Annotated in this window: 58 protein-coding genes and 4 pseudogenes (2 of these 62 running past the window's edge); 31 read left to right on the top strand and 31 right to left on the bottom strand. The window is 57.9% G+C overall.

Going from position 1 to position 54,961, the window contains the following annotated elements:
• The 3 genes from yddG to ACSBQV_RS01810 form a co-directional block, all read right to left on the bottom strand.
• A protein-coding gene (gene yddG / locus ACSBQV_RS01820; RefSeq protein WP_099782301.1) for an aromatic amino acid DMT transporter YddG crosses the window boundary here: on the bottom strand, positions 1-601 show its 5' portion. Its footprint begins 293 nt before the window's first position; the window shows 601 of its 894 coding nt (coding positions 1-601); it begins with the start codon at positions 599-601; its stop codon lies off the left edge, out of view.
• A 91-nt stretch (positions 602-692) separates the two neighbouring features.
• The gene (locus ACSBQV_RS01815; RefSeq protein WP_099782302.1) at positions 693-2,063 is read right to left on the bottom strand and encodes an APC family permease; all 1,371 of its coding nucleotides are present in this window, start codon (positions 2,061-2,063) and stop codon (positions 693-695) included.
• 308 nt (positions 2,064-2,371) lie between these two features.
• Positions 2,372-3,790 carry a glutamine synthetase family protein gene (locus ACSBQV_RS01810; protein WP_015377637.1) on the bottom strand — a complete coding sequence of 473 codons (1,419 nt, stop codon included), beginning with the start codon at positions 3,788-3,790 and terminating at the stop codon, positions 2,372-2,374.
• Between the two features lie 219 nt (positions 3,791-4,009).
• On the opposite strand from ACSBQV_RS01810, the gene puuD reads away from it, so the two are divergent.
• From puuD to ACSBQV_RS01790, 4 genes are read left to right on the top strand one after another with little or no spacing between them, the layout of a single operon-like run.
• Positions 4,010-4,771 carry a gamma-glutamyl-gamma-aminobutyrate hydrolase gene (gene puuD, locus ACSBQV_RS01805; RefSeq protein WP_025302552.1) on the top strand — a complete coding sequence of 254 codons (762 nt, stop codon included), beginning with the start codon at positions 4,010-4,012 and terminating at the stop codon, positions 4,769-4,771.
• Positions 4,768-5,325 carry an HTH-type transcriptional regulator PuuR gene (gene puuR, locus ACSBQV_RS01800; RefSeq protein ID WP_033642801.1) on the top strand — a complete coding sequence of 186 codons (558 nt, stop codon included), beginning with the start codon at positions 4,768-4,770 and terminating at the stop codon, positions 5,323-5,325. Before puuD ends, puuR begins: the two co-directional genes overlap by 4 nt.
• 15 nt (positions 5,326-5,340) lie before the next feature.
• A complete protein-coding gene (gene puuC, locus ACSBQV_RS01795; protein WP_099782303.1) occupies positions 5,341-6,837 on the top strand; it encodes an aldehyde dehydrogenase PuuC in 1,497 nt (498 codons plus the stop codon).
• An 11-nt stretch (positions 6,838-6,848) separates the two neighbouring features.
• Positions 6,849-8,129 carry an NAD(P)/FAD-dependent oxidoreductase gene (locus ACSBQV_RS01790; RefSeq protein ID WP_099782304.1) on the top strand — a complete coding sequence of 427 codons (1,281 nt, stop codon included), beginning with the start codon at positions 6,849-6,851 and terminating at the stop codon, positions 8,127-8,129.
• 43 nt (positions 8,130-8,172) lie between these two features.
• Here the strand turns inward: ACSBQV_RS01790 and ACSBQV_RS01785 are convergent, their stop codons facing one another.
• Entirely contained in the window at positions 8,173-8,928 is a 756-nt protein-coding gene (locus tag ACSBQV_RS01785) for an SDR family NAD(P)-dependent oxidoreductase (RefSeq protein WP_016928044.1), read from the bottom strand.
• A gap of 314 nt (positions 8,929-9,242) precedes the next feature.
• Entirely contained in the window at positions 9,243-9,671 is a 429-nt protein-coding gene (locus tag ACSBQV_RS01780) for a universal stress protein (RefSeq protein ID WP_033642798.1), read from the bottom strand.
• A 253-nt stretch (positions 9,672-9,924) separates the two neighbouring features.
• Between ACSBQV_RS01780 and ACSBQV_RS01775 the strand changes: the two genes are divergently transcribed.
• Positions 9,925-10,602 (top strand): isochorismatase family protein, encoded by a 678-nt coding sequence (locus ACSBQV_RS01775; RefSeq protein ID WP_016928046.1) that lies wholly within the window; start codon positions 9,925-9,927, stop codon positions 10,600-10,602.
• A gap of 213 nt (positions 10,603-10,815) precedes the next feature.
• Here the strand turns inward: ACSBQV_RS01775 and ACSBQV_RS01770 are convergent.
• Positions 10,816-10,894 (bottom strand): annotated as a pseudogene (locus ACSBQV_RS01770).
• Between the two features lie 114 nt (positions 10,895-11,008).
• Complete coding sequence (gene cspE, locus ACSBQV_RS01765) at positions 11,009-11,221, bottom strand: transcription antiterminator/RNA stability regulator CspE (protein ID WP_004941268.1); 213 nt, start codon at positions 11,219-11,221, stop codon at positions 11,009-11,011.
• Between the two features lie 579 nt (positions 11,222-11,800).
• Between cspE and ACSBQV_RS01760 the strand changes: the two genes are divergently transcribed.
• A complete protein-coding gene (locus ACSBQV_RS01760; RefSeq protein ID WP_226886061.1) occupies positions 11,801-12,181 on the top strand; it encodes a hypothetical protein in 381 nt (126 codons plus the stop codon).
• Positions 12,182-12,190: 9 nt separating this feature from the next.
• On the opposite strand, the gene ACSBQV_RS01755 is transcribed toward ACSBQV_RS01760, so the two are convergent.
• Positions 12,191-12,835, bottom strand: a complete 645-nt coding sequence (locus ACSBQV_RS01755; protein ID WP_033642796.1) for a Qnr family pentapeptide repeat protein — start codon at positions 12,833-12,835, stop codon at positions 12,191-12,193.
• Positions 12,836-13,039: 204 nt separating this feature from the next.
• Entirely contained in the window at positions 13,040-13,249 is a 210-nt protein-coding gene (locus ACSBQV_RS01750; RefSeq protein WP_004941260.1) for a hypothetical protein, read from the bottom strand.
• A 141-nt stretch (positions 13,250-13,390) separates the two neighbouring features.
• Between ACSBQV_RS01750 and ACSBQV_RS01745 the strand changes: the two genes are divergently transcribed.
• The gene (locus ACSBQV_RS01745) at positions 13,391-13,741 is read left to right on the top strand and encodes a GFA family protein (protein ID WP_099782306.1); all 351 of its coding nucleotides are present in this window, start codon (positions 13,391-13,393) and stop codon (positions 13,739-13,741) included.
• A gap of 13 nt (positions 13,742-13,754) precedes the next feature.
• On the opposite strand, the gene ACSBQV_RS01740 is transcribed toward ACSBQV_RS01745, so the two are convergent.
• From ACSBQV_RS01740 to ACSBQV_RS01720, 5 genes are all read right to left on the bottom strand, one after another.
• Entirely contained in the window at positions 13,755-14,927 is a 1,173-nt protein-coding gene (locus ACSBQV_RS01740) for a Gfo/Idh/MocA family protein (protein ID WP_033652084.1), read from the bottom strand.
• Positions 14,928-14,941: 14 nt separating this feature from the next.
• Positions 14,942-15,865 carry a TIM barrel protein gene (locus ACSBQV_RS01735; protein WP_069100050.1) on the bottom strand — a complete coding sequence of 308 codons (924 nt, stop codon included), beginning with the start codon at positions 15,863-15,865 and terminating at the stop codon, positions 14,942-14,944.
• Between the two features lie 186 nt (positions 15,866-16,051).
• Complete coding sequence (locus tag ACSBQV_RS01730; RefSeq protein ID WP_046898570.1) at positions 16,052-17,083, bottom strand: LacI family DNA-binding transcriptional regulator; 1,032 nt, start codon at positions 17,081-17,083, stop codon at positions 16,052-16,054.
• Positions 17,084-17,155: 72 nt separating this feature from the next.
• A complete protein-coding gene (locus tag ACSBQV_RS01725; RefSeq protein ID WP_033642793.1) occupies positions 17,156-17,572 on the bottom strand; it encodes a DUF2000 domain-containing protein in 417 nt (138 codons plus the stop codon).
• A 98-nt stretch (positions 17,573-17,670) separates the two neighbouring features.
• Positions 17,671-18,129 (bottom strand): hypothetical protein, encoded by a 459-nt coding sequence (locus ACSBQV_RS01720; protein ID WP_033652080.1) that lies wholly within the window; start codon positions 18,127-18,129, stop codon positions 17,671-17,673.
• Between the two features lie 232 nt (positions 18,130-18,361).
• Between ACSBQV_RS01720 and ACSBQV_RS01715 the strand changes: the two genes are divergently transcribed.
• Positions 18,362-19,573, top strand: coding sequence for an MFS transporter (locus tag ACSBQV_RS01715; RefSeq protein WP_099817991.1), 1,212 nt, complete (start codon positions 18,362-18,364; stop codon positions 19,571-19,573).
• A gap of 72 nt (positions 19,574-19,645) precedes the next feature.
• Here ACSBQV_RS01715 and ACSBQV_RS01710 read toward each other — a convergent pair whose 3' ends face one another.
• Complete coding sequence (locus ACSBQV_RS01710; protein ID WP_016928056.1) at positions 19,646-19,783, bottom strand: hypothetical protein; 138 nt, start codon at positions 19,781-19,783, stop codon at positions 19,646-19,648.
• A gap of 295 nt (positions 19,784-20,078) precedes the next feature.
• Between ACSBQV_RS01710 and ACSBQV_RS01705 the strand changes: the two genes are divergently transcribed.
• Positions 20,079-21,194 carry an AI-2E family transporter gene (locus ACSBQV_RS01705; protein ID WP_099782309.1) on the top strand — a complete coding sequence of 372 codons (1,116 nt, stop codon included), beginning with the start codon at positions 20,079-20,081 and terminating at the stop codon, positions 21,192-21,194.
• Between the two features lie 92 nt (positions 21,195-21,286).
• Positions 21,287-21,499 (top strand): hypothetical protein, encoded by a 213-nt coding sequence (locus ACSBQV_RS01700; RefSeq protein ID WP_099782310.1) that lies wholly within the window; start codon positions 21,287-21,289, stop codon positions 21,497-21,499.
• Here ACSBQV_RS01700 and ACSBQV_RS01695 read toward each other — a convergent pair.
• The gene (locus ACSBQV_RS01695) at positions 21,496-21,915 is read right to left on the bottom strand and encodes a GNAT family N-acetyltransferase (RefSeq protein ID WP_099782311.1); all 420 of its coding nucleotides are present in this window, start codon (positions 21,913-21,915) and stop codon (positions 21,496-21,498) included. The genes ACSBQV_RS01700 and ACSBQV_RS01695 overlap by 4 nt on opposite strands.
• A gap of 145 nt (positions 21,916-22,060) precedes the next feature.
• Here ACSBQV_RS01695 and ACSBQV_RS01690 point away from each other — a divergent pair, with 145 nt between their 5' ends.
• Both ACSBQV_RS01690 and ACSBQV_RS01685 read left to right on the top strand, forming a co-directional pair.
• Complete coding sequence (locus ACSBQV_RS01690) at positions 22,061-22,351, top strand: hypothetical protein (RefSeq protein ID WP_033642787.1); 291 nt, start codon at positions 22,061-22,063, stop codon at positions 22,349-22,351.
• A 167-nt stretch (positions 22,352-22,518) separates the two neighbouring features.
• Positions 22,519-23,055 (top strand): GNAT family N-acetyltransferase, encoded by a 537-nt coding sequence (locus ACSBQV_RS01685; RefSeq protein WP_099782312.1) that lies wholly within the window; start codon positions 22,519-22,521, stop codon positions 23,053-23,055.
• A gap of 104 nt (positions 23,056-23,159) precedes the next feature.
• Here ACSBQV_RS01685 and tolA read toward each other — a convergent pair whose 3' ends face one another.
• Positions 23,160-23,606 carry a cell envelope integrity protein TolA gene (gene tolA / locus ACSBQV_RS01680; RefSeq protein ID WP_099782313.1) on the bottom strand — a complete coding sequence of 149 codons (447 nt, stop codon included), beginning with the start codon at positions 23,604-23,606 and terminating at the stop codon, positions 23,160-23,162.
• A gap of 362 nt (positions 23,607-23,968) precedes the next feature.
• On the opposite strand from tolA, the gene ACSBQV_RS01675 reads away from it, so the two are divergent.
• The 3 genes from ACSBQV_RS01675 (at position 23,969) to uspF (ending at position 25,109) form a co-directional block, all read left to right on the top strand.
• On the top strand, positions 23,969-24,202 hold the full coding sequence (locus ACSBQV_RS01675) for a YgdI/YgdR family lipoprotein (RefSeq protein ID WP_033642785.1): 234 nt from the start codon (positions 23,969-23,971) through the stop codon (positions 24,200-24,202).
• 12 nt (positions 24,203-24,214) lie between these two features.
• Entirely contained in the window at positions 24,215-24,442 is a 228-nt protein-coding gene (locus ACSBQV_RS01670; protein WP_019454813.1) for a YgdI/YgdR family lipoprotein, read from the top strand.
• 217 nt (positions 24,443-24,659) lie between these two features.
• Positions 24,660-25,109, top strand: coding sequence for a universal stress protein UspF (uspF, locus tag ACSBQV_RS01665; RefSeq protein WP_042784284.1), 450 nt, complete (start codon positions 24,660-24,662; stop codon positions 25,107-25,109).
• A 74-nt stretch (positions 25,110-25,183) separates the two neighbouring features.
• On the opposite strand, the pseudogene ACSBQV_RS01660 reads toward uspF, so the two are convergent.
• Positions 25,184-25,351 (bottom strand): annotated as a pseudogene (locus ACSBQV_RS01660) (isocitrate/isopropylmalate family dehydrogenase); the annotation flags it as partial.
• Between the two features lie 615 nt (positions 25,352-25,966).
• Between ACSBQV_RS01660 and ACSBQV_RS01655 the strand changes: the two are divergent.
• Positions 25,967-27,316, top strand: coding sequence for a hypothetical protein (locus ACSBQV_RS01655; protein ID WP_099784925.1), 1,350 nt, complete (start codon positions 25,967-25,969; stop codon positions 27,314-27,316).
• A gap of 229 nt (positions 27,317-27,545) precedes the next feature.
• Here ACSBQV_RS01655 and umuC read toward each other — a convergent pair.
• The 5 genes and pseudogenes from umuC to icd all read right to left on the bottom strand — a co-directional run bounded on the left by umuC (position 27,546) and on the right by icd (position 32,285).
• Positions 27,546-28,828, bottom strand: a pseudogene (gene umuC / locus ACSBQV_RS01650) (translesion error-prone DNA polymerase V subunit UmuC).
• Positions 28,828-29,001, bottom strand: a pseudogene (locus ACSBQV_RS01645) (S24 family peptidase); the annotation flags it as partial. The pseudogenes ACSBQV_RS01645 and umuC, both read right to left, overlap by 1 nt.
• A gap of 138 nt (positions 29,002-29,139) precedes the next feature.
• A complete protein-coding gene (locus ACSBQV_RS01640; RefSeq protein WP_143557032.1) occupies positions 29,140-29,793 on the bottom strand; it encodes a hypothetical protein in 654 nt (217 codons plus the stop codon).
• 1 nt (position 29,794) lies between these two features.
• A complete protein-coding gene (locus tag ACSBQV_RS01635) occupies positions 29,795-30,886 on the bottom strand; it encodes a hypothetical protein (protein ID WP_143557031.1) in 1,092 nt (363 codons plus the stop codon).
• 145 nt (positions 30,887-31,031) lie between these two features.
• Positions 31,032-32,285 (bottom strand): NADP-dependent isocitrate dehydrogenase, encoded by a 1,254-nt coding sequence (gene icd / locus ACSBQV_RS01630; protein ID WP_015377612.1) that lies wholly within the window; start codon positions 32,283-32,285, stop codon positions 31,032-31,034.
• A 131-nt stretch (positions 32,286-32,416) separates the two neighbouring features.
• Between icd and rluE the strand changes: the two genes are divergently transcribed.
• The 4 genes from rluE to mnmA all read left to right on the top strand — a co-directional run bounded on the left by rluE (position 32,417) and on the right by mnmA (position 35,067).
• Positions 32,417-33,043, top strand: coding sequence for a 23S rRNA pseudouridine(2457) synthase RluE (gene rluE / locus ACSBQV_RS01625; protein ID WP_099782316.1), 627 nt, complete (start codon positions 32,417-32,419; stop codon positions 33,041-33,043).
• A 22-nt stretch (positions 33,044-33,065) separates the two neighbouring features.
• Positions 33,066-33,404, top strand: coding sequence for a lysozyme inhibitor LprI family protein (locus tag ACSBQV_RS01620; protein WP_033652068.1), 339 nt, complete (start codon positions 33,066-33,068; stop codon positions 33,402-33,404).
• A 9-nt stretch (positions 33,405-33,413) separates the two neighbouring features.
• The gene (locus ACSBQV_RS01615; protein ID WP_025302526.1) at positions 33,414-33,860 is read left to right on the top strand and encodes an NUDIX hydrolase; all 447 of its coding nucleotides are present in this window, start codon (positions 33,414-33,416) and stop codon (positions 33,858-33,860) included.
• A 106-nt stretch (positions 33,861-33,966) separates the two neighbouring features.
• A complete protein-coding gene (gene mnmA / locus ACSBQV_RS01610) occupies positions 33,967-35,067 on the top strand; it encodes a tRNA 2-thiouridine(34) synthase MnmA (protein WP_016928066.1) in 1,101 nt (366 codons plus the stop codon).
• A 50-nt stretch (positions 35,068-35,117) separates the two neighbouring features.
• Here mnmA and kup read toward each other — a convergent pair whose 3' ends face one another.
• Complete coding sequence (gene kup, locus ACSBQV_RS01605) at positions 35,118-36,986, bottom strand: low affinity potassium transporter Kup (protein WP_033642781.1); 1,869 nt, start codon at positions 36,984-36,986, stop codon at positions 35,118-35,120.
• 331 nt (positions 36,987-37,317) lie between these two features.
• On the opposite strand from kup, the gene hflD reads away from it, so the two are divergent.
• Entirely contained in the window at positions 37,318-37,944 is a 627-nt protein-coding gene (hflD, locus tag ACSBQV_RS01600; RefSeq protein WP_033642780.1) for a high frequency lysogenization protein HflD, read from the top strand.
• A gap of 22 nt (positions 37,945-37,966) precedes the next feature.
• A complete protein-coding gene (gene purB, locus ACSBQV_RS01595; RefSeq protein WP_033652066.1) occupies positions 37,967-39,337 on the top strand; it encodes an adenylosuccinate lyase in 1,371 nt (456 codons plus the stop codon).
• A gap of 51 nt (positions 39,338-39,388) precedes the next feature.
• Here the strand turns inward: purB and ACSBQV_RS01590 are convergent, their stop codons facing one another.
• The 3 genes from ACSBQV_RS01590 to ACSBQV_RS01580 form a co-directional block, all read right to left on the bottom strand.
• A complete protein-coding gene (locus tag ACSBQV_RS01590) occupies positions 39,389-40,093 on the bottom strand; it encodes a GNAT family N-acetyltransferase (protein ID WP_046899339.1) in 705 nt (234 codons plus the stop codon).
• Positions 40,094-40,108: 15 nt separating this feature from the next.
• Positions 40,109-40,561, bottom strand: coding sequence for a GNAT family N-acetyltransferase (locus ACSBQV_RS01585; RefSeq protein ID WP_099782318.1), 453 nt, complete (start codon positions 40,559-40,561; stop codon positions 40,109-40,111).
• Positions 40,562-40,677: 116 nt separating this feature from the next.
• The gene (locus tag ACSBQV_RS01580; protein WP_033652063.1) at positions 40,678-42,192 is read right to left on the bottom strand and encodes a PLP-dependent aminotransferase family protein; all 1,515 of its coding nucleotides are present in this window, start codon (positions 42,190-42,192) and stop codon (positions 40,678-40,680) included.
• A 139-nt stretch (positions 42,193-42,331) separates the two neighbouring features.
• Between ACSBQV_RS01580 and ACSBQV_RS01575 the strand changes: the two genes are divergently transcribed.
• Positions 42,332-43,096 carry a GntR family transcriptional regulator gene (locus tag ACSBQV_RS01575; protein ID WP_096242161.1) on the top strand — a complete coding sequence of 255 codons (765 nt, stop codon included), beginning with the start codon at positions 42,332-42,334 and terminating at the stop codon, positions 43,094-43,096.
• Between the two features lie 4 nt (positions 43,097-43,100).
• Here the strand turns inward: ACSBQV_RS01575 and ACSBQV_RS01570 are convergent, their stop codons facing one another.
• Complete coding sequence (locus ACSBQV_RS01570) at positions 43,101-44,120, bottom strand: ADP-ribosylglycohydrolase family protein (protein ID WP_099782320.1); 1,020 nt, start codon at positions 44,118-44,120, stop codon at positions 43,101-43,103.
• Between the two features lie 378 nt (positions 44,121-44,498).
• On the opposite strand from ACSBQV_RS01570, the gene phoP reads away from it, so the two are divergent.
• The 3 genes from phoP (at position 44,499) to ACSBQV_RS01555 (ending at position 47,839) form a co-directional block, all read left to right on the top strand.
• Positions 44,499-45,170 carry a two-component system response regulator PhoP gene (gene phoP / locus ACSBQV_RS01565; RefSeq protein ID WP_004941169.1) on the top strand — a complete coding sequence of 224 codons (672 nt, stop codon included), beginning with the start codon at positions 44,499-44,501 and terminating at the stop codon, positions 45,168-45,170.
• Positions 45,171-45,175: 5 nt separating this feature from the next.
• Positions 45,176-46,633 carry a two-component system sensor histidine kinase PhoQ gene (gene phoQ, locus ACSBQV_RS01560; RefSeq protein ID WP_033652118.1) on the top strand — a complete coding sequence of 486 codons (1,458 nt, stop codon included), beginning with the start codon at positions 45,176-45,178 and terminating at the stop codon, positions 46,631-46,633.
• A gap of 84 nt (positions 46,634-46,717) precedes the next feature.
• The gene (locus tag ACSBQV_RS01555) at positions 46,718-47,839 is read left to right on the top strand and encodes a cupin domain-containing protein (RefSeq protein ID WP_099789617.1); all 1,122 of its coding nucleotides are present in this window, start codon (positions 46,718-46,720) and stop codon (positions 47,837-47,839) included.
• Between the two features lie 41 nt (positions 47,840-47,880).
• Here ACSBQV_RS01555 and ACSBQV_RS01550 read toward each other — a convergent pair whose 3' ends face one another.
• Together ACSBQV_RS01550 and pepT are read right to left on the bottom strand one after the other, a co-directional pair.
• The gene (locus ACSBQV_RS01550; protein WP_047026341.1) at positions 47,881-48,969 is read right to left on the bottom strand and encodes a malate/lactate/ureidoglycolate dehydrogenase; all 1,089 of its coding nucleotides are present in this window, start codon (positions 48,967-48,969) and stop codon (positions 47,881-47,883) included.
• A gap of 91 nt (positions 48,970-49,060) precedes the next feature.
• Entirely contained in the window at positions 49,061-50,290 is a 1,230-nt protein-coding gene (gene pepT, locus ACSBQV_RS01545) for a peptidase T (protein WP_099782324.1), read from the bottom strand.
• A 57-nt stretch (positions 50,291-50,347) separates the two neighbouring features.
• Between pepT and ACSBQV_RS01540 the strand changes: the two genes are divergently transcribed.
• The 5 genes from ACSBQV_RS01540 (at position 50,348) to potD (ending at position 54,655) form a co-directional block, all read left to right on the top strand.
• Complete coding sequence (locus ACSBQV_RS01540) at positions 50,348-50,638, top strand: hypothetical protein (RefSeq protein WP_127897190.1); 291 nt, start codon at positions 50,348-50,350, stop codon at positions 50,636-50,638.
• A gap of 8 nt (positions 50,639-50,646) precedes the next feature.
• Positions 50,647-51,762: a spermidine/putrescine ABC transporter ATP-binding protein PotA gene (potA, locus tag ACSBQV_RS01535; protein WP_047575738.1), complete on the top strand. Its 1,116-nt coding sequence runs from the start codon at positions 50,647-50,649 to the stop codon at positions 51,760-51,762.
• Positions 51,746-52,606: a spermidine/putrescine ABC transporter permease PotB gene (potB, locus tag ACSBQV_RS01530; protein WP_099782326.1), complete on the top strand. Its 861-nt coding sequence runs from the start codon at positions 51,746-51,748 to the stop codon at positions 52,604-52,606. The genes potA and potB overlap by 17 nt, the downstream gene beginning before the upstream one ends.
• Complete coding sequence (potC, locus tag ACSBQV_RS01525; RefSeq protein ID WP_099782328.1) at positions 52,603-53,385, top strand: spermidine/putrescine ABC transporter permease PotC; 783 nt, start codon at positions 52,603-52,605, stop codon at positions 53,383-53,385. The genes potB and potC overlap by 4 nt, the downstream gene beginning before the upstream one ends.
• A gap of 226 nt (positions 53,386-53,611) precedes the next feature.
• Complete coding sequence (gene potD / locus ACSBQV_RS01520) at positions 53,612-54,655, top strand: spermidine/putrescine ABC transporter substrate-binding protein PotD (protein WP_033642768.1); 1,044 nt, start codon at positions 53,612-53,614, stop codon at positions 54,653-54,655.
• Between the two features lie 44 nt (positions 54,656-54,699).
• Here the strand turns inward: potD and cobB are convergent, their stop codons facing one another.
• Positions 54,700-54,961, bottom strand: partial view of a Sir2 family NAD+-dependent deacetylase gene (cobB, locus tag ACSBQV_RS01515; protein WP_046899329.1) — the 3' end only. 575 nt of this gene lie beyond the right edge of the window; 262 of the gene's 837 nt are visible here — the last part of the coding sequence; the start codon falls outside the window, past its right edge; the stop codon is at positions 54,700-54,702.

The following is a 54,961-nucleotide window of genomic DNA, read 5'->3' as shown; positions in this document are numbered from 1 at the left end:
GCGCCAGCGCGGTCAGCACGATAAACAGCACCACGCCGTTGCTGCCCTGGGCGATCTTCTTGGTCAGGTTGCAATACAGCGCCCAGATCACCGCGCCGCTGAACGCCAGCGTATAACTGAGCGGATTGCTGCGCACGTTGGCCAGCATCTGCGCCGGTGACCAGCCGCCCTCGCCGCTCATGATCCAGCCGATGCCGAACAGCGACAGCAGCAGCCCCGGCAGCAGCCACCATTTCGCCTTTTGGCCGTTGAGCGCCAGCGCCATCAGCACGGTGAAACAGGGCCACAGGTAGTTGATCATGCCCACTTCTATCGCCTGCAGGCGGGTATTGGCGTAGCCGAGCGACAGCGACAGGCAGATCTCGTAGCTGACGAACAGCAGGCTGCCGACGATCAGGTAAGGCCGCGGAAAGCTGCGCCATTTCGGCACGCCGAGCGCCACCAGCAAGAACGCCGCGCTGACGCTGTAGATCATCGCCGCGCCGCCGACAGGCCCCAGCCCTTCGCTGACGCTTCTGATCAGGCCGACGACGCTGCTCCACAGCACGATGGCCAACAAACCGAACAGCGTGGCGCGGGTACGCGAGGGCAAAGCGGGCATAAGGCAGGTCCAATAGGTTATTTTTTATCAGGTTTTTCACTCTACTGCCGCACGCGCCAAAAAGAAAGGCGGGAAACTCCCGCCTGTGAATTTATTGCTGCGGTTGCCGCTCCAGCTGCGGCGGCGGCTGGCGAAAACGCCGGGTCAGCCAGGCCAAGTAGCCGAAGCCCAGCGTCGCCCAGATCAATCCCATGGTCAGCGAGCTCTTCTCCAGATTCAGCCACAGCACGCCCACCGTCAGCGCCCCCACCAACGGCAGGAACAGGAAGTTGAAACGATCCTTCCAGCTTTTGTTGCGCCTTTCGCGAATAAAGAAGTGGCTGATCACCGACAGGTTAACGAAGGTAAAGGCCACCAGCGCGCCAAAGTTGATCAGCGCCGTGGCGGTCACCAGATCGAACGACAGCGCCGACAACGCCACCAGCCCGACCATCAGCACGTTCAGCGCCGGCGTGCGCCATTTGGGATGGATATAGCCGAAGAATTTCTCCGGGAACACGTTGTCGCGCCCCATCACGTACAGCAAGCGCGACACGCTGGCGTGCGACGCCAGGCCGGAGGCCAGCGTATTGATAAAGGTCACGCACAGGAAGATCGACTGGAACAGTTTGCCGCCGACGTACAACGCAATCTCCGGCAGCGCGGCGTCGGGCTGGTGAAAGCGTTGAATGGACGGGAAAAACAGCTGAATGAAGAACGACACGCTGATAAAGATCACCCCGCCGTACAGCGCGGTCAGGAAGATGGCGCGCGGGATCACCTTGGCGGCGTCGGGCGTCTCTTCACACAGCGTGGTGACTGCGTCAAAGCCGAGGAACGAGAAGCACAGGATAGTCGCGCCGGTAATGATCGGCAGCAGATGCGCATTCTCGCTGAGGAACGGCCGCAGGCTCCACACCGTGCCCATCCCCTCGCCGTTGTGCAGGCCGCGTACCACCAGATAGATGAACACCAAAATGATCGCCACCTGCGCCAGTACGAACAGGGTATTGAAGTTGGCCACCAGATTGACGCTTTTCAGGTTGATGGCGGTGATCAGAATCACGAAGCCCACCACCCACACCCAGGGCGGCACCTCCGGGAACAGCGCGGTCAGGTAGATCTTGGCCAGCAGCGTGTTGATCATCGGCAAGAACAGATAGTCCAGCAGCGACGACCACCCCACCAGGAAACCGACGTGCGGGTTGATCGCCTTCTGCGCATAGGTATAGGCAGAGCCGGCGGTGGGAAACTGGCGCACCAGTTTGCCGTAGCTGATAGCGGTGAACAGCACGCCGGCCAGCGCCAGCAGGTAGGAGGTCGGCACATGGCCGTCGGTGAGGCCGGAGACGATGCCGAAGGTGTCAAACACCGTCATCGGCGTCAGATAGGCCAGGCCCATCATCACCACCTGCCACAGCTTGAGGGATTTGCGCAGCTGCGGTTTGCCCGCCTGGCCGCCGTCGATGGCTTTAGTCGTCATGGCATTTCCCCTTTTGGTCCTCTGCTGTCAACCGTGCAACGTCATTCAGAGAGGCCGCGGGGAAACTGCTGCTCAGGCGGCGGTAAAAACGGGTTGGGATCGCTGTCGGGCGGCCGGCGACCGGCCCGTCGGCACTGCGGCACAGGCAAACGTCTGCGCAGGGGGATGACTGAGTCATGGTTATTTCCTCGTCGGCGTCCTGTACGCCGTGATAGAAGAAATTCTGTACCGCAGCGCGCAGCCTCGCCGGCCACAGGAGAGCCGATGAAATGCGCCGGACGCGCGCGGTAATCGCAGGGTGAGCGGGATCAGGCGTTTTTCAGCATCCACTCGATCTCGGTTTCGGTGATCAGGCGCTCGAACTGCACCAGCTCATCGGTTTTGCAGGCCAGATAGACGTGGCTAAAGCGTTCGCCCAACAATGCATTGAGCACCGGCTGATGTTCGAACTCGTACAGCGCATCGCTCTGGCGGATCGGGAACGGCAGCCCGTCCTGCTCCAGCCCGTTGCCGGTCACCGGCTCAGGCAGCGGCAATGCGGTTTCCAGGCCGTAGACGATGCCGGCCAGAATGGTCGCCATCACCAGATACGGGTTGGCGTCGGCGCCCGCCACGCGATACTCCACCCGGTGGTTATCGCGATCGCCGCAGGGAATGCGCAGCGCCACGGTGCGGTTGTTATGCCCCCAAGAGGCCTGGGTCGGCACATACATGCCGGGCTGGAAGCGGCGGTAGGCGTTGACGTTCGGCGCCAGCAGCGCCATCGAAGACGGCATCAGGGCGATCATGCCCGCCAGCGCCTGTTTCAGCAGCGCCGAATCTTCGCCGTCGTCATCGGCGAACACGTTGTCGCCTTGCGCATTCAGCATGCTGATGTGCACGTGCATGCCGCTGCCGGCGTGCTCTTCATACGGCTTGGCCATAAAGGTCGCCTGCATATTGTGGTTCTCGGCCACCATGCGCACCAAGCGCTTCAGCGCCAGCGCATGGTCGCAGGCCTGCAGCACATCATCGGTATGGTGCAGGTTGACCTCGAACTGCCCCGGCGACGCCTCCGCCACCGCGCCGTCCGCCGGAATGCCCTGCAAACGCGCCAGTTCGTCGATCTCGCTCAGCACATCGGCGAAATGGTTCAGGTTATCGACGGAGTACACCTGGCTTTGGGTGTTGCGTTCTTGCGTGCCCGGCGCGCACGGCGGCTGCAGATAGCCTTCCGCGTCACGTTGACGATCGATGAGATAGAACTCCAACTCTACCGCTACCACGGGGGAGAGCCCGCGCTGACGCAAACGCTGCCACACTCGGTTCAGCACATTGCGCGGTTCAACGTCAAAGGGAGTGCCATCTTCATCCAACATGGTGAGCAGCACCTGCGCGATATATTGCGGGTCCGCCGCCGACGGCGTCAGCGTGCCCGGTACCGGCACGCACACGTGATCCGGCTCGCCCAACTCCTGCCCCAGCCCGGCCTCTTCCACCACGTTGCCGAGAATATCCATCGCAAATACCGACGCCGGGAAGTAACAGCCCTTCTCCAGTTTGTTCAGGCCGCCGACCGGGATGCGTTTGCCGCGGAAGCTGCCGTTCAGATCGGTCAACAGGACGTCGACATGTTGGGTTAACGGATAACGTTCCAGGTACTTCTTCACTTCGCGCTGGAACGCGCTACTTCGTCTCTCTTCACTGTGCTGAACAAAGTTTTCCACTTCTACGATGTTGGTCTGCATGGTTCACCCGCCGTTTGTGTTTTGCTGTCGTCGATGTTTATTGACCGTCTTGTTCAATATAATGCCCACAATTGAAACGTAGATGAAACAAATTTGTTTTGCAAGTGTTACTTTTGGTTTGAATATTGGCCAATCGACTGCTAGATTTATAGAATATTGAACGAAATCGGCGGTAGAGAAGCTTATCGTTCATAATTTCGAACGTACCAAGGGGATAGCATGGACAATATATTTAACAGACCAGTCATCGGCGTCGTCATGTGCAGGTATAGGTTAAACGGGCACCTCACGCAGACCTTGCAAGAAAAGTACCTGAATGCCGTTATCACCGCCGGCGGTTTACCGATCGCCCTGCCGCACGCGCTGGCGGAGCCTGAGATGCTGGCGGAACTGTTGCCGCGCCTCGACGGCATTCTGTTGCCCGGCAGCCCCAGTAATGTGCAGCCGCACCTTTATGGTGAAAACGGCGATGAGCCTGACGCCGATCCTGGCCGAGACGCGTTGAGCCTGGCGCTGATCCGCCAGGCATTCGACAGGCGCATTCCCCTTTTCGCCATTTGCCGCGGCATGCAGGAAATGGTGGTCGCCACTCAAGGCACCCTGCATCGCCGCCTGTATGAACTGCCCGAGCTGCTGGAGCATCGTGAAGATCACGACCTGCCGCTGGAACAGCAATACGCCCCCGCCCACGAGGTCATCGTTCAGGAAGGGGGGCTGCTTTCGCAACTGATACCGGATTGCAACAGATTCTGGGTGAACTCGCTGCACGGCCAGGGCGCCAAAACCCTGGGCGCGAGCGTTCGCATCGAGGCGCACGCCGCCGACGGGCTGGTGGAGGCGATCAGCGTACGCGATCAGCCTTTCGCGCTCGGCGTGCAGTGGCACCCGGAGTGGAACAGCGACGAGTACGCCCTGTCGCGCCTGTTGTTTGATGGTTTCATTACCGCCTGTCGGAACTATCAAAAGGAAAAACGCCCATGAGCGACGTCAGCTTGGCACCGGGAAAACGTCTGTCGCAGATCCGTCAACAATTGGGGTTGTCGCAGCGCCGGGTCGCCGAACTGTCTGGGTTAACCCACAGCGCCATCAGTACTATCGAGCAAGACAAGGTCAGCCCGGCCATCAGCACGCTGCAAAAGCTGCTGACGGTATACGGTCTGTCGCTGTCGGCGTTTTTCGCCGAACCGGAAAAACCGGCTGAGCCGCAGATCGTGATAGACAGCGACGACCTGATCGAGATCGGCAGCCAGGGCGTATCGATGAAGCTGATCCATAACGGCGATCCGAATCGCACGCTGGCAATGATGATCGAGACCTACGAACCGGGCACCACCACCGGCGAGCGCATCAAACACCAAGGGGAAGAGATCGGCACGCTGCTGGAAGGCGAAGTGGTGCTGCAGGTCAACGGCCAGAGCTATCACCTGCAGGCCGGGCAGAGCTACGCCATCAATACCGGCATTCCCCACAGTTTCAGCAACACGTCGGCGCGCATTTGCCGGATTATCAGCGCCCATACGCCGACGACATTCTGATCAACGGAGCCAGGCATGAACTTTCACCATTTGCAGTATTGGCAACAACGGGCGCAGGCCCTGAAGATTGAGCACCAGCTGTTTATCGACGGCCGTTACCAGCCGGCCGCCGCGGGGAAACGTTTCGCCGTCGAAGATCCCGCCGGTCGCCGTGAGCTGGCGCAGGTCGCGCGCGGCGAAGCCGCCGACATCGATCGGGCGGTCAGCGCGGCGCGCGCCGCCTTTGAACGCGGCGACTGGGCCCAGGCCGCGCCGGCGCAGCGCAAAGCCACGCTGCTGCGCTTCGCCGAGCTGATGGAACAGCATCACGAAGAGCTGGCGCTGCTGGAAACGCTGGACACCGGCAAACCGATTCGTCACAGCCTGCGCGACGACGTGCCGGGCGCTATCCGCTGCATCCGCTGGTACGCCGAAGCGATCGATAAGGTGTACGGCGAAATCGCCCCCACCGGTCGCGAGGCGCTGGCGCTGATCGAACGCGAGCCGATCGGCGTGGTCGGCGCCATCGTGCCCTGGAACTTCCCGTTGCTGCTGGCCTGCTGGAAGCTCGGCCCGGCGCTGGCCGCCGGCAACAGCGTGGTGCTCAAACCCTCCGAAAAGTCGCCGCTGAGCGCCATCCTGCTCGGCAAACTGGCGCAACAGGCCGGGCTGCCGGACGGCGTGCTGAACGTGGTGCCCGGCTACGGCCACGACGCCGGCAAGGCGCTGGCGCTGCACCGCGACGTCGACGCCCTCACCTTTACCGGCTCTACGCTGGTGGCGAAACAGCTGATGATTTACGCCGGCGAATCGAACATGAAGCGTGTCTGGCTGGAGGCCGGCGGCAAAAGCGCCAACATCGTCTTCGCCGACTGCCCGGATCTGGATCAGGCCGCCCGCAGCGCCGCCGCCGGCATCTTCTACAATCAGGGGCAGGTGTGCATCGCCGGCACTCGCCTGCTGGTCGAAGCGAGCATTGAGCAAGCGTTCCTGCAGGCGCTGCGCAAATACGCGGCAGCTTTCGTGCCCGGCGATCCGCTCGATCCCGACACGGTGATGGGCACGCTGATCGACAGCGGCCACTGCGAGAAAGTGGCCGGCTATATCGATCGGGGGCTGAGCCAGGGCGCCGCGCTGTTCCTCGACGGGCGCGACCATCCGCAGGGCGACCACGCCGGCTATCTGGGGCCGACCATCCTCACCCGGGTGGACAATGCCATGAGCGTGGCGCGCGATGAAATCTTCGGCCCGGTGCTGGCGGTGACGGCGTTCGACGACGAGCAACAGGCGCTGCAGCTGGCCAACGACAGCGACTACGGCCTCGGTGCCGCGGTCTGGACCCGCGATCTGGCGCGCGCGCACCGCATGGCGCGCCAACTGAAGGCCGGTACGGTGTTCGTCAACAACTACAACGACGGCGACATGACCGTGCCGTTCGGCGGTTACAAGCAAAGCGGCAACGGCCGCGACAAATCGCTGCATGCGCTGGACAAATTCACCGAATTGAAAACCACCTGGATCTCGCTGGAATAAGGGCTTACATCATGACTGAACACGTAAAAAGCTATTATGCGGCCACGGCCAACACACATCAGCCCTATCCGCAACTGAATGAATCGATCGAATGCGACGTCTGCGTGATCGGCGGCGGCTATACCGGCCTCTCCTCCGCGCTGTTCCTGGTGGAAGCCGGTTACAACGTGGTGGTGTTGGAAGCGGCGCGCATCGGTTTCGGCGCCAGCGGCCGCAACGGCGGCCAGTTGGTCAACTCTTACAGCCGCGACATCGATGTGATTGAAGAGCGTTACGGCGCGGAAAGCGCCCGCCTGCTCGGCAGCATGATGTTCGAAGGCGCGGAGATCATTCGCAGCCGCATCAGCCGCTACGCCATCGACTGCGACTACCGCCCCGGCGGCATCTTCGCCGCCCTGAACAACAAGCAGTTCCATGCGCTGATCGAGCAAAAACGCAACTGGGAGCGCTACGGCAATACCCAGCTTGAGCTGCTCGACGCGGATCGGGTGCGCCAGGAGATCGCCAGCGATCGTTACGTCGGCGCGCTGCTCGATCACAGCGGCGGCCACATCCATCCGCTCAATCTGGCGCTGGGCGAGGCCGAGGCGATTCGCCTGCAGGGCGGGCGCATCTTCGAGCAATCGGCGGTGACGAACATTCGCCACGGCGAACCGGCGCTCATCAGCACCGCCAATGGCCAGGTGAAGGCGCGCTTCGTCATCGTCGCCGGCAACGCCTATCTGGGCGATAAGCTGGAGCCGCGGCTGGCCAAGCGCAGCATGCCGTGCGGTACCCAGGTGGTGACCACCGAACCGCTGGCGCCGGAGATAGCGCAGGCGCTGATCCCGCAGAATTACTGCGTGGAGGACTGCAACTACCTGCTGGATTACTACCGCATCACCGCCGATCATCGTCTGCTGTACGGCGGCGGCGTGGTATACGGCGCGCGCGATCCGGACGACATCGATAACCTGATCCGGCCGAAGCTGCTGAAGACCTTCCCGCAGTTGAAAAGCGTGCGTATCGACTATCGCTGGACCGGCAACTTCCTGCTGACGCTGTCGCGCATGCCGCAGTTCGGCCGGCTGGAAAATAACGTGTACTACATGCAGGGATACAGCGGCCACGGCGTGACCTGTACCCATCTGGCGGGCAAGCTGATCGCCGAGCTGATGCGCGGCGACGCCGAACGCTTCGACGCCTTCGCCAAGCTGCCGCACCTGCCGTTCTTCGGCGGACGCAATCTGCAGATCCCGTTCACCGCCATCGGCGCGGCCTACTACACGCTGCGCGATCGCATCGGCGTCTAAAACAACAGGCCCGGTCATGATGGCCGGGTCTGCGCATTAACGCTTAGACGATCTTCGGTTGGCCGTCCGAGGCGGTCGCCCCGCCATCGACCGGAATGTTGGCGCCATTGATAAAGCTGGCGTCGTCGCTGGCCAGAAACGCCATCACCGCCGCCACTTCTTCCGGCTCCGCCGCACGCCCCAGCGCGATGCGCTCATTGAACTTGTCGCGGATCTCCTGCGGCCAGCCGTTGGTCATGTTGGTTTTGACCAGGCTCGGGCAGACCGAGTTGATGCGCACGCCGTCACCGCCGTGATCCAGCGCCATGGCGCGCGTCAGGTTAACCACCGCGCCTTTCGCCGCGCAGTAATAGGCCGCGCCCCAGTCACCGCCCAGGCCGGACACCGATGCGGTATTGACGATGCAGCCTTTGGTTTTCAGCAAGTGCGGCAAGGCGAATTTGGAACAGAACACCACGCCGTCGATATCGACCCCGGCGATGCGACGCCAGTCGTCGATGCTGGTTTCCAGCACGCTGCCCGCCACGTGTACGCCGGCGTTGTTCAGCAGGACGTCGATGCGGCCCAGTTTTTCCGCCACCTCGTTCATCATTTTTTCAACCGCCACGTGATCGGAAACGTCGATATGCACCGCCATCGCGCGGCCCTTCGGCAGCGAAGCGGCGACCTTGTCTACCGCTTCCTTGGCCCAGTCGGCCAGCACCACAATGGCGCCCTCGGCGGAGAAACGCCGCGCCGCCGCTTCCCCCATGCCATTGCCCGCACCGGTGATAACCACGACTTTATTGTCAAAACGCATGAGACCTCCTCCATGTAAACGCATTTATATAAGTCATACAAATCTCATTGCCCCGAGGATAAGACGCAGGCTCCCTGAGAGCCAGTCAAAACGTGCGGTTTATTAACCAAAAGGAGGTATGCGAGTCATTTCAATGCGCTGGGTTAATCTTTATCGGATTTTGGCCAACATATTGATGGAGATAATAAAATTGCGGCCAGTCACTATTTTCCTGGCGGATTGTCAGCAAGCGGGATTATTGCGGATAGACGGTTATGGCCGCTCAGAGATAAGCGATGCGAATGAAAAAAGCAGCCGCCCGCCGGCGGCCGCGACTATTTTTTCTCGATGGGGATCACCAGCAGATCGACGTTCAACTCATTGATCGCCTGACGCGCCGAAGAAACCAGCCGGCTCCAGACATCGTGGTGATGGCCGAAGATCACCAGATCGAACCCTTTTTCCTTCGCCACCCGATTCAGCTCTTCCGTCAACGCGCCACGACTGACGATCACCTCTTCCACCGGATAGGAAGACTGCCCTTTGATCGCATTGAGCATATTCTTCACCCGCTCCGAAAACGTGCGATCGGTGTAGTTGTAATCTCCCACGCCCAGATCGACATAATAACCGGCGCGGTGAATATCGATATAAATCAGTGAAAGTTTGGCCTGGAGCGCGGCGGCCAACCTGGCGCCCTTGCCCAACAGGAACTCGGCGTCTTCGCTGAGATCCGTGGCGACAACGATATGCTGATAAGCCATGACGGCGGCCCTCCGCTTCAAACCCATGAACAGGATGGCGTTCCTTGCCGCATGTTTCTCATGCACCTTAAGTTTAGCCCAGCGCCGGCCCCCTCGCCTGCTGCAGTGTCGTTCTATTAATGGAACGATGCATCCCGGCTTTAGGCTCTACCGGATTTCTCTCCTCTCTCTACACTGTAGGCAAGTGCTGAGTTTCAGCCTTATCAATCAAAGAAGATACCCACTGACCTCACGACGAGAAAAGGAAAACACCATGAGCACTCCAGCCAACTTCAACGGCCAGCGTCCTGTTATTGATGCTAATGACGCGGTCATGCTCCTGATTGACCACCAAAGCGGTCTGTTTCAGACCGTCGCCGATATGCCGATGACCGAACTGCGCGCTCGCGCCGCCGCTCTCGCCAGCATCGCCACCCTCAGCAAACTGCCGGTGATCACCACCGCCTCGGTGCCGCAGGGCCCCAACGGCCCGCTGATCCCGGAAATTCACCAGAATGCGCCGCACGCGCAATACGTCGCCCGTAAAGGGGAAATCAACGCCTGGGACAACCCGGACTTCGTGGCGGCGGTCAAAGCCACCGGCCGCAAAACCCTGATCATCGCCGGCACCATCACCAGCGTCTGCATGGCCTTTCCGTCCATCAGCGCGGTGGCCGAAGGCTATAAGGTCTTCGCGGTGATCGACGCCTCCGGCACCTACTCGAAAATGGCGCAGGAAATTACCCTGGCGCGCGTGGTACAGGCGGGCGTGGTGCCGATCGACACCGCCGGCGTCGCCTCCGAGCTGCAGGGCAGCTGGAACCGCGCCGACGCTCAGCAGTGGGCCGAGGTCTACACCAAAATCTTCCCGGCCTATCAGCTGCTGATCGAGAGCTACCTCAAGGCGCAGGACGTGGTGAAAAATAACGAACTGCTAGACTCGCAGCGTTAAGATCGCGGGTATAAAAAACCCCGGCCAAGGCCGGGGCTATTAATCGTGTGCCGGTGACTTTCCCGGCTGTCATGTTATGGCGTAAGCGTCCATCCCACACTCCAACATTACGCAGCCTAAGCGCGACTTTTTCACAACAGAAAAATAGACTGAAACGCGGCGTTATTAATTCTGCGGCAATCTGTTTTTCTGTTGCCAATAATCATTAATTATTGGAACGTCATCGAGGAATCGAACCCCAGTCCGCCAACGAATAATTTCGCTGCCGCTCTTCCTGCTGAGCTAATGACGTATCGAGAAAGACTCCGGGCGAACCCGGAGTTTATTCAGGCTGAGGATTTCATTGCTTAACTGCTCCGGCTTAAACCATCATCGCTGTCGTAAGAAATTGCACCTCGGCCGAAAATTATAACGCGACCACGTTGCCGGCAGAAGGCCCCTTCATGCCATTTTCTATAGTGAACTCAACCTGTTGGCCTTCGTCCAGCGTTTTGAAATCGTTGCTCTGGATAGCGGAGAAGTGTACGAACACATCTTTGCCGCCGTCTGCCGGGGTGATAAAGCCAAAGCCTTTACCTGCATCAAACCATTTTACCAAACCAGTCATTTTATTGGACATAGAGATATTTCCTTTATATTTTTGCGACGCCATAGGGCGATAGAGGTCTGTTTTTATTGGAAACTTATGGGGCACTAGAGAAGAGAATTCGCGGAAGAAGAGGTATCTGAGGGATATCGCTAATACTGAGAACTGCTTTACTAAAACTGCTTTCATAAGGTCTGTACTACAAACCGATGACGCTATTTACACACAGCTAAATTATTTAAGCAAGATATATTTTAAATTATATTCATCTGCCTCATAAATTTATTACCGCAAAGCACCGCCTACATCTGCCGCCAGCTCAGGGTTTTCGGCGCGGCGTTCGGGGTGAAAAATAACGAACGATTGGACTCGCCACGCCGGGGCCGATCATGAACGCGCAAACAGCCGCCGATTCCGCGTTCTGCTCTTCCCTTCACGCGAAACTACTCCCTGCTATAACACTGAAGAAAACCGCTTTATCGTCATGAAAGAGAAATAAAAGCTTAATAAATCAATCTGTTCTCGACACTGGCGCATTATCGTTGTTAGGATAATTATTTTACTTTACAGGAAATGACCTCAAGGATGGCTATGATGGGCAAAAGAACACTGATGCTGACGGCGCTGACGCTCAGTTTGGCGGGCTGCCAGCCGGCACCGCCAAGCTATGTGGAAAACGCGAACGCCTTGATAGCCAAACAAATCAGCGCGATTGGCCCGCAAGCGGCGCAGTGCAAATTTGCCCAAGACGGCGATTATTGGATTTCGGCTTGCTCATTGGGCAACGCGCGCGACGCGCCGGTATTCGCCTTGTTCGAGCAGGAAGGCGTCATGCAGGCTAACGACAATCTGGCGATCGCCGTCGTGCCGCTCAACGAGCAAGCTCGGCACTTTGTGCGCGATCCGCGTTTCACTATCCCGGTAATGCAACGCCGCATTCCCGTGGACGCGGATCAAGCGTTCAATCGCTTATTTGCCCAACCATCGCGCTAACCCTCCCCTTCAGCCGATGATTGCGATCCCCAGCCGCTCCAGCAGTTGAGCGGCCTGGTGACTGTCCATTTTAACGCCCTGCAGATCGGTGGTGCGCAAATCCAACTCGCCCAGTTCCGCGTTGCTCAGATCGCACTGGGTGACATCGGCGGCGCGCCAGTCAAAACCGGAGAATTCGCCGCCGGACAGATCGGAGCCGCTGAAACTGGCGCCGAGCACCTGCGCGCCGTGCCAACGGTTTTCCCACAGCTCGCATTTCTCCAACACCACTTTGGCAAAATTGGCGTAGCTCAGGTTGCTCTTGGTGATATAGGCGCTGCAAAACCAGGTGCGGCTGGTGATCATATTCATAAAGCTGGCGCCGCGAAAATCTGCTCCCTGCGCGCGACATTCGCGGATCTCCAACCCCAATGCGTCAACGTGGCGGAAATCGGCCATCGATAAATCGCAGCTTCTAAAACTCGCGTCTTTCAGGATCGCGCGGCTGAAGTTACCGCCCTGTCGGCTCTCGCGATCGTAAAATTGACAGCCGATAAATTCGGTGCCGGTCAGATCGGCGCCCGAAAAATCACACAGCATAAAGCTGCCGTTTTCAATTTTTTCGCCGGTAAAGCGGTTACGCGCGATCTTCTCACCCTTCAGCGCCAGGCTCATTGTAACACCCCTGTTTATTTATACAGTCAGTGCGGCATTTAATCCTATTCCGGCGCGGTTGGCAACCGCCGTCGAGCAAAGGCGCGAGAGCGGAATATGAACGAGCACCTGATGATGGCTTGAGCCGCTGGCGTCGTAAAAGACCGCAGTAATCGGCGCAAAAAAAAACCGCCCGATACGGGCGGTTGACGTGACGGCGAACCGTTACTTCAGGGCTTCCTGAATAGCGTCGGCCATCGGGCCGATGTGCTTCTCCGCCGCCTTCAGCTGGAAATCCACGCCGTTGCCATCGTTGGTGTCTGACAGCGTAGCCTTGATAAGCTCCAGTGCCGCCTGCACCGCCACCAGCCGCTTGTGCTGTTCGTCCGTGACCGGTTCGGCGCCCATGTTTGCCGGATAGTAATGCTCTAACATCGCGATCTCCTTTTGATGACGTTAAACCTTAACCTACCAGAAAACCGCGCATTTATTAAGGAAACCGCGCCCGGCGCGGCCGAGTGACGATAAATTGCACTATACTGGGCAAACACTCTCCCCTGTTACAGGATCATCGCCATGTCATTCCAGGGAAGCTGCCACTGCGGCGCCGTCACCTTTACCGTGGACGCCGAACTGCCGACCGAAGCCCTCAGCTGCAACTGTTCGATTTGCCGCCGCAAAGGGCTGCTGCTGTCGTTCTTCCCCATCAGCGCTTTCACGCTCAACAGCGGTCAGGACCAGCTCAGCACCTACACTTTCAATCACCACAGGATCCGCCATCAGTTCTGCCGAGTCTGCGGAGCCCAGCCCTTCGCCTACGGCACCGCGCCGGACGGCGCCGCGATGTGCGCCGTTAACCTGCGTTGCGTGCCGGACGTCGCGCTGGATGCGTTACAGATCCACCGCTACGACGGGGCCAGCGTCTGAGCGAATCGCTCGCTCAGTCGAAGGCGACCCAGCCGGCGTCGGTTTCGGCGGATTGCACGCAGCGCGCCACCCACTTCACACCCAGCGCGCCGGCCTGCACGTCCGGGTACCAGAAGTCGGCCAGGAAGGCTGCGTCGCGCCGATCGGTGGCGTCCATCGCCAGCGCGAAGCGGCGGTAGAGATTCGACCAGGCTTCAAACAGCCCCTCCGCATGGCCGCCGCCGATGCGATCGTCCGCCAGCGCCGACGCGGCGAGATACGGCATGCCGCGCTCCAGGATCCGCACCGGCTCGCCCTGCACTTCGAAGCGCAGCTGATTGGGTTGTTCATCCCACCACTCCAGGCTGGCCTTTTCACCGACAATGCGCACCTTTTGGCCGTGCATCGAACCGCAGTTGACCGCCGAAGCCCACACGGAGCCGATGGCGCCGTTGTGATACTCCATCAGCACATAGGCGTTGTCCTCCAACGGCGCGCGCGACGGCACAAAGCTTTGTCGACTGCAGAGCAGCCGCCGGATCTTCAGCTGCGGCGCCATGGTTTCCGCCAGGAACAGCGTGTGGGTCGCCAGATCGCCCAGCACATAGCTGGGGCCGACAAAGCGCGGATCGACCCGCCAGCGAGTGCTGGGATTATCCTGCTCCACCGGCGCGGCGTGAAAGCCGTGGGCGAACTGCATATTCACCAGCCGAATTTCCCCCAGCCGGCCATCGGCAATCATCTGCCGCGCCTGCAAAATCATCTGGTGCCCGGCATAGCCGTAGGTCACGCCGATGACTTTGCGCTGCCGCTCGCACAGCGCCGCCAGCGCCTGCGCCTCTTCGACGCTGAAACACAGCGGCTTCTCGCATACCACGTGCAATCCCGCCTCCAGCGCCGCCCGGCAAATGGCGTAATGGGTGTTGTTCGGCGTGGCGATCGAGACCGCTTCGATGCCGTCCGCCCGCGCGGCTTCGGCACGAAACATCTCGGCATAATCCGCATAACAGCGCTCCGCCGCCACGCCCAGACTCCGGCCAAAATCACGCCCGCGTTCGGCGTCAATGTCGAACGCGCCGGCCAACAGAGTAAACGCACCGTCGCGCAAGGCCGCCGAACGATGGATGTAACCGATCTGGCTGGTGCCGCCGCCGCCGACCATGCCCCAGCGCAACGATCTCGCCAAAGGTTTGCTGCCGTTGATCATCGTGTTTCTCCTGATTAAAAGCCGAGGCCGCGCAAGTAGCGCAAGCTGGCGGTGACGTCCTGCAGGCTGCCCTGCACATTGCGCGGATCGCGTTCCTGCTCGATAGTGATCCAGCCCCGGTATCCGCGCTCGGCCAACAGCGCGCGCAGCTGCGGATAATCGATCGCCCCGCTGCCCAACGGGCACATGACACCCTCGGCGCAGGCGGTGAAAAAATCGACGCCGCGCGCCAGCACCTCGCGGAACACCTGCGGATCGACGTCTTTGAAGTGCAGATAATCGAGACGATCAAAGTGCTTGCTCAGCCAGGCAGCCGGGTCCAGCCCGGCGTAATACAGATGGCCGGTATCCAGGCACAATCCGGCGGTGTGATGCGGAATGTCCGCCGCCAACCGGTCGATTTCGTCGGCGAACTCGATGCAGCCGCCGGCGTGCGGATGCACCACCGGCCGCACACCGTATTCCCGCCAGGCCAGTTCGCTGATGCGCGTAATGTGCCCAATCATCCTCTGCCACTCCCCCTGCGACAAACGCGGCGCTAAATCTGAACGCCCGGCGAACCTGGCGCGTTGCGGATTGCCGAAATCGATAATCACCAAGAACGGCGGCGCGGCGCGATCGCCCTCGGTCGGCTCCGCCCTGGGCGCCCGCGAGAGGTTGCGGCATATCCGATGAGTCAGGGCCAGCAGGCGCTCAATGTTCGCCTCGCTGACCAGATCGTCAAAAATCGTGCCGGCCACTAGCGACAGGCGATGCTGCTCCAGCGCGGCGCACAGCGCCTCGCTCTGCGTCGGCAGATAGCCCCATGGCCCCAGCTCGATGCTGCGGTAGCCGGCCGCCGACGCTTCTTGCAGAACCGTGGCATAGGGCGGCAAATGGGGGTTGTTCGGATCATCCACGCCCCAACTGCAGGGCGCATTGGCGATAGGCAAAGTCATGGCGACGGCTCCTTTTTTGCGGGGAATGCCGGCAGTATCAAACAAAAATTCCAAAACTATCAATAATGAAAATTTTATTTTTTGATAGAGATCGCGCTATTTTTGATAAATTACTTGATAGTTTTTAATCAAATCCAGGCAGCGCCTGGCTGCGCCCTGACCTCGGCAAACACCACTCAGCGGCCGTCAGAGGTTTTCTTTGGTGATCACATCGAAGCGATTAATGATGTGGCGTAATCCCGGTTGTTCATCGGCGGCGAGTAACGTCTCGACGATCGTGGCGGCCAATTCGGGAATGCGGTGGCACAGCAGCAGATCCACCGTGCCGTCGAGCAGCGCCATTTCACCGCCCTGCACCGGGCCGTGGCACACCAGCGTGATGTCGCGCTGCCGGCCGCTCTCTCGCAACGCCTGAATAATGCCCTCCACACCGCCGCTCGGCGCGTAAAGCGCCGCCAGTTCCGGGTGGTTCGCCAGCAGTTCACGCGTGACCCGGCGCGCCGTTTCCGCGTCCTCGAGGCTGCGCACCGGTTCCAGCACTCGCTGGCCGCTCATCTGCTCACGCAGGTAGGAGCGAAAGCCGATCTCGCAGGCTTCCTGGCAAGTAAAACGGTTGTCGCCGATGATCACGCCGACGTCGCCCTGACGCCGGCACAGACGATCCACCGCCCAGCCGGCGGTGCGGCCCGCTTTTTGATTATCCAGACCGATGTAGCCGGCGCGGCTGGGTACCGATAAATCCGACAGCAGCGCGAAAACGTTGATGCCCGCCTGGGCGGCTTCTTCTACGGCATAGTGGATCAGGGGGTGATCCAGCGCCAGCACGCCTATCGCTTCCACCTGGCGGCTCAATTGGCTAATGGCGGCGGCGGTATCGCCGATGGCATTGAGAGAGTGGAAGATGAACTGTGGCGGCTGACCCGGCTCATGATACGGCGCCGCTTGCGCCATCAGTTCATCAGCCAGTTGCGCATAGAAAGAGTGTTCGCGCCGCAGCAGGATGAACCCCATTCTCAGGCGGCGCTCCGGCCTGCCCAGCACCGCCGACAGGCAGTGGGACTTTTCCAACGCGAACCCCAACTTTTTCGCCGCCTCAATCACCCGGCGCTGGGTGGCGGGCCGCACCGACGCGCGTTGGTTGATCACCCGATCGACGGTGGCGATGCCGACCCGCGCCTCTCTGGCGATGGCCGCCATGGTGGTTTTCTTACCGCTCATGTTCATCTCCATCAACGATTTGATGGAAAAATATCATAGCCGTTGCCGCCCCTGATGTGATGCCGTTCGCGATTAACGGTAGACGGAGAACTTCTTGGTGAGCGGCTTAAGCTGTTCAGTGTCGCCGTAGAGCGCTACCGCCACGAAGTCCAACTGCTCGTAGGGGGTATTGGCGGTGTCGGCGATCTGCTGCTCGGCGGAATGCGACAGCATGGTCGTGGTGAAGAAGTTGGCCAGCACGCCCTCCTCCTTGCATTTGAGGATCAGGTTGCTGAGCTGGCTGCTGTTCTTGGCCTGCAGGATGACGATCGGGTAATGGCTCATATTGGCGCTGACGCCGTCGAGGCTGCTCGGGTAGTGGTGAAACTCGCGCTGCTCGATAAGATCGGTGATGCCCGCCGTCAGATGGCAGGAGGCGTTAAACAGCGTGGCCGGTTCGTGGTTGCGGTTGAGGATGATGTAGAATTTTTTCTCGTTGTCGCTGTACATACTCTTCTCCTTGAATAGACAACCCTTTTTACCCAAGCCAAGGGCGGTTTTCAAGGCGAGATAAGGGCCGCGTCCGGCCCCGTGATAACGTTTCAGCCTCAGATCCCGCCTTCGCCCGGGCCCTGCGGCTGCGCCACCTGATGCAGCACGGTGATGTTCTGTAGGACAGTGCCGCCGTCGATCGGTTTCATCTGGCCGTCGCGATCTTTATAGTGCGTCGGTTTGGCCCCGTGGAAGAACAGGCCGGCGTTGACCTGCACGCCCAGATAACCGGCGCTTGGCGGCAGGCGCTGCACGTCGGTCCAGGGGTTGGAGACCGGCACGAACTGGAATCCCTCGCCCGTCTTCGCATACAGCGGACGCAGCAGCGTGACAAAGGCCATCAGCGGCGACAGCGCCTCTTTGAAGATCTGAACCGGCCGATCGACCGTCATCAGGAAGCCATGCGGCTGTTCCTCTACCGTGTCGAAGGTCAGGCTGCTGCTGATATCGTCACCCCGGCCGCCGTAGCTCCACTCCATCACCGGCGCTCCGTTTTCATTCATCATCTCTGACATACACTGCTCCTTATAAATAAAATTGATCGGGCACGCTCGCTGCGTGCCGGAACAGTAAACCGCTGAACGGGCACCCGCGTCCACGCAGGGCGGCACGCTGGCGAACCAAACAACGAGGCGCGCAAAATAAAGCTCGAAATGAATAATTTCCCCGCGTGACAGCGCAGCATTTGAACGACTTCTGTCGTAGCGCAGACGCATAGTGAGGGCGTTACCGCCACTGGAGAGTGTTATGACTGCGATTAAACCGAACGCCATTGACCGCGTTTCCCCCGCCGCCACGCCCTGGCTAGCCGTCATCAATGTGCTGTTCGCCGGCATCGCCGCGGCGCTGCACGTGGGCAAGGCCACCATTGCCTTGCCGGCGCTGCAGGCCGAGTTTGGCCGTTCACTCGAGACGCTAAGTTGGGTCATCTCGGCGTTTCCTTTCGTCGGGGTGTTCGGCGGCATCGCCGCCGGGCTGCTGGTGCGCCGCTGGGGCGATCGGCGCCTGCTGGCGCTGGGATTGCTGATCGTCAGCGCCGCCAGCTTTACCGGCGCCACGCTGCACGACTTCAGCGGCTTGATCGTCAGCCGCTTTGTCGAAGGCCTCGGCTTCGTCATCGTGGTGGTCGCCTCGCCGGCGGTGCTGAACCGCATCGTCGCCCCGGCGCAGCGCAGCCTGGTGTTCGGCATCTGGAGCACCTTCATGCCGGCGGGCATCGCCATTTCGCTGTTTTTCGGTCCTCACCTGGCGGGCTGGCAACAGAACTGGCAGGCCGGTGCGGCGCTGACGCTGCTGGCCGCGCTGCTGCTGCCGCTGACCACGCCGCGCCGCGCCGCCGACGCGCACGCTCCGCCGTTGCCGCTGCGGCAAGCGCTGGGCGCGATGCTGCGGGCGCGCCAGCCGCTGTTGCTGGCGCTGATGTTCACCGCTTATAACCTGCAGTTTTTCTCGGTGATGACCTTTTTACCGATCTTTCTGATGCAGCGCATCGGTCTGACGCTGGCGGCCGCCGGCGGCATCAGCGCGGCGGCGGTGGCCGTCAATATCCTCGGCAATCTCGCCGCCGGGTTCTTGCTGTCGAGCGGTCTGCGGGCCGGGAGCCTGCTCGCGGCCACCAGCCTGGTTATCGGCATCTTTGGCATCGGCATTTTCCTGCCGATGACGCCCAATGGCCTGCTGATCCCGCTGTGCTTCCTGTTCTGCGCCATCGCCGGCATGCTGCCCGCGACGCTTCTGGCCGCCACGCCGGCGGCGACGCCAGAGCCCACGCTGCTGCCGCTGAGTCTGGGGTTGGTGATGCAGGGGAACTACCTCGGCCAGGTGATCGGCCCGGTCGCGCTGAGCGCCATCGTGGCCGCGGCCGGTTGGGCGGCGCCGGCGTGGCTGGTGCTGGCGGCGGCGGTGTCAGGGGCAGGATTGGCGCTGATTTTTCGCCGCGAACCGCGCAATGCGGCGTAATGGCGCAATAATGAGAAAGGAGGTTCTATTTATTATTAGCGGTGCTGAATATTCCCTGGTGCGGGTGCGTGCTTATCGTGAAGGATAAGGCCAGTGATGATCCAGACCCGACAATGACAAGGCACCGGTCGCAACAAGATAAATCAGCAGACCGGCGAAAGCGATCAGCAATGCCTTTTCGATAACGGCAAGTCGTTTGTGTTCTGTCATTTGCATACTCCTTCGTGGTATCGGGCGAACGGCCGCCCTCATCAACACTAGGAAAGCCTGGCGCAGGGGGCAAGCGCAACACACAAAATGAAACACAATCAATAAATTTTGTTAACTATTTAGCGTTCTTTCTTTCCTTGCGCCGCCGCCTGAGCCTCGCGCGGCGCCCTCCTTTCCCCTTAGTAACCCTATGGAATACACCGTTAAAAATCCCCTACCGGATAAGCAAAGGTAATGATAGTGTTGTTTTCATTCAGTTCATCTATGCTGAAAATTCATCTTTTGAGGGACGACTATGATGTCTAAAGGCATTTCCAAGGGATTCTTTATTCTGATCCTGTTCATCGTTACCGCCGCCTTTCTCGACGTGCTGGGGCCTTATTACTCCTCGGTGCTGTGGGCGGTTATTCTGGCGGTGATTTTCCATCCGGTGAAAAAGAAGTTGAAGCAGTACGTCGGCGAACGCAACGGCGTGGTGTCGCTGCTGACGGTGGCGCTGATCTGCCTGATCGTGTTCACGCCGTTAGCGATCATCGCCTCATCGCTGGCGATGGAATTCAACATGATTTACACCAAGCTGCAGACCAACAACAGCCAATTGCCGACCATGCTGGCGGACTTCATGCGTCATCTGCCCGGCTGGGCGCAGCGCTTCCTGGCGGAACATAACCTCAACAGCGCCGCCGAGATCCAAAAACAACTTTCCGAGGTGGCGCTCAAGGGCGGGCAATACCTGGCGGGCAGCGTGTTCCTGATCGGCAAAGGCACCTTCAACTTCGTCGTCGGCTTCGGCGTGATGCTCTATCTGCTGTTCTTCCTGCTGAAAGACGGCCCGTATCTGGTGAACCTGGCGCTCGAAGCGCTGCCGCTCTCACAGCACGTGAAGCACCACCTGTTCGTGAAGTTCGCCGCCGTCTCCCGCGCCACCGTTAAGGGCACGGTGGTGGTCGCCGTGGTGCAAGGCGCGCTCGGCGGGCTGGCGTTTTACTTTACCGGCATCGACGGCAGCTTGCTGTGGGGCGCGCTGATGGCGTTCCTGTCGATCATCCCCGCCGTGGGCTCCGCCATCATCTGGGTGCCGGCGGTGATCTACTTCTTCGCCACCGGCATGCTGTGGAAAGGCATCTTCCTGGTGGTGTTCTTCGTGGTCGTAATCGGCCTGGTGGACAACATTCTGCGCCCGCTGCTGGTAGGCAAAGACACCAAAATGCCGGACTACCTGATCCTGATCTCCACCCTGGGTGGCATGGAGATTTACGGCATCAACGGCTTCGTCATCGGGCCATTGATCGCCGCGCTGTTCATCGCCTGCTGGAACATCCTGTCCGGCCGCGACAGCAAGGAAAACATCGAAGAGATCGACGAAGAATTCATCGAAGAAGGCAAGAATCATCCCGACGCGTCGGAGTAAACCTCTCGCGCCGTATCGCACCGGGGTCCGTTTGGGCCCCTTTTTTGTCTGTGGTATCCTTGCCGCGCTCACAAGGAAGAACGGGTTTCGTTATGCTTATTCTCTACGCCACGCTGGCCATCGCCTTCACTCTGCTGTGCCTGTTAGCCTTTATCTATTGCGCCTATCAGCTGTCAAAGCACGGTGACGTCAAGTTTTTGGCCTCGCTTTCGGTGCTGATCTTCGCGCTGCTGGCCTTCTATGCCGCTTACGGCTACGTCAGCACCTGGCTGCAACAGCAGGCGGTCGATGTCCGACTGTATTAGCGCAACGGGGTAAAAAAGACCTGCTCCGGATCGCCGTCATCGAGATTGTCAATCTGGCCGCTGGCGACAAATCCGGCGTTCAACAGCAGCCGCTGCATCGGCAGGTTGGAGCGATTGGTGGAGGTGAACAGCTTCGGGTGCCGGCAGTGCAACTTAAGCGCCGCAATCAGCGCCTGCCCGACGCCCCGGCGGCGATAGCGCTCGCCGACCATCAGCATCTCGACAAAGCCGCAGCCGAAGAAGTGATAGTGCAGCACACCGTATCCCATCGCCATGCCCTGCTTCTCGGCAAGATAACAGACGCCCTGCCCGCACCAGGCGCGGATCTGCGCCGCGCGCTGCGGCTCGTATTCGGCGACGCTGTCAAGGGCGATCAGGGCTGCGACATCGCTGTCAGTGGCCTGGCGAACAAACATGTTTTAATCCTCGTGCTGATGGATATGGCGACACCGTTTCAACGAAACGGCAACCGAAGCGGGATAGTTTTTACATCCCGGTCGAATTTTGTAATCCTATTATAGAGTTACCAAAACACACGCCAAGGAAGGAAAGCATTTCCCGATGAGAATACCGCAAATCTCCGCCGCCCTGCTGTTTACCCTGCTGCTGGCCGGCTGCCAGTTCCACAAAACCGTGTTCCCGCCGCCGTATATCGGCACCCCGCAGGAGATCGGCACCTACGAAGTGAAAGGGCTAACGTTCGTCACCACCGTCACCTTCAGCGGCCTGTTCGCCGAAGATCTAGTGCGCGAATACGCACAGAAACACCACTATCGCTACTATGTGGTAACGATGCGCAGCAACGGTTTTAAAGACCGAAGCGAGCGCGTAAGCGCGATGATGTATCGGTGATATCAAACAAGTAGCCGGCGCGCTAAACCCAATGATAAAGTGATTTGCGACAAAGAGCTTGCCCGCACCTAGCCGTAATCTTGTCATCTGCGCGCCAAGACGGGAAATTATCGCTTGTTCTCTCAGGTTAACATTACGATACACTGCAACGCAGAAAAGGAACCGTTATGCCTTTACTCCCTGCCGTGCACATCGAAACCGAACGGTTGATATTGCGTCCTCACAACCTGGCCGATTTCGATGCCTGGTATGCCATGTTTACAGATAAGGAACTGTTCAAATTTATCAGCGCCCCCAATCTTTCACCTGAAGACGGTTGGAATAGACTACTGCGCTATATTGGCCACTGGTCGGTTTTCGGCTATGGGCTGTTAGCCATATTTCGCAAAGCGGACGGACAATTCTTGGGCGAGACCGGGTTGGCGGATTTTCATCGGGGTCTGGGCAATGACTTCGATGGGAGACCCGAAGCCGCATGGATTATTGCCCGGGAGGCCCAAGGTCAGGGAATCGCACAAGAAGCGGCTGCCGCAGCGCATCAATGGATTGACAGCACCTTATCACCCGCTGAGACAGTTTGCCTTATCGGTGAAAACAATCGGCCTTCCGTTAAAATAGCTCAACATCTGGGTTACCAAATTTTTGGCCAATGCGAATACAAAGGAGCATCTTGCTTAAAACTCAGACGGACAATAAAGACTTAAATCTAAATCCGCCAGCCGCACAGGCTGGTGGAAGTCACGTGAATACCTAAATTTTTTACTAAAATATCCCGCAGAAAAACACTGTTTTACCCCAACCCCTTATTTCATCTAGCTGCTGCAGGACGCAGTTCCAATGTGATAATTTGGAACGCATTATGGGCCTCTGCCGTCGGCGGCTTAGGGAAGCGCGAATCGGCAATTGCCTTCATGGCGGCCTGGCAAAGTTCAGGATCCCCTTGATCAGCCCGAATGCTGATCAGCAGGCCATCCGGCGCCAGCTTGATGCTTAATGTACAACTTCTGCCTGAGTAGGCTTCGGCGTCTTTAAAATGGCGTTGGATCTCCGCTTGCACCTGAGACAGGTAATGCAATTCCTCTTTTCCCGGCGCCTTTGGGTTGCCAAGGTTGGCGAAAAGATCGTCAACCTCTTTATTTGCCGGGTCGGTTTGGCTGGGGGCAGTACTCTTGGCACACCCGGTTAATGCCAGCGCGAGCATCGCCGCCAATAATGTGGCGGCGCCGGTTTTATAGCCTGAATGCGTGATTTTCATATCCCTGTCCTTATGGATGATTATCAGCCGAAATCAACGTGGTATTCGACAAGATCCCCGGCGAATACTTATACAGAATTCACGCCAAACCGCCAGAGACATTGCTAGTATCAAGCATCGGCATGCGGAGAATCGTGGGCCGATGATGACATGAAGCCATAGCGTCCCAGGCGGGGCGTACACCTGAAAACCCTGACCTTTCGATAGCCTTGTTATCCGAACGAGCAATCACTCCATCAATAAATTAAGTTATTCTTAATTTTTTATCCCATTAGAAGCACTTTCAACCCTGGCAATCTGGAAAATCTGCCTATACTTACTTTCCTGATATTAAATTCATTTAAGTAACCAGGATGGTAGGTATGAAAAGCAAACGCCCCTTTGCCGCGCTGCTGGCGGCAACAGCATTGATGTCCCTGGTGGGCTGCGCTTCCAATCAGGCGATCAAAACAACGGACGGCAAAACCATTGTTACCGACGGCAAGCCCCAGATCGATAAAGATACCGGATTGGTCTCCTATCGAAATGCTGAAACGGGCAAAACGGAACAGATCAATCGAGACCAGATTGCAAACATGAGTGAGTTGAATAACTAAAAGGAGCTTCAAATGAAAAAAGCGCTTGTTCTTCCCGCGATCGCCCTGGTTGCCATCGCCGCACTGTCAGGCTGCACACGCACCAGCTACGCTATTCATACCCACGATGGCCGAACGATCATCAGTGACGGCAAACCGAAAGAGACTTCTGCCGGGTTGATCGGGTATACCGACGCCAATGGCGTCAAACAGCAAATCAACAAGACGGAAGTCAAAGAGGTGTCGGAAATCCCTCATTAAGGTTCCGATAATCTGAGCCCGCTAAAACAAAGGGAGCCGATGGCTCCCTTTCTATTCAAAGACTAAGCGCGCTCATTGGCGTTTAACGATAACGTCGATAAACGCCTGACATTTCAGCAGACAACGTTGCCAGGTTTGCCATACGGATCTCCCCTTTCCCGGCGTCGAACGGCTATAATCCGATAAGTGGAGTTTTTTAAAACGATAAGGAGGGAGTATGTACAAAACTATTTTGGTTCCCGTGGATATTACCGAGCCGGAATTAACACAGCAGGTCATCCCGCATGTCAACGCGCTCGCCAGGCTCGAAGACTCCCACGTCCATTTCCTGGCGGTGATCCCGTCGCGCGCCACCTACGCGGCCTTCGGCTTTGCCGCCACGGCGGCGGTGGAAACCAAAGATGAAACCATTGCGATAGCGACCGAGGGGCTGGCGAAAGCGGCAAAACAATTCAGCGTTCCCGAGGATAGAGTGACCACGCATGTCGCCGTCGGCGATCCCAAAGATCAGATCCTGGAACTCGCCGATGCGCTTAACGCGGAGATTATTGTGATGGGTTCCAACCGCCCTTCTGCAATGACTTACCTTCTCGGCTCGAATGCCACTGCGGTGGTGCGCCACGCCAATTGCCCGGTGCTGGTCGTGCGTGAATCGGCTAACGCTTGAAATCGCTTGCTCATTTGAACAATAAAAAAACGGGAGCCATAAGGCTCCCGCTCTCATTCAAGCGCTGAACACACTTACATGTGTTTAACGATAGCGTCGCCAAACTCTGAACATTTCAGCAGTTTAGCGCCTTCCATCAGGCGTTCGAAGTCATAGGTCACGGTCTTGGCGGCGATGGCGCCTTCCATGCCCTTAACAATCAGGTCAGCCGCTTCGAACCAGCCCATGTGGCGCAACATTAGATTGATAGTCTATTAGCAATATATTGATTATTATAGATAATAAAATAAAAAGCTTGCCATTATCGGTTGTCTTGTCATGATCGTAACTTATTGAATTAAAAAACTTAATGTTAGGTTTTGATAACTTGCTTTTTTCGAACTCCAGCGCACATTACCCTCTTCTAACCTATAATTAGAAAAGTAGTTAACAGGATTCTAAACATATGTGGTCGCTTTGCTCAGGTACAGACTCGCGTCGATTAACTTGTTGTGATTGCATCTGATCTAGAGTTTGATAATACATTAGAATGTACTTTTGGGTACAATAAAGCCGTTTTACGATGATCATGATATTCCTGGTTATTACTTAGATTACTATAGGGTTTATTTTAATTATACTTAGAAAAGGACATAAACTCGCATCGTAATAAATTGAGTTTTTTTAAATAATTTATTGACAACGTTAGCACCATGCTATTTCGATGACCATTCATAATACTTTCTTATTAGAATGAGTTTTATTTTTTAACACGCCTCATTCATTTAACTATTTGAAATACATGTATTTTATCCACTCAACAATCGACCTGTTTTTTGGTAGAATATATAATATCATTATCCATTCATGAGATTAAAATGCCAACAATTCCATTGAAAATTCATCTTAACCGTAACCCCACGGAGAGAACTGAGAACTTAATCTTTAGAGGAATACCTAAGTATAGCTGGGCAAATGCTTGCGTTGGTGAAAATGGGCAACCAGACACTTATTACTATGCGCAGGGTTATCTAGAGGCCGCCATTATACTTTCTGACAAAGTTATCAGTGAGAGGTTTCTCGCTGACACTCTGATTTATCCAATTTGTTTTAATTTTCGCCATTCTATTGAGTTGTACTTAAAAGCGTTTTTAGATGAAGTTAATATTTTAGCAAAAATAAAAAAAGTAAATTTAGAAAGAGAAATAGCAAGTTATTACTTGAAGAAAAAAGTCAGAGATGTCAAAAGGATGCACGACATTGAATTAATTTGGAACGATCTATGCGTAAAAACAAAAATTGTAGACAAAAGGTATACTGAATTCACGAATAAACTATCGCCATTAATTTCCTGCATTAGTGAAGTTGACCCTACAGGGCAAACATTCCGTTATAATTATGATATGGAATCAAAACAAAAACACCTTATTAAAGTTTCCGTAATCAACGTAATCAATCTTCGTCACCATTTTTTACTTATCAAAGAAATTTTAGACGAACTAATAAAATTAAACTCATACCTTATTAAAGAATATTATACAGGTACGTTTACAAGGAATTTGTCACGCCATGACATTTCTATAATTGCAGAAAAATTACCGCCCAGAAATGAATGGGGCGGGGATTCCTTCGATAAAGTAAAAGATGAAATAAAAGATAAATTTCAAATAAGCAATAGAGAATTCACTTCCGCATTAGAATTAATACAGTCATGTCATGATTTATGCGTTAAAATTGGCATACCCGCAACAATCCCACTCATCAGCCATCATACTCTTATTAAAATGTTAGATCTATGGAATGAACTTTATAGCATGGAAAATCTAAAACTTAGATTAGCAATGCAAAATGGTATTGTCCCATTCAAAACTCCTAGAAATGAAGAGTATGACATAACTGAAAGTTTGGAAAGGCAAGCGAAAGAAAGAAAAGATTTTCTAAACTTTGCTACGCCAGATATTTTAGCAATAATAATGGCCTTTCACGATGCTGGTATGAATCTTTTCTCCGAAAATTTTACTGCATGCTGCAAATCAGAACGTGAAAAGATGCAGAATATTTATGATTCTTTCCCGGAGCAATGGGAGGAAGAGGTCTACCTGACCTTAGACGATATTTTTAGCAGCCTAAACTTTCCTGTTAGAGTAGTAAATTCTTTAAGGGATTTAAAGCTAAATAGTATTGTTGATGACGTGCTAACTCGGTATCAATTGCACGGCATAATTTAATTGTATCCCTCCGTATCCAAACATAGGGGAGCGGAGGTTCGAACCCTCTCATGCCGACAAAGATACCCTTATAGAAACCAACCATTTGCGGTTGTTTTTTTATTACCAATAACTCCACCATGGTAAACTGACTGTAAAACTTCTCCCAAAACACTCCGTTTTATTCCCTATACAGTCGGTTATATCCCGACATTCCCTACCTGATTAAACCTATCGCTTATCCGTTGGTTTAATACACTCGCGCACGAGGAAGATCACTTAGCCGTGTTGTGTATGCTGGTGATAGTAGCTCACGCTTCATCGACCATGACTGGTGTGCCCCTTGCCCAGCAAACCATAGCTGGGACCTGCCCGAGTTATTGATGCTATCAAGCACACCCATCAGTTGCTCACTGTTCTGCCGTGGCTGATATTCATCAAATAGGCCAAGCTGGGCCACACCCTGGCTGAAAAAGTCCTGCAGCATCACCCCACCTTTCTGATACCGATGACCGGATTGCCAAATCGCGTCAAGACAGCGCATCGCGGCGGCAATATCGCGGCGGCAATAATGTCTCGGGTATCCTGTGTCGGCGTGCTCAGTTTTATACTGGCCGTGTTGCCGTAGTATTCCTCCTTGATGGAGAAAGGACTGGTTTTAAGCCAGGCGCTGACATGCCGGCAATACTGACGTTCCTCTCGCAATTTCTCCGCTGCACGTGTCGCATACATGCAGATTGCCTGATGCATCTGGTCATATTCAGTGATTCGATCACCAAAGCTTCGGCTGCAAATGATCTGTTGCTTAGTCGGGGCGAATTCTTCAAGCTCTAGGCAAGGCTGACCGCGTAGCTCCCGCACAGTCCGCTCTATCACAACGCTAAAGTGTTTGCGGATCATCGTCGTGCTGGCATCGGCCAACTGCAGCGCGGTTTCGATACCCATCATGTTGAGTTTTTTCGATATCCGCCGGCCGATACTCCAGACCTCATCGACAGGCACGAGGCCCATCAATTTGTGCTGGCGCCCTTCGTTGGACAGGTCCACAACCCCGCCAGTCTTGCCCCACTTCTTCGCCGCGAAGTTTGCCAGCTTGGCTAACCTCTTGGTTTGGGCAATGCCAACACCCACAGTTAACCCTGTGTTGCGCAGTACCTTGGCCCTCACCTGACGACCGAAAGTATCCAGATCAATGCAGTTACGAACGCCAGTCAGATCAAGGAAACTTTCGTCAATTGAATACACTTCCACGCGAGGTGCCATCTCTTCTAAAACAGCCATCACACGCTGAGACATGTCTGCGTATAACTCATAGTTGCTGCTGAACGCGATGCCCCCTGCTCGCTCAAATTCCCGCTTAATTTTGAAATAGGGTTCTCCCATCTTTAGCCCTAACGCCTTCGCTTCCTTGCTCCTGGCTACGACACATCCGTCGTTATTCGACAGAACAACAACAGGGCGCCCTCGCAGATCTGGTCGCCATAGCGTTTCGCAACTCGCGTAAAAGCTGTTCACATCAGCAAGCGCGTACATTATTTGAGCCTCGTTATCGAAGACACAACAACGCCCATCACCTCCAGATCGTCGCCGCCATCATGGAGCAGGATCGGCTCATACTTCGGGTTCATGGGTTCCAGTTGCGCGCGAGGATGCAAACAAAGGCGCTTCACGGTGAACTCGCCGGCTATGCTAGCAATCACAATATTCGCTTGCTGGCACCTTCACCGAGCGCTCTACAGAACGGGCGAAAGATTAGGACATAAGTTTAGAATACAAACTGATAAGTATCATGATGATAGAGGGAAGGAGTGGATAATGGTCGATGGAACTCGACCATTATAAAATTACTGGACGAAAAAGTATTTAGAAGCAAACCATATAACTGGCATTCCATTGACTTCCTTGGTTTCTTCTGTACCTTTTTCATTTATAGTACTTGCTTGAAATGTCAAGTAATACAATCCAGGCTCATTAACATTTAAAGCATAATTTATTTTTCGCTCAGCGGATATTGGAATAATCAGGTCATATAAGGGTGTATGTTTTACAGCATCATCATTCGAAATAACCTCGTAAAACTTTGGATGATAGCTGCTAACAGCTTTAACCTTGTCATCTTTAACCAATACTTTTTTTACAGTTAATGAATCCTTTCCCATTCGTATATGAATTGGATTCGTACCGCTATTTTTTACGGTAACAACAGGCAAAAGGTAATACCCATTATCCCAACGTTCAGTTTTAACATCGATAGAAAAGAACGTTGACTCCGTACCTTTAATTTTATCTTGCAGCTCTTTCAATTCTACAGCGGCTTTGTCACGCTGATTAAGGGCATCAAAGGTGTATGCACCCCATGCTAAGGTCAGAATCGCACATAAGCCAACAGAGACATTATTGAAATTGGAATGATCAGACCATACAACACGACGTTCTTTAACGACCCAAATGAGTAAAATAATAATTAATGTCAATATAATTAATGACATTATACTCATTTTAGCCTCCTACGTGCCTTGGCTCACCATCTTCTGGAAAACCATCCCCAGTATTTTTGGTTGGTTCATTCTCAACCAATTGATTATTTTGCTTCGCAGCATTCAGTATAAGCTGTCTTTTGATTTTTTCAATATTTAAATTATGATTGAGCACATCACGATTATCGTCTACGATAGCCATAACTTTTTCAAGTTCCTGCCCATAAACTTCTTCAGAAAACTGAATAGTCTTTCCTGGACTGGAAGTCGTTAGAATTAAATATAAGAATATTGCCCCCGCAACCTTTGAAGAATTTGAGAATTTTAACCATACATCGCCAGGTGACATTAATATTTGCTGCGATGTTAAATCAAGCAATCCTTCTTCTGAATATCTCCACATTGCATCTTGTAGTTCAGCATATGAGACACGATATCCTTCTTCTTGTAAGTTGTTATTCTCTGCGTACTTCTCTGCAATCAATATTGATAAAACTTGAATACGATCAATTAATTCTGATAATTGTTTTAGAGTATGATGTTTTAATTCCCCAGGTTGATCAACCCTTAGACTGCTGAAATAATCATCGCCACTAATAAAGAAAGACATTAACCAATGGAAAATCTCTTTCGAGTTATCACCTAAAGAAAATATTGTTTGATAAGCGTTAAAAGATCTTTGAATAGTTAATGGAATTGTTCTTCTTGCAATAGGGTCGCCCCAAGCAACTGCGCGCCTTACACGAAACTGTTCTTGGTCAGATATATCGTCCAAACTATAATAAACTCCAGATTTTATCACACCTGGAATTACATAATTCGCGTCAAGAGTGAACACTACATCGCCTATCTGCATATCAATGATAAAGTTTTCTATTTGAGTCTTAACATTTCTTGAATTAATTAAATTAAAACCATCAATTGATTCGTCAATATTTTCATAATTAATTTCTTTAGAGAGAACCTCCTCATCTATAGCGAAATCGTCCAAGTGTCCAGTGGCGACAAATCCATCTTCATAAAACTTACTGACATATCGATATCTTACACCAGAACGAACAACCCAGCATTTCGAGTCTGTATTTACTGTGTCAACTTTGAAATTATTATCCATAAAACAATCCGAAAATAGTCTAATATGTTTTTTTACAAATATAGCACCAAGTAATGGCTTTGATAACTAATTTTGATAGTGATTGCAATTTAAACAATAAAAAAGGAACCGACTGGTTCCCTTTTTTATTATTTATGAAACATGCTTACATGTGTTTAACGATAGCGTCGCCAAACTCTGAACATTTCAGCAGTTTAGCGCCTTCCATCAGGCGTTCGAAGTCATAGGTCACGGTCTTGGCGGCGATGGCGCCTTCCATGCCCTTAACAATCAGGTCAGCCGCTTCGAACCAGCCCATGTGGCGCAACATCATCTCTGCGGACAGGATGATGGAGCCTGGGTTCACTTTGTCCTGGCCAGCGTACTTCGGCGCGGTGCCGTGAGTCGCTTCGAACAGCGCGCAGTCAGAGCCGATGTTGGCGCCCGGCGCGATGCCGATACCGCCTACCTGGGCCGCCAGGGCGTCGGAGATGTAGTCGCCGTTCAGGTTCATACAGGCGATCACGTCGTATTCCGCCGGGCGCAGCAGGATTTGCTGCAGGAAGGCGTCGGCGATCACGTCTTTAACCACGATCTCTTTGCCGGTGTTCGGGTTCTTGATCTTCAGCCATGGGCCGCCGTCGATCAGCTCGCCGCCGAACTCTTCGCGCGCCAGCTCATAGCCCCAATCCTTGAAGGCACCTTCGGTGAACTTCATGATGTTGCCTTTGTGAACCAGGGTCACGGAGTCGCGGTCGTTGGTGATGGCGTATTCGATCGCCGCGCGCACCAGACGCTTGGTCCCTTCTTCAGAGCATGGCTTCACGCCGATACCGCACTGCTCCGGGAAGCGGATTTTCTTCACGCCCATTTCGTCGCGCAGGAATTTGATCACTTTGTCCGCTTCGGCGGAGCCGGCTTTCCACTCGATGCCGGCGTAGATGTCTTCGGCGTTTTCGCGGAAGATCACCATGTCGGTCAGCTCAGGCTGTTTCACCGGGCTTGGGGTGCCCTGGTAGTAACGCACCGGGCGCAGGCACACGTACAGGTCCAGCTGCTGGCGCAGGGCCACGTTCAGAGAACGGATGCCGCCGCCGACCGGGGTGGTCAGGGGGCCTTTGATGGCGACGCGGTAGTCGCGGATCAGGTCCAGAGTTTCGTCCGGCAGCCACACGTCTTTACCGTAAACGTGGGTAGATTTTTCGCCGGTGTAGATTTCCATCCAGGAGATTTTACGTTCGCCGTGGTAAGCCTTTTTAACGGCCGCATCAACCACGTGGATCATGGCAGGAGTCACGTCAACGCCGATGCCGTCGCCTTCGATGAACGGGATGATCGGGTTATGAGGAACAACCAGTTTACCCTGGGCGTCAACCGTGATTTTTTTACCTTCTGCCGGAACAACTACTTTGCTTTCCATCAACCTCTCCTTCAAGCGCAATTTTGTTAATGCTTTGTAAGATGCGTGTAGATACTACTTGAATATTCGGTCCGCGCCAATCCGAAACGGATTCGGTTATAATGCGCTTATCATCCGTAATCTCAACTGTTATGAAAAAATTCTCTGTTAGAAATCACAACGTTAAACGATTCAGCAAGCCGAATGCCGCCAAACCCGCCGCGCCGAAGGGGCCGCGCCGAATTGTGTTATTCAACAAGCCCTTCGACGTGCTGCCGCAGTTCACCGACGAAGCCGGCCGCGCCACGCTGAAAGAGTACATCCCCTTCCCCGACGTTTACGCCGCCGGGCGCCTGGATCGCGACAGCGAAGGGCTGCTGGTGCTGACCAACGACGGCAAGCTGCAGGCGCAGCTCACCCAGCCGGGCAAGCGCACCGGCAAAATCTATTATGTGCAGGTCGAGGGCGCGCCGCAGGAAAGCGATCTGGCGCCGCTGCGCTCCGGCGTCACGCTGAAAGACGGCCCGACGCTGCCCGCCGGGGTGGAATTGGTGGCCGAGCCTCAGTGGCTATGGCCGCGCACCCCGCCGATCCGCGAGCGTAAATCCATCCCCACCAGTTGGTTGAAAATCACCCTGTTCGAAGGGCGAAACCGCCAGGTGCGTCGCATGACGGCGCATATCGGGTTCCCTACCCTGCGCCTGATTCGCTACAGTATGGGTAATCTTTCGCTGGGCTCACTGCAGCCTGGTGAATGGAAAAGCATCGATTCCCTGTAGACCGATAACTGATGGAGGCGCCATGAAATCCACGCCGATCGCGCTGCTGCTCGCCGCTCTGGCGGCCCCGTTCGCCGCCCAGGCCGCCAGCTTCGACTGCGCCAAGGCGGCAAGCCGCGATGAGCAAGCCATCTGCGCCAACCGCACGCTGAACGATTTGGATGTGCAAATGGCCACCCAATACCAATTGCTGCGCGGCCTGTTCGCCATGGGCGCGCGCGGCGCGATGCAGGACAGCCAGCAGGCCTGGCTGGCAAAACGCCAGCGGTGCGGTGGCGACACCGCCTGTCTGCTCAAAAGCTACCGCACCCGCATCGCCGAGCTGGACGATATCTATCGGCGCATCGACAAACCGCTGTAAGGAGACCGCATGTTCAAACCGCACGTCACCGTGGCCTGCGTAGTGCACGCCGCCGGCAAATTTTTGGTCGTCGAAGAGACCATCAACGGCAAAGCGCTGTGGAACCAGCCGGCCGGCCACCTGGAGGCCGACGAGACGCTGGTGCAGGCCGCCGAGCGCGAGCTGTGGGAAGAGACCGGCATCCGCGCCACGCCGCAGGCGTTTTTACGTCTGCACCAATGGATTGCGCCGGATCGCACGCCGTTCCTGCGGTTTTGCTTCGTCATCGAGCTGGAACAGCCGCTGCCGACCGAGCCGCACGACAGCGACATCGATCGCTGCCTGTGGTTGAGCGCCGACGAGATTTTGCAGGCGCCCAACCTGCGTTCCGCGCTGGTGGCCGAGAGCATTCGCAGCTACCAGCAGCCGGAGCGCTACCCGCTGTCGCTGGTCGGCAGCTTCGCCTGGCCGTTTTAAGGGCACCGTGCAGCACAAGATGAACAGTGCGCCAGCGCGGGCAACGTGGTAAAATCCTGCGCTTGTTTTTATCAGCACGGTTCGTGTTCAAGTTCGTGAGATCCCCATGTCAGACAACAGCCAGAAAAAAGTAATCGTCGGTATGTCCGGCGGCGTCGACTCTTCCGTTACCGCCTATCTGTTACAGCAACAGGGCTATCAGGTCGCTGGGCTGTTCATGAAAAACTGGGAAGAAGACGACGACGAAGAGTACTGCTCCGCCGCGACCGATCTGGCCGACGCACAAGCGGTCTGCGACAAGCTGGGCATCGAACTGCACACGGTGAACTTTGCGGCGGAATACTGGGACAACGTGTTTGAGCTGTTCCTGGAAGAATACAAGGCCGGCCGCACGCCGAACCCGGACATCCTGTGCAATAAAGAAATCAAATTCAAAGCCTTCCTGGAGTTCGCCGCCGAAGACCTGGGGGCCGATTTCATCGCCACCGGCCATTACGTGCGCCGCCAGGACGTGGACGGCAAAAGCCGCCTGCTGCGCGGCGTCGACGGCAACAAAGATCAGAGCTACTTCCTCTATACCCTGAGCCACGAGCAGGTGGCGCAAAGCCTGTTCCCGGTTGGGGAACTGGAGAAGCCGGAGGTGCGCCGCATCGCCGAGCAACTGGAGCTGGTCACCGCCAAGAAGAAAGACTCCACCGGCATCTGCTTTATCGGTGAGCGCAAATTCCGCGACTTCCTCGGCCGCTACCTGCCGGCGCAGCCGGGCCCGATCGTCAGCGTCGACGGCCAGACCGTCGGCGAACACCAGGGCCTGATGTATCACACCCTGGGCCAGCGCAAAGGGTTAGGCATCGGCGGCCTGAAAGACAGCAGCGAAGATCCGTGGTACGTGGTGGATAAAGACGTGGCCAATAACGTGCTGGTGGTCGCGCAAGGGCACGATCACCCGCGCCTGATGTCAGTCGGCCTTATCGCGCAGCAGCTGCACTGGGTGGATCGCCTGCCGCTGACCGGCCCGTTCCGCTGTACGGTGAAGACCCGCTATCGCCAGCAGGACATCCCTTGCACCGTGACCCCGCTCGACGACGAACGCATCGAAGTGCGTTTCGACGAGCCGGTCTCCGCCGTCACCCCCGGCCAGTCGGCGGTGTTCTACCAGGGCGAAATCTGCCTCGGCGGCGGCATCATCGAACAGCGCCTGGCGTAGTTCGCCTGCCGCCCAAGAAAAACGCTGCGTTTACCGCAGCGTTTTTTTATTCAGAATTCCACCTGCGCCCCCAGTTCGATCACCCGGTTTGGCGGAATTTCGAACAGATCCGGCGCCCGCAGCGCGTTGCGCTGCAACAGCTGGAACACCTTGCCGCGCACGCGCAGATACCAGGGGCGCTTGCCCAATACCAGCGTATCGCGCGACATGAAGAACGAGGTCTCGTTCATGGTGAAACTCATCCCCTCCAGGCCGCAGCGATAAAGGATATCCGTCACGTTGGGCGTTTCGCGCCAGCCGTAGCTCGCCACCACCCGCCAAAAGCTCGTCGACAGCTGTTCGATCGCCACCCGCTGCACGTTGTGCACATACGGCATGTCGGTAGTCACGATAGTCAGCAGCACCACGCGCTCATGCAACACCTTGTTGTGCTTCAGGTTATGCAGCAGCACCAGCGGCACCGCATGCGGCGTGCGCTCCATAAACACCGCGGTGCCCGGCACCCGCTTCGGCGGCGCCTTCTCCAGCGACTCGATCAGCGCGGTCAGCCCTTCCTGGTTGTCGCGCAGCCGGCGGATCAGGCGCGAGCGCTCGGTCTTCCAGGTCAGCATGATCAGCAGAATGATCAACCCCAGCGCCACCGGCAGCCAGCCGCCGGTCGCCAGTTTGATCAGGTTGGCGCCGAACAGCGGCACGTCGATGCACAGCATGGCAAGCAGCATCAGCCCGCCCAGATAGCGCGGCCAGCCCCAGTTTTTCACCGCCACGATGCTTAGCAAAATCGACGACAGCAGCATGGTGCCGGTCACCACGATGCCGTAAGCCGAGGCCAGGTTGCTGGAGTGTTTGAAACTGATAATCACGATCAGCACCGCCGCGAACAATAGCCAGTTCACCACCGGAATGTAGATCTGCCCGGACTCCTGATCGGAGGTATAAATGATGCGCATCGGCGGCAGGTAGCCCAGCCGCACCGCCTGGCGCGTCAGGGAGAAGACGCCGGAGATCACCGCCTGCGAGGCGATCACCGTCGCCAACGTGGCGATCACCAGCAGCGGGATCAGCGCCCAGGTGGGCGCCAGCAGGAAGAACGGGTTATTGATCGCCGCCGGGTTGGCCAACAGCAGCGCCCCCTGGCCAAAGTAGTTCAGCACCAGCGCCGGCGCCACCAGCGTAAACCACGCCAGGCGGATCGGTTTTTTGCCGAAGTGGCCCATGTCGGCGTACAGCGCTTCGGCGCCGGTGACCGACAGCACCACCATGCCCAGCGCGAAGAACGACACGGCCTTGTACTCGAGGAAGAAATTCACCGCCCAGTAAGGGTTCAGCGCCCGCAGCACGCCGGGGTGATGTAAAATGCCGCCGATGCCGAGCAGCGCCAGCGTCAGGAACCAGATGACCATCGCCGGGGCGAACAGTTTGCCGACGCTGCCGGTGCCGTGTTTCTGGATCGCAAACAGCGCGGTCAACACCAGCAGCGACAGCGGCACGATAAAGCTGTCCAGCTCGGGGGCGATAATCTGCAGGCCTTCGATAGCCGAGAGCACCGAAATGGCCGGGGTAATCACCCCATCGCCATAAAAGAAGCTGCCGCCCACCAGCCCGACCAGCACCGCCGCCGGCACCCAGCGCGCATCCAGCTTGCGGATCGCCAGCGACATCAGCGTCAGAATTCCCCCTTCACCGTCGTTGTCGGCGCGCATCACGAAGCAGACGTATTTGATCGACACCACCAGCGTCAACAGCCAGAAAATCAACGACAGAAAGCCGTAGATCGACGTCGGCGTCAGGGTGATCCCTTCTTCCGCCGTCAGGCATTCGCGCAGGGTATACAGCGGGCTGGTGCCGATATCGCCGTACACCACGCCGATGGCCGCCAGCGTCACCGCCGGCAGCGGCTGCTTGTTTTTTACGTGCATATAAAGGTCTTTATTTGAGGGGTCACGTTGGCAGTATAGATGCAGCCGCCGCACTTTATTTGCCGCCGCAACAATAAGTTCGTGCCGCGCCACCGGCGATTTTCGCCGTCTATTTGCGCAGTTCTGCGCCGCACGGCGCATCCGCCTCGCCACAGGCGTATTAGACGCTGGGTTTACCCTCAATTTTATGGCATGATCCGCGGCATTCGTTGTCATCGTTGTTACAGCCACGCCCGATCGTTACCGTTCGCGGCCGCCGCCGTTACCCTGGCGATACGCACAACCTTATACAGTAAGCCATGTACCGTTCACCGCGTTTACAGGAGTCATCGTGGCGAAGAATTATTATGACATCACGCTGGCCATGGCGGGTATCAGCCAGTCGGCGCGTTTGGTTCAGCAATTGGCCCATGAAGGGCAATGCGACCGCGAAGCGTTTCACACCTCGCTGAAAAGCCTGCTGCAGATGGACCCACCCTCTACGCTGGCGGTGTTCGGCGGCGAGGAGCGCAATTTGATGGTCGGCCTCGAAACCCTGATGGGCGTGCTTAACGCCAACAACAAAGGGCCGGGCGCGGAACTGACCCGCTACACCATCAGCCTGATGGTGCTGGAGCGCAAGCTCAACGCCAACAAACAGGCGATGAACACGCTCGGCGAACGCCTCGGCCAGCTCGAACGCCAGCTGGCGCACTTCGATCTTGAGTCGGACACCATCATCAGCGCGCTGGCCGGCATTTATGTCGACGTGGTCAGCCCGCTCGGGCCGCGCATCCAGGTGACCGGCTCACCGGCAATCTTGCAGAACCCGCAGGTGCAGGCCAAAGTTCGCGCCACGCTGCTGGCCGGCATTCGCGCCGCCGTGCTGTGGCAACAGGTCGGCGGCAGCCGCCTGCAGTTAATGTTTTCCCGTAATCGTCTGTTCAAGCAGGCGCAAAATATCGTTGCTCATTGTTAATCGATCCCAGGAGTTGCTACCGATGGAATTATCCTCACTGACCGCCGTTTCCCCCGTTGATGGACGCTACGGTGATAAAGTCAGCGCACTGCGCCCCATTTTCAGCGAATACGGTCTGCTGAAATTCCGCGTACAGGTTGAAGTACGTTGGCTGCAAAAACTGGCCGCCTGCGCAGAAATCAAGGAAGTTCCCGCTTTTGACGCCGACGCAAACGCTTTCCTCGACAAAATCGTCGCTGAATTCAACGAAGAAGACGCTCAGCGCATCAAAACCATCGAGCGCACCACCAACCACGACGTGAAAGCGGTCGAGTATTTCCTGAAGGAAAAAGTGGCGGCGGTGCCTGCGCTGCACGCGGTGTCCGAGTTCATTCACTTCGCCTGCACCTCCGAAGACATCAACAACCTGTCGCACGCGCTGATGCTGCAAAGCGCTCGTCAGGACGTGGTGCTGCCTTACTGGCGTAAAATCATCGATGCGCTGAAAGGGCTGGCGCTGGAATACCGCGATATCCCGCTGCTGTCGCGCACCCACGGCCAGCCGGCTACGCCGTCGACCGTCGGCAAAGAGTTCGCCAACGTGGCTTACCGCATGGAGCGCCAGTACCGCCAGCTGGAGCGTGTGGAGATCATGGGTAAAATCAACGGCGCGGTCGGCAACTACAACGCCCACATCGTCGCCTACCCGGAAGTGGACTGGCATCAGTTCAGCGAAGCGTTCGTGACCTCGCTCGGCATCACCTGGAACCCGTACACCACCCAGATCGAACCGCATGACTACATCGCCGAGCTGTTCGACTGCGTAGCGCGTTTCAACACCATTCTGATCGACTTCGACCGCGACATCTGGGGCTACATCGCCCTGAACCACTTCAAGCAGAAGACCATCGCCGGGGAAATCGGCTCCTCCACCATGCCGCACAAGGTCAACCCGATCGACTTCGAAAACTCCGAAGGCAACCTGGGTCTGGCCAACGCCGTGCTGGGGCACCTGGCGGGCAAACTGCCGGTCTCCCGCTGGCAGCGCGACCTGACCGACTCCACCGTGCTGCGTAACCTGGGCGTGGGCCTGGGCTATGCGCTGATCGCCTATCAGGCCACCCTGAAGGGCATCAGCAAGCTGGAAGTGAACCAGGCACACCTGCTGGACGAACTGGATCACAACTGGGAAGTGCTGGCCGAACCGATCCAGACCGTGATGCGCCGTTACGGCATCGAGAAGCCTTACGAGAAGCTGAAAGAACTGACCCGCGGCAAGCGCGTGGACGCCGCCGGCATGCAGGCGTTCATCGACGGTCTGGCGCTGCCGGAAGAAGAGAAAACCCGTCTGAAGGCGATGACCCCGGCCAACTACATCGGCCGCGCCACCACCCTGGTCGACGAGCTGAAGTAAGCGCGTTAGACCCACAACGACAAGGCGGCCCGCGGGCCGCCTTGTTGCTTATTATTCGCCGCGCAACACCTGCAGCCGGGCTATCTGCCGCCCCTGCGCATCGAAGTTCTCGGCACTCAGCCAACGCGCCAGCGCCTGCCGCACCGTCGGCCAACGGTCGGCGGTGATGGCGAACCAGTCGGTATCCCGGCTGCGCCCCTTGACGATCACCGCAAAGCGGAAGTTGCCCTCGTAACGGAAACCAAAGCGCAGCGCGGCCTGGCGCGACGGCGCGTTGTGGCTGTCGCACTTCCATTCGCAGCGGCGGTAGCCCAGCGTATCAAAGGCGTAGCGCAGCAGCAGCGCGATGGCTTCGGTGGCGCTGGAGCGCTGTTTCATCAACGGCGACCAGCTGACGTGGCCGATCTCCAGCACGCCATTGGCCTCGTCGATGCGCATCAGCGCCACCGTCCCCACCGGCGCGTCGCTGGCGGCGTCGAACACCGTCAGATTGACCAGCCCCGGGTTGGCCTGCAGCGTCTCGAGATGCTGCAGCATCGCCGCCGGTGTATCGGGCCGTTCGATAGACAGATAGGTCCAGTCGCGGCCGTCCGGCGCCAGCTGGAAAGCATCGTACAGCGCGGCGTAATCCCGCTGCGGTTCGAGCGGCGCCAGTGAACAGAAACGCCCGCCGAGCGTTGCGCCGCCCGGGCGGCGAGCCGGCTGCCAATCCGGCATCGGTTCGCCAATCGGCTGACCATAACGATTCATTGCCATACGCGCCTCCTGCGGTTAACGGGTATAAACGATAAACGAACTTCTTCTGCCGATTTTGTCGTACAGCGAACGCGCCGGCGCGTTGTACTCCTGAGTCATCCAATAGACCCGATCGCTGCCGCGCGCCTCCGCCAGCCGATACGCCTGTTCGAACAGTTTTTCCGACACTTTATGGCCGCGCGCCTGCGGCGACACAAAGAGATCTTCGATATAACAATAGCCCACCGCGCTCCAGGTGGACGGATGGAATACCAGGTTCATCAGCCCCAGCAGCCGGCCGTCGGCATCCTCCGCCACCAGCCCGTACACCTGTTCATCCTGCCCCAACCGTTCGAAGGTGCGATCGGTCACCTGCGGCGCCACCTCGGCGCGGTAGAAGTCGAGATAGCCCTGCCACAACGCCAGCCATTGCGCTCTGTCGTCGCCATTGATTCTGCGGATAGTCACTTCACGATTTGATGGGTTCATAGCGCCTCACGGGGTTAACATATTATTTCCATTAGGGAAATAACCGAATAGCGGCAGGATACACCGCGCAGCGACGGTGTAATACGGACCAATTCAAAACGCCGAGCAGACCAATTTTAACCGCCGTTTTCCCGCGGCAGCGCGTTGAACACCTGCGCCAGCGTGGCGATAAAGCGCACGATCTCGTCCGGCGCATAGGCCGAGAAACCGAGCACCAGCGCCCCGCGCTGCGGCGCGCCGGTGTAGAAATCCGCCAGGCCGTACAATCGTATTCCCCGCTCGGCCGCCGCCGCCACCAGCCGCCGCTCCGTCGCCGCATCCGCCAGCGGGCAAACCAGCTGCAGGCCGCCCTGCGGCAAGGCCGGGCGCGTCCAGGGCGCGAGATGGCGATGCACCGCGTCGTACAGGACGTCCAGCCTCGCCTTGTACAGCGTGCGCATATTGCGCAGATGCTCGGCGTAGCCGCCTTCGTGCAGGCAGTGGAACAGCGTCATCTGCGCCAACGCCGACGTGTAGCCGTCCTGAAACTGCCTGGCGGCGACCAATGGCCGCACCAGCTGCGGCGGCGCGATCATGAAACCGATGCGCAGTCCCGGAAACAGCGTCTTGCTGAAGGTGCCGATGTACAGCGTGCGCCCGCCGCTGTCCAGCCCCTGCAGCGCCGCCTTGGTTTGTCGATCGTAGTTGAACTCGGCGTCGTAATCGTCTTCGATGATCCAGGCCCGCCGGCGCTGGGCCCACTGCAACAGCGCCAGGCGCCGCTCGAGGCTCAGCGAGTATCCCAGTGGGTAATGATGGGAAGGCGTGATGTAAACGCCCCGCCCGCCGCCCGAAGCCTGCATCAGTTGCCCGACGTCCAGCCCTTGCTCATCAATGCCGATCGGCCGCGCCTGCAGCCCCGCCGACTGCACCAGTTTTTTCGCCCCCTGGTAACCCGGCTCTTCGACGAATACCGCATCGCCGGGATCGAACAGCACCTGCGTGCACAGCGCCAGCGCCTGCTGAGAGCTGGTGACCACGATCACCTGCTCCGCCGTCGCCTTGACGCCCCGCTCCCGCTGCAAATAGTGCGCGATCTCCGCACGCAGCTCCGGCAAGCCCTGCGGATCGGCATACCCCAACAGCCGCTCGCCGTGGCGCCGCAGCGCCTGCTTTTCCCACTGCAGCCACGAATCGATGGGAAACGCCCGCAGATCCGCCAGCGAGGGCGTCAGCGACGCCTGACGGCTGGTGTGCGGCGTATGGCTGACCGCCAGCAACGCCCGGCCGCGATCGCTTAGCTCGCGTTCCGCCAGCCGCGCCTCCTGGCCCGCCTGCGTCGCCAGCAGTTCACGGCCGAGCAGCGTATCGCAGCGATAGCGAACATAGCTGCCGCGCCCCACCGCCCGGCTGATGTATCCCTCCGCCTCCAGCCGCGCGTAGGTCTGCTCCACCGTATCGCGCGCCACCCCCAGCCGGGGCGCCAATGCGCGGCTTGGCGGCAGCTTCGCTCGCCACGGCAGTTCCCCGGCGGTGATGAGCCGCAACAGGGCCTGATGCAGCGCCGAACGTCGGGTCAGGCCCTGCTGACGCTGCTGGGTGAAGGCCGCCAGGATTGCCGCGTCGTCCGCGCAGGATGGGTGGTCACTCATGGGCTGTCTGTTTCTCCAAACTCGGGGCGATTGCACACTACTCTACCTTATTTCATCCCCTCGGCGGCGGCAGTTGCGCTGCCCGGCGAAATCCCCTTAAATAAGCCATTGCATTGAGGCTACAGGATTTCCGTCGGCTATGAGCAAGGAGACCAACCAGCGTCTGCTGGAAAAACTGCTGCAGGATCTGGCCAGCGCGGGCGCGATGCCGCTGTATCTGCGCTTTAACGCCTCGGTGCGCCAGGCCATCGAGCAAGGATTGCTGAACGCGGGGGATTTCCTGCCCAGCGAGCGTCTGTTTACCGAACGGCTCGGCATCTCGCGCATCACGGTGCGCAAAGCGCTGGCCTGTCTCGAGCAAGACGGCATCATCGGCCGTTCACGCGGTTACGGCACTTTCATCCAGGCGCAACGGGCCGCGCCGAAGCTGCGCTATTCATTAGCGGACGTCAAAGGGTTCTCGCGCGAGGTGATGCAACAAGGGCGCCGGCCGGACACGCAATGGCTCAGCCGCGAACGGGTGCCGGCCAGCGCCGAACTGGCGGAAAAGCTCCAGCTGGCGACCGGAACGCCGATCTATCAACTCAAACGCATTCACTTTCTCGATCGGCAGCCGATGTCGGTGGCGGTGTCCTACGTGGTGGCGGCGGCGATTGCCAACGTCGACGAGATTGGCATCTCGCTCTATGACTACTTCCGCCGAAATAACGTGGAGATGGGATCGCTGCGCAGCCAGGTCAGCGCGGCCATGGCCGATGACGACATCCGCCGGGCGCTGCAATTATCAGAACCGATGCCGCTGCTGATCGTGCGCCAGACGCTGTTCGACCACCGCAAGAAGCCTATCGAATACAGCGAAAGCTTCTGCCGCAGCGACATGTACGAGTTTACCAGCGAAAGCTGATCCGTTACGCCTCGCCCTGCCGACGGCGGCGAAAACGCACGAACGCCTGGGCATACGCCTCGACGTCCAGTGGATTCACCCGCTGCAACTGCGCCAGCAGCGCAGGATCCATCGCTTCGGCGCCGTGCAGCGCGCCGCAGACAGCGGTGGCCATCGCGCCGATGGTGTCGGTATCACCCCCCAGGTTGGCGCACAGCACGGCGCAACGGGTAGGATCGGTTTGCGCCAGCTGCACCATCGCCAGCGCCGCCGGCACCGACTCGATGGTGCTCACCCCGGCGCCAATCAGTTGATATATCCGCTCGGATGCCTGTTCGGGATCGGTCGCCTCATCCACCACCTGAAACGCCAACCCGATACGCGCCGCCAGCGAAGGGCTGAACGTCGTCACCTGACGGCGCTGGGCATACTCCGCCACGCCCGGCAACGCCAGGCGAATCGAGGCCCAGTCCGCCCCCTCCACCGCACGCGAAACCGCCCAGGCGATCGCCACGGCACCGGCGACGGCGATGTCGGATTTGTGCGTCGGGCTGGAGGCCAGCCACACCTGCTGACAGAACCCCTCCAGCGGCGCAGACGGCAGCACGCAGCCCAAAGGCGAAATGCGCATCGCCGCGCCGTTGGTGATGCCGTTGTTTTCCAACGCGGCGATCGGCGTGCCCGTTTTCTGCTCGCTCAACGCCAGTTTGGAACTGGGGCCGAGAATGTTCTTGTTGAAGGCGTCAAAACTGTCCACCCAGCGGATCACGTTGCGGGCGATCAGTTCTGGCACCACCTCGCCTTCCGCTTCCAGCAGCGCATCGGCCAGCGCCAACGCCATCGAGGTATCGTCGGTATATTGCCCGGCCTTGAAGTAACAGGCGGCTGAGTTCTCCGCCGGCCCATCGAGGAAGCCGTTTATCCAGCCGAAGTGGCGCTTAACCCGCTCGCGCGGCCACAGCTCGGAAGGCATGCCGAGCGCGTCGCCCAGCATCTGTCCGTAAAATGCGCCCGCTATACGTTCTGCCTGGGTTAATTGCTTCATCCATCGCTCCTGAGAAAATATGCCGATATCTCAATAATACCTTATTAGTACCTTTAAAGCTTATCAAGCGCTCCGGTTCACACTTTCCTTTCGCGGCAATGCCCGACGCGTTTAAGTTGCGTTTAACGTTGCCCCGCCGCTGTTTATCCGACGTTTATCAGAACTTGTCGATAATGTCGGCGAACAAATTGATAACGCTTATTTTAATACATTGCTTCGGCTCTCTTGCGGGCCGGGCGGGTTATACCTACCATAACCTCAGCATTTTTTGCCAAAATGGTTCAGCTGGCCGCGTTATCCCCTGACACGCCGCGGAGCGTGTTCCCTTTTATCGCGTGGGTGACAGGACATTCACCCGCACAGTCACAGGAGTTCGCCATGCGAGTACTGGTTGTTGAAGATAATGGTTTGCTGCGCCACCACCTTTCCGTTCAGATGCGCGAGATGGGCCATCAGGTCGATGCGGCTGAAGACGCCAAGGAAGCCGATTATTTCCTGCAGGAGCATGCGCCGGATATCGCCATCGTCGATCTCGGCCTGCCGGGCGAAGACGGCCTGAGCCTGATCCGCCGTTGGCGCGCGCACCAGACCAAGCTGCCGATCCTGGTGCTGACCGCCCGCGAAAGCTGGCAGGACAAAGTGGCGGTGCTGGAAGCCGGCGCCGACGACTATGTCACCAAGCCGTTCCACCTGGAAGAAGTGATCGCCCGCATGCAGGCGCTGATGCGCCGCAACAGCGGCCTGGCATCGCAGGTGATCGTGCTGCCGCCGTTCCAGATCGATCTGTCGCGCCGCGAACTGAGCGTCAACGATCAACAGATCAAGTTGACCGCCTTTGAATACACCATCATCGAGACCCTGATCCGCAACGCCGGCAAGGTGGTGAGCAAGGATTCGTTGATGCTGCAGCTTTACCCGGACGCCGAACTGCGCGAAAGCCACACCATCGACGTGCTGATGGGCCGCTTGCGCAAGAAGGTGCAGGCGGAATACCCGCATGAAGTGATCACCACGGTACGTGGCCAGGGCTACCGTTTTGACGCGAAGTGAACATGATGTTCAACAAGAATAAAAAACCGTTTTCGCTGCGCGCCCGCTTCCTGATGGCGACCGCCGGGGTGATCCTGGCGCTGTCGCTCTCTTACGGTTTGGTGGCGGTCGTCGGCTACATCGTCAGCTTCGACAAGACCGCCTTCCGCCTGCTGCGCGGCGAAAGCAACCTGTTCTTCAGCCTGGCGCAGTGGAAAGACAACAAGCTCACCATCGCCATTCCTCCCGATATCGATCTCAATTTCCCCACGCTGGTGTTTATCTACGACGATAAAGGCAACCTGCTGTGGAGCCAGCGCAAGGTGCCGGAGCTGGAGAAGCTGATCAACAAGGAATGGCTGGAGGAGTCCGGCTTCTACGAAATTGACACCGATACCCGCATCAGTAGCGAAGTGCTGGGGGACAACCCCAAAGCGCAGGATCAGCTGAAGAATTATGACGATACCGATCAGAACGCGCTGACGCACTCGGTGGCGGTCAATACCTATGCCGCCACGGCGCGGCTGCCGGCGTTGACCATCGTAGTGGTCGACAGCATTCCGCAGGAGCTGCAGCGCTCAGACGTGGTGTGGGAGTGGTTCAGCTACGTGCTGCTGGCCAACCTGCTGCTGGTGGTGCCGCTGCTGTGGCTGGCGGCCTACTGGAGCCTGCGGCCGATCAAGGCGCTGGTCAATCAGGTGGGCGAGCTGGAGAACGGCGAACGCGATCAGTTGGATGAGAACCCGCCCAGCGAACTGCGCGGCCTGGTGCGCAATTTGAACATTCTGGTGCGCAACGAACGCCAGCGCTACACCAAATACCGCACCACCCTGTCGGATCTGACCCACAGCCTGAAAACGCCGCTGGCGGTGCTGCAAAGCACCCTGCGCTCGCTGCGCAGCGGCAAGCAGACCACCATCGAAGAAGCCGAGCCGATCATGCTGGATCAGATCGGGCGCATCTCTCAGCAGATCGGTTACTACCTGCATCGGGCCAGCATCAACTCCGGCCAGACGGTGCTGACGCGCGAGATCCACTCGGTGCCGGCGCTGCTCGACAGCCTGGTGGTGGCGCTGAACAAGGTTTATCAGCGCAAAGGGGTGGTGATCACGCTGGACATCTCGCCGGAAGTGACCTTTATGGGCGAGAAGAACGACTTTATGGAAGTGATGGGCAACGTGTTGGAAAACGCCTGCAAATACTGCCTCGAGTTCGTGGAAATCACCTCGCTGCACTCCGAGAAAAACCTCATCCTCGTCATCGACGACGACGGCCCGGGCATCCCGGAAAGCAAGCGCCAGCTGATCTTCCAGCGCGGCCAGCGGGTGGATACCCTGCGTCCCGGTCAGGGCCTTGGCCTGTCGGTGGCGGCGGAGATCATCGAGCAATACGACGGCGAAATCGTCATCAGCGACAGCCCGCTCGGCGGCGCGCGCATGCAGGTCACCTTCGCCCGCCAGCACGATACCCACCACAACGAGTAAATTATGCCTCGGCGGCCCCGATCCACGGGGCCAAACTTCCGTTATAATCGCACTCAGGCTCACTCCTCTATCCTGGAATAGAACATGGATTATCAATTAGACCTGGACTGGAACGATTTTTTGCAACGTTATTGGCAAAAACGTCCGGTGATTCTGAAGCGCGGCTTCAAAAACTTTATCGATCCGATCTCCCCGGATGAGCTGGCCGGGCTGGCGATGGAAAACGAAGTGGACAGCCGCCTGGTCAGCCACCAGGACGGCCGTTGGCAGGTCGCGCACGGCCCCTTCGAGAGCTTCGATCACCTGAGCGAAAACAACTGGTCGCTGCTGGTGCAGGCGGTGGACCACTGGCATGAGCCTTCCGCAGCGCTGATGCGCCCGTTCCGCCAACTGCCGGACTGGCGGATGGATGACCTGATGATCTCCTTCTCGGTGCCGGGCGGCGGCGTCGGCCCGCACCTCGATCAGTACGACGTGTTCATCATTCAGGGCACTGGCCGCCGCCGCTGGCGAGTCGGGGAAAAAACGCCGCTGAAACAACACTGCCCGCATCCGGATCTGCTGCAGGTAGAGCCGTTCGACGCCATCATCGACGAAGAGATGGAGCCGGGCGACATTCTCTACATTCCGCCGGGCTTCCCGCATGAAGGCTACGCGCTGGAAAACGCGCTCAACTACTCGGTGGGCTTCCGCGCGCCGAACGGCCGCGAGCTGGTGAGCGGCTTCGCCGACTACGTGCTGGCGCGCGAACTGGGCAGCAAGCGCTACGGCGATCCGGACGTTAAACTGCGCGAACACCCGGCGGAGATCCTGCCGCAGGAAATGGACGCCTTGCGGCAGATGATGCTGGATCTGGTGCAACAGCCGGAACACTTCCAGCACTGGTTCGGCGAGTTCATCTCCCAGTCGCGCCACGAGCTGGATCTGGCACCGCCGGAGCCGCCTTATCAGGCCGGGGAAATCTACGAGCTGCTGCAACAGGGTGAAGCACTGCAACGCCTGGGCGGGTTGCGCGTGCTGCGCGTCGGCGATCGCTGCTTCGTCAACGGCGAACTGATCGACACCGACCAGCTGCAGGCCGCAGACGCCCTGTGCCAGCACTTCAGCGTCGACGCCGCCCTGCTCGGCGACGCGGTAGACGATCCGTCATTCCTGGCGCTGCTGACCGCGCTGGTCAACAGCGGCTATTGGTACTTTAACGACTGATTGCGAGTACGCGAACAAGCCACCCTATCGGGTGGCTTTTTTTATGCCTGCCGCGCCTGCGCGCGAAAACCGGCCAGCGCTTCATTCGCCATGCCCGCCTGCTCCGCCGCCGCGCAAATCTGCCGCCAGGTATTGGCGTCTATCGGTATGCCCTGCTCCAGCCGCGCCGCGCGGTTGGCCTCTTCCCATTCTCCCGGCACCGCGATCGGCTGTTCGCCGCTCGGCGGCGATGCCTTCACCCAGCCGATAAACGCTTCGGCCTCGGCCTGCATTTGCGGGGCGTCGAAGGCCTGAGGATCGAGGATCAGGGTCGTCATGCAGTTGAAGATGGCGTCGCTGTCGGCTTTCAGCGTGGCGTCGTGGGTGGTGCGGCCACCGGAGAGCGCGCCGCCGAGGATCTCGCACATCGCCGCCAACGCATAGCCTTTGTGCAAGCCGAACGGCAACAGTGACCCGAACGGCGCTTCGTGCATCACCTTCGGTTCGGTGGTGGGTTGCCCGTGTTCGTCGATCAGATAGCCCGGCGCCACCGACAAGCCTTTGTTATAGGCCACCCGGGTCTTGCCGAAGGCGATGCCGCTGGTGGCGAAATCCAACAGCAGCGGCGTGCGGCCCGGCCGCGGGAAAATGGCGCAGAACGGGTTGGTGCCGAAGCGGCGATCGCTGCCGCCGAACGGCGCCACCATCGGATCGCCCACCACGTTGACGAAGTGAATCGAGATAAAACCGGCGCGGGCGCACTGTTCCGCCCAATGGCCGATGCGGCCGATATGGTGCGCGTTGTGCAGCGCCACCGCCGCCAGGCCCAGTTTACCGGCGCGCTCAATGCCCAGCGCCATCGCTTCGCTGGCCACCACCTGGCCGAAGCCGCGCGCGCCGTCGAGCGTCAGCACCGCGCCGGCGTCGCGCACCACCTCGGCATGTTGATTAAGCTGCAATTGCCCTTGCGCCAACGATGCCATGTAACTGGGGATCATGCCGACGCCGTGCGAATCGTGCCCGGCCAGATTAGCCTGCACCAGGTGATCGGCCACCAGCTCGGCTTCGCGCGCCGTGCTGCCGGCCTGGCGCCAAATCGCCTGAACGAACTGCGTCAAATGCGAGCCGGCGATGCGGAATTCGGTGCTCATCATGCGGTCCTTATGCGTGGGGAATGGGCTTCCACACTATGAGCAACGCCTTGTTGCGGCAAGCGATTATGATAATCGCAAGCGTCCCGTTTTACCGCGCCCGCTCGGCGGCCAGCGCCGCGATGCGCATAATTACCGCCACCGCTTGCTCCATGCCTTCCAGCGTCACGAATTCGTGCTTGCCGTGGTAGTTGTAGCCACCGGTGAACAGGTTCGGGCACGGCAGGCCGCGGAACGACAGCTGCGCGCCGTCGGTGCCGCCGCGGATCGGTTTCATCACCGGTTCAATGTCGCAGTCGCGCATTGCCTGCTGCGCCAGCGCGATCACGTGCGGATGCTCCGCCACCTGTTCGCGCATGTTGTAATAACTGTCTTCGATGCTGACTTCAATATAACAATCGCGCGGCAGGCCTTTGCCGACCTCGCGGGCGATCTCCACCATCTTGCGTTTGCGCGCCTCGAATCCCTCGCGCTCGAAGTCGCGCAGGATGTAGTGCATTTCGGCGCGTTCCACGCTGCCCTTGATGCTGCTGAGGTGGTAAAAGCCCTGGTAACCCTCGGTGGTCTCCGGCGTTTCGTCCGCCGGCAGCGCCTGATGAATGCGGGTAGCCAGCGACAGCGCGTTGACCATCACGCCCTTGGCGCTGCCGGGGTGCACGCTGTTGCCGAGGATTTTGATCGTCACCGAGGCGGCATTGAAGTTTTCGCACTCCAGCTCACCGACGCCGCCGCCGTCCACCGTGTAAGCCCATTCGGCATTGAAGGCCGCCACGTCGAACAGCTGCGCCCCCTTGCCCACCTCTTCATCCGGGGTGAAGGCCACGCGGATGTCGCCGTGCGGGATTTTGCGCGCGCGCAGGCGCGCCATGGCGGTGAGGATCTCGGCGATGCCGGCCTTGTCGTCGGCGCCCAGCAGCGTTTTGCCGTCGGTGGTGATCAGGGTCTGCCCCAACATCTGGTGCAGGATCGGGAACATCACCGGCGACAGCACTTCATCGCCAATACCGAGCGCAATATCGCCGCCGCGATAGTTCTCGACGATCTGCGGATTGACGTGTTTGCCGCTGAAATCCGGCGAAGTATCCAGATGGGCGATAAAACCGACCGCCGGCACCGGCCAGGCGACGTTGCCCGGCCAGGTGCCCATCACGCAGCCGTGCTCGCTGAGCGACACCCGCTCGAAGCCGAGCGCGATCATTTCCTGCTGCAACGCACGCGCCAGCTTCAACTGCCCGTCGGTGCTCGGCACATGCTTTACGTTCGCTTTGGACTGGGTGTCGAAAGAGACGTAGTTGAAAAAGCGGTCAAGTAATTTATCCATGGTAGCGGCCCCTCAGAATATCGCGTTTCATTATGCTGAACCGATCAGGATCAAATATTGCGTCAGGTCATTTTTAACCAGAATTCGCCAATATCATTAATCTTTGTGATGATTTCAGAGGGAAATAACGCTGTCATCACAGGGTCATTTGTCGCTATCATGATGAAAAACGCGGCATCTGGGCCGGATCGGCTTTCAATTCCGGCATTCAGCGTCTATCATGCGCGCTCGAAAAATTTCCATTGGCGCAACTGGTTTGAGCTTCTTTTGAATCGCGGGCATGCCCGCAAGCTCCGGCAGTCTTTTCCAGTTGCGGTTCTATCTGCATTAGCCCACGGGATAGAGTAAGACGATAAATGACTGAGACATCCTCTCGAGCCCCCCTTGTTGAACTGCATGCCCTGAGCAAAGCGTTCGATGGCAAAACCATCATTTCCGATCTGGATCTGACGATTAATCACGGCGAATTCCTCACCATTCTTGGCCCCTCCGGCTGTGGCAAAACCACGGTGCTGCGCCTGATTGCCGGTCTGGAAGACGCCGATCGGGGCCGCATCGCGCTCGACGGCCAGGACATCACCGCCATTGCGGCCGAGCATCGCCACGTCAACACCGTGTTTCAGAGCTATGCCCTGTTTCCGCACATGTCGGTGTTCGACAACGTCGCTTTCGGCCTGCGCATGCAAAAGGTGCCGGCGGCCGAACTGACGCCGCGCGTCGAAGAGGCGCTGCGCATGGTGCAGTTGGACGACTTCGCCAAGCGGCGGCCGGGCCAGCTCTCCGGTGGCCAACAGCAGCGTGTGGCCATCGCCCGCGCGGTGGTCAACAAGCCGAAAGTGCTGCTGCTGGACGAATCGCTGTCGGCGCTGGACTACAAGCTGCGCAAGCAGATGCAGAACGAACTGAAAGCGCTGCAGCGCAAGCTGGGCATCACCTTCGTGTTCGTCACCCACGATCAGGAAGAAGCGTTGACCATGTCGGATCGCATCGTGGTGATGCGCGAAGGCCGCATCGAGCAAGACGGCACGCCGCGTGAGATCTATGAAGAACCGAAAAACCTGTTCGTCGCCAGCTTCATCGGCGAGATCAACATCTTCGACGCGGTGGTCCTGCAACGCCTCGATCCGCAGCGGGTGCGCGCCAATGTGGAAGGCCGCGAGTGCGACATCTATGCCGATCTGCCGGTAGAACCGGGCCAAAAGCTCAAGGTGCTGCTGCGCCCGGAGGATCTGCGGGTGGAAGAAGTGAACGACAGCGCGCAGCACGACGGGCTGATCGGTTACGTGCGTGAGCGCAACTACAAAGGCATGACGCTGGAATCGGTGGTCGAGCTGGAGAACGGCAAAACGGTGATGGTCAGCGAGTTCTTCAACGAAGACGATCCGGACGTCGATCACTCGCTCAATCAGAAGATGGCGGTGACCTGGGTCGAAAGCTGGGAGGTGGTGCTGGCCGATGAAGAAATCGCGTAAAGTCTTCCAGAATGTGGTGATCGTCGGCGTCGTCGCCTGGCTGTTGCTGTTCGTGTTCATGCCGAATCTGATGATCATCGGCGCCAGCTTCCTGACCCGTGATGACGCCAACCTGGTGCAGATGGTGTTCACGCTGGATAACTACCGGCGCTTGTTCGATCCGCTGTATGCCCAGGTGCTGCTGCACTCGCTGAACATGGCGCTGATCGCCACCCTGTGCTGCCTGGTGATCGGCTATCCGTTCGCCTTTATTCTGGCGCGCTTGCCGCATAAGGTGCGGCCGCTGCTGCTGTTTCTGCTGATCGTGCCCTTCTGGACCAACTCGCTGATCCGCATCTACGGCCTGAAGCTGTTTCTCAGCACCCGCGGCTATCTCAACGACGCGCTGCTGTGGATCGGCGTCATCGACAAGCCGCTGCGCATCATGTACACCTCGGAAGCGGTGATCCTCGGCCTGGTGTATATCCTGCTGCCGTTTATGGTGATGCCGCTCTACTCCAGCATCGAAAAGCTCGATAAATCCTGCCTGGAGGCGGCGCGCGATCTCGGCGCCAGCAAGCTCCAAACCTTTATCCGCATCATCGTGCCGCTGACCATGCCGGGCATTATCGCCGGCTGCCTGCTGGTGGTGCTGCCGGCGATGGGGCTGTTCTTCGTCGCCGATCTGATGGGCGGAGCCAAAAACCTGCTGATCGGCAACGTGATTAAAAGCCAGTTCCTCAATATCCGCGACTGGCCGTTCGGCGCGGCCACCAGCATCTGCCTGACGCTGGTGATGGGGCTGTTGCTGCTGGTCTATTATCGGGCCGCCCGCCTGCTGAACAAGAAGGAGGATCTGGCATGATCGGACGTCTGCTGCGCGGCGGCTTTATGACGCTGGTATACGCCTATCTGTATATCCCGATCGTCATCCTGATCATCAACTCCTTCAATGCCTCGCGCTTTGGCATCAACTGGCAAGGGTTCACCACCAAGTGGTACAGCACGCTGCTCAACAACGACAGCCTGTTGCAGGCGGCGGGCCACTCGCTGACCATGGCGGTGCTCTCCGCCACCTTCGCCACGCTGATCGGCTCGCTGACCGCGGTGGCGCTGTACCGCTACCGCTTCCGCGGCAAACCGTTCGTCGGCGGCATGCTGTTTGTGGTGATGATGTCGCCGGACATCGTGATGGCCATCTCGCTGCTAGTGCTGTTCATGTTGCTGGGCATTTCGCTCGGCTTCTGGTCGCTGCTGTTCTCGCACATCACTTTCTGCCTGCCGTTCGTGGTCGTGACCGTCTACGCGCGCCTGAAAGGCTTCGACGTGAAGATGCTGGAAGCCGCGCGCGATCTCGGCGCAAGCGAGTTCACCATCCTGCGCAAAATCATTCTGCCGCTGGCGATGCCGGCGGTGGCGGCCGGTTGGCTGCTGAGCTTCACCCTGTCGATGGACGACGTGGTCGTCTCCTCCTTCGTCACCGGGCCGAGCTACGAGATTTTGCCGCTGAAGATCTATTCGATGGTGAAAGTCGGCGTCTCGCCTGAGGTTAACGCGCTGGCCACCATTTTGCTGCTGCTGTCGCTGACGCTGGTGATCGCCAGCCAGTGGGTGATGCGCGATCGCTCGCCCAAGGCCGAGTAATCCTTCCCGCCGGGCGCTGCGGCGCCCGTCTCTTTCATTGACCACAATGATATGAAAGCGCCCTTTGGTGATGGCCCTGACTCGGTTAACCCGCTGATTTGCCGCTGGGATAACCGCCTTTACCCACCCCGCCCCGGCCCCTATAATGGCCCCTTTCTGGGGTATGGCGCGGCCGAAAACGGCGGCTCATACGGGTTCGGCTCACTACTGCTGAAGGATACGCTGCATGAAAAAGTGGTCACATCTGCTCGCAGCCGGGATGATGGCGCTGAGTTTCTGCTCTGCAAACGCCTCTGACGGCAAAACGCTGTATTTCTATAACTGGACTGAATACGTCCCGCCGGGGCTGCTGGAGCAGTTCACCAAGGAAACCGGCATCAAGGTGATTTATTCCACCTATGAATCCAACGAAAGCATGTACGCCAAGCTGAAGACCTACAAGGACGGCGCGTACGATCTGGTGGTGCCTTCCACTTACTTCATCGCCAAGATGAGCAAGGAAGGCATGCTGCAAAAAATCGACAAGAGCAAGCTCAGCCACTTCAAGGATCTCGATCCTACCCTGCTGAACAAGCCGTTCGATCCCAACAACGACTACTCCATCCCTTACATCTGGGGCGCCACCGCCATCGGCGTTAACAGCGACGCGCAGGATCCGTCCACCGTCACCTCCTGGGCCGATCTGTGGCAGCCGCAGTACAAAGGCCGCCTGCTGCTGACCGACGATGCGCGCGAAGTGTTCCAGATGGCGCTGCTCAAGCTGGGCTATTCGGGCAACACCACCGATCCGAAAGAGATCGAAGCCGCCTACCGCGAACTGCAAAAATTGATGCCGAACGTGCTGGCCTTCAACTCCGACAACCCGGGCAACCCGTTTATGGAAGGGGAAGTCAACGTCGGCATGGTGTGGAACGGTTCGGCCTTCGTGGCGCGCCAGGCCGGCACGCCGCTGGAGATCGTCTGGCCGAAGGAAGGCGGGATCTTCTGGATGGACAGCCTGGCCATTCCGGCCAACGCGCGCAACGTCGAGGGGGCGCTGAAGCTGATCGACTTCCTGCTGCGGCCGGAAATCGCGGTGCAGGTGGCGGAAACCATCGGTTACCCGACGCCGAACCTGGCGGCGAAGAAGCTGCTGTCGCCGGAGATCGCCAACGATCCGTCTCTCTACCCGGATAAGACGGTGATTGAGCACGGCGAGTGGCAAAACGACGTCGGCGACGCCAGCACGCTGTACGAAAGCTACTTCCAAAAGCTGAAAGCCGGGCGCTAACACGCCCGCCATCCCATCAGGGCGCGCATTGCGCCCTGATGTCTTTAGGGCTTATCGGCCCGCGCCACCTTGCCCACCAGGAATTTGTGCACAAAACGTGGCACCACTTCGCTGGCCAGGCCGTAGTGTTTCTCGTCGAACTGGCTTTCCACCTGACTCGGCTCCAGGTTCAGCTCCATTGCATAGGCGCCGCCCAGCCGCGCCTCATGCACGAACCCGGCCGCCGGATAGACGTGGCCGGAGGTGCCGATGGCGACGAAGAAATCGGCCTTGCTCAGCGCCTGGTAGATGTCGTCCATGCCCAGC

The organism is Serratia sp. B501, assembly GCF_051172315.1.
In the GTDB taxonomy this organism is placed as follows: Bacteria; Pseudomonadota; Gammaproteobacteria; order Enterobacterales; family Enterobacteriaceae; genus Serratia; species Serratia ureilytica.
Note: the sequence above shows the minus strand (reverse complement) of the source record. Positions and strands in the feature narration are given on the sequence as shown.

Coding starts and splice junctions, on each gene's coding strand:
- phoQ (WP_033652118.1), top strand. CDS start 45,176: ATGTTCAACAAGAATAAAAAACCGTTTTCGCTGCGCGCCCGCTTCCTG.
- rluE (WP_099782316.1), top strand. CDS start 32,417: ATGAAAAAATTCTCTGTTAGAAATCACAACGTTAAACGATTCAGCAAG.
- kup (WP_033642781.1), bottom strand. CDS start 36,986: ATGCACGTAAAAAACAAGCAGCCGCTGCCGGCGGTGACGCTGGCGGCC.
- potB (WP_099782326.1), top strand. CDS start 51,746: ATGAAGAAATCGCGTAAAGTCTTCCAGAATGTGGTGATCGTCGGCGTC.
- potA (WP_047575738.1), top strand. CDS start 50,647: ATGACTGAGACATCCTCTCGAGCCCCCCTTGTTGAACTGCATGCCCTG.
- potD (WP_033642768.1), top strand. CDS start 53,612: ATGAAAAAGTGGTCACATCTGCTCGCAGCCGGGATGATGGCGCTGAGT.
- ACSBQV_RS01570 (WP_099782320.1), bottom strand. CDS start 44,120: ATGAAGCAATTAACCCAGGCAGAACGTATAGCGGGCGCATTTTACGGA.
- pepT (WP_099782324.1), bottom strand. CDS start 50,290: ATGGATAAATTACTTGACCGCTTTTTCAACTACGTCTCTTTCGACACC.
- ACSBQV_RS01615 (WP_025302526.1), top strand. CDS start 33,414: ATGTTCAAACCGCACGTCACCGTGGCCTGCGTAGTGCACGCCGCCGGC.
- ACSBQV_RS01620 (WP_033652068.1), top strand. CDS start 33,066: ATGAAATCCACGCCGATCGCGCTGCTGCTCGCCGCTCTGGCGGCCCCG.
- ACSBQV_RS01640 (WP_143557032.1), bottom strand. CDS start 29,793: ATGAGTATAATGTCATTAATTATATTGACATTAATTATTATTTTACTC.
- ACSBQV_RS01715 (WP_099817991.1), top strand. CDS start 18,362: ATGACTGCGATTAAACCGAACGCCATTGACCGCGTTTCCCCCGCCGCC.
- ACSBQV_RS01780 (WP_033642798.1), bottom strand. CDS start 9,671: ATGGCTTATCAGCATATCGTTGTCGCCACGGATCTCAGCGAAGACGCC.
- cspE (WP_004941268.1), bottom strand. CDS start 11,221: ATGTCCAATAAAATGACTGGTTTGGTAAAATGGTTTGATGCAGGTAAA.
- ACSBQV_RS01590 (WP_046899339.1), bottom strand. CDS start 40,093: ATGGCAATGAATCGTTATGGTCAGCCGATTGGCGAACCGATGCCGGAT.
- ACSBQV_RS01740 (WP_033652084.1), bottom strand. CDS start 14,927: ATGATCAACGGCAGCAAACCTTTGGCGAGATCGTTGCGCTGGGGCATG.
- puuR (WP_033642801.1), top strand. CDS start 4,768: ATGAGCGACGTCAGCTTGGCACCGGGAAAACGTCTGTCGCAGATCCGT.
- ACSBQV_RS01705 (WP_099782309.1), top strand. CDS start 20,079: ATGATGTCTAAAGGCATTTCCAAGGGATTCTTTATTCTGATCCTGTTC.
- phoP (WP_004941169.1), top strand. CDS start 44,499: ATGCGAGTACTGGTTGTTGAAGATAATGGTTTGCTGCGCCACCACCTT.
- ACSBQV_RS01760 (WP_226886061.1), top strand. CDS start 11,801: ATGCTGACGGCGCTGACGCTCAGTTTGGCGGGCTGCCAGCCGGCACCG.
- purB (WP_033652066.1), top strand. CDS start 37,967: ATGGAATTATCCTCACTGACCGCCGTTTCCCCCGTTGATGGACGCTAC.
- ACSBQV_RS01750 (WP_004941260.1), bottom strand. CDS start 13,249: ATGTTAGAGCATTACTATCCGGCAAACATGGGCGCCGAACCGGTCACG.
- ACSBQV_RS01695 (WP_099782311.1), bottom strand. CDS start 21,915: ATGTTTGTTCGCCAGGCCACTGACAGCGATGTCGCAGCCCTGATCGCC.
- ACSBQV_RS01555 (WP_099789617.1), top strand. CDS start 46,718: ATGGATTATCAATTAGACCTGGACTGGAACGATTTTTTGCAACGTTAT.
- uspF (WP_042784284.1), top strand. CDS start 24,660: ATGTACAAAACTATTTTGGTTCCCGTGGATATTACCGAGCCGGAATTA.
- ACSBQV_RS01700 (WP_099782310.1), top strand. CDS start 21,287: ATGCTTATTCTCTACGCCACGCTGGCCATCGCCTTCACTCTGCTGTGC.
- ACSBQV_RS01655 (WP_099784925.1), top strand. CDS start 25,967: ATGCCAACAATTCCATTGAAAATTCATCTTAACCGTAACCCCACGGAG.
- ACSBQV_RS01580 (WP_033652063.1), bottom strand. CDS start 42,192: ATGAGTGACCACCCATCCTGCGCGGACGACGCGGCAATCCTGGCGGCC.
- ACSBQV_RS01585 (WP_099782318.1), bottom strand. CDS start 40,561: ATGAACCCATCAAATCGTGAAGTGACTATCCGCAGAATCAATGGCGAC.
- ACSBQV_RS01720 (WP_033652080.1), bottom strand. CDS start 18,129: ATGTCAGAGATGATGAATGAAAACGGAGCGCCGGTGATGGAGTGGAGC.
- ACSBQV_RS01735 (WP_069100050.1), bottom strand. CDS start 15,865: ATGACTTTGCCTATCGCCAATGCGCCCTGCAGTTGGGGCGTGGATGAT.
- puuD (WP_025302552.1), top strand. CDS start 4,010: ATGGACAATATATTTAACAGACCAGTCATCGGCGTCGTCATGTGCAGG.
- ACSBQV_RS01775 (WP_016928046.1), top strand. CDS start 9,925: ATGAGCACTCCAGCCAACTTCAACGGCCAGCGTCCTGTTATTGATGCT.
- tolA (WP_099782313.1), bottom strand. CDS start 23,606: ATGAAAATCACGCATTCAGGCTATAAAACCGGCGCCGCCACATTATTG.
- ACSBQV_RS01745 (WP_099782306.1), top strand. CDS start 13,391: ATGTCATTCCAGGGAAGCTGCCACTGCGGCGCCGTCACCTTTACCGTG.
- ACSBQV_RS01725 (WP_033642793.1), bottom strand. CDS start 17,572: ATGTACAGCGACAACGAGAAAAAATTCTACATCATCCTCAACCGCAAC.
- ACSBQV_RS01810 (WP_015377637.1), bottom strand. CDS start 3,790: ATGCAGACCAACATCGTAGAAGTGGAAAACTTTGTTCAGCACAGTGAA.
- ACSBQV_RS01675 (WP_033642785.1), top strand. CDS start 23,969: ATGAAAAGCAAACGCCCCTTTGCCGCGCTGCTGGCGGCAACAGCATTG.
- mnmA (WP_016928066.1), top strand. CDS start 33,967: ATGTCAGACAACAGCCAGAAAAAAGTAATCGTCGGTATGTCCGGCGGC.
- ACSBQV_RS01815 (WP_099782302.1), bottom strand. CDS start 2,063: ATGACGACTAAAGCCATCGACGGCGGCCAGGCGGGCAAACCGCAGCTG.
- ACSBQV_RS01690 (WP_033642787.1), top strand. CDS start 22,061: ATGAGAATACCGCAAATCTCCGCCGCCCTGCTGTTTACCCTGCTGCTG.
- ACSBQV_RS01730 (WP_046898570.1), bottom strand. CDS start 17,083: ATGAGCGGTAAGAAAACCACCATGGCGGCCATCGCCAGAGAGGCGCGG.
- potC (WP_099782328.1), top strand. CDS start 52,603: ATGATCGGACGTCTGCTGCGCGGCGGCTTTATGACGCTGGTATACGCC.
- icd (WP_015377612.1), bottom strand. CDS start 32,285: ATGGAAAGCAAAGTAGTTGTTCCGGCAGAAGGTAAAAAAATCACGGTT.
- ACSBQV_RS01710 (WP_016928056.1), bottom strand. CDS start 19,783: ATGACAGAACACAAACGACTTGCCGTTATCGAAAAGGCATTGCTGATC.
- ACSBQV_RS01670 (WP_019454813.1), top strand. CDS start 24,215: ATGAAAAAAGCGCTTGTTCTTCCCGCGATCGCCCTGGTTGCCATCGCC.
- ACSBQV_RS01685 (WP_099782312.1), top strand. CDS start 22,519: ATGCCTTTACTCCCTGCCGTGCACATCGAAACCGAACGGTTGATATTG.
- ACSBQV_RS01550 (WP_047026341.1), bottom strand. CDS start 48,969: ATGAGCACCGAATTCCGCATCGCCGGCTCGCATTTGACGCAGTTCGTT.
- ACSBQV_RS01755 (WP_033642796.1), bottom strand. CDS start 12,835: ATGAGCCTGGCGCTGAAGGGTGAGAAGATCGCGCGTAACCGCTTTACC.
- ACSBQV_RS01575 (WP_096242161.1), top strand. CDS start 42,332: ATGAGCAAGGAGACCAACCAGCGTCTGCTGGAAAAACTGCTGCAGGAT.
- ACSBQV_RS01790 (WP_099782304.1), top strand. CDS start 6,849: ATGACTGAACACGTAAAAAGCTATTATGCGGCCACGGCCAACACACAT.
- ACSBQV_RS01635 (WP_143557031.1), bottom strand. CDS start 30,886: ATGGATAATAATTTCAAAGTTGACACAGTAAATACAGACTCGAAATGC.
- puuC (WP_099782303.1), top strand. CDS start 5,341: ATGAACTTTCACCATTTGCAGTATTGGCAACAACGGGCGCAGGCCCTG.
- ACSBQV_RS01785 (WP_016928044.1), bottom strand. CDS start 8,928: ATGCGTTTTGACAATAAAGTCGTGGTTATCACCGGTGCGGGCAATGGC.